Origin of the sequence: Rhodococcus sp. C-2 (assembly GCF_027854095.1) — a bacterium.
GTDB classification, from domain to species: Bacteria; Actinomycetota; Actinomycetes; order Mycobacteriales; family Mycobacteriaceae; genus Rhodococcus_F; species Rhodococcus_F qingshengii.
In genome coordinates, this window is sequence record NZ_JAQGFI010000009.1 from 226,986 (window position 1) to 284,656 (window position 57,671).

At 60.2% G+C, this 57,671-nt stretch carries 55 protein-coding genes and 3 pseudogenes (2 of these 58 cut by a window edge); 18 read left to right on the plus strand and 40 right to left on the minus strand.

Going from position 1 to position 57,671, the window contains the following annotated elements; all coding sequences use genetic code 11:
- From PCS43_RS20510 to nadE, 5 genes are all read right to left on the minus strand, one after another.
- Positions 1-456, minus strand: partial view of a glycosyltransferase gene (locus PCS43_RS20510; RefSeq protein WP_064073746.1) — the beginning only. 552 nt of this gene lie to the left of the window's left edge; 456 of the gene's 1,008 nt are visible here — the first part of the coding sequence; it begins with the start codon at positions 454-456; its stop codon lies beyond the left edge, outside the window.
- On the minus strand, positions 453-1,586 hold the full coding sequence (locus tag PCS43_RS20515) for a glycosyltransferase family 4 protein (RefSeq protein WP_064073745.1): 1,134 nt from the start codon (positions 1,584-1,586) through the stop codon (positions 453-455). The genes PCS43_RS20510 and PCS43_RS20515 overlap by 4 nt, the downstream gene beginning before the upstream one ends.
- On the minus strand, positions 1,583-2,635 hold the full coding sequence (locus PCS43_RS20520) for a glycosyltransferase (protein WP_064073744.1): 1,053 nt from the start codon (positions 2,633-2,635) through the stop codon (positions 1,583-1,585). The genes PCS43_RS20515 and PCS43_RS20520 overlap by 4 nt, the downstream gene beginning before the upstream one ends.
- Positions 2,636-3,111: 476 nt before the next feature.
- Complete coding sequence (locus PCS43_RS20525) at positions 3,112-3,432, minus strand: hypothetical protein (RefSeq protein ID WP_064073743.1); 321 nt, start codon at positions 3,430-3,432, stop codon at positions 3,112-3,114.
- 718 nt (positions 3,433-4,150) lie between these two features.
- Positions 4,151-4,975 (minus strand): ammonia-dependent NAD(+) synthetase, encoded by an 825-nt coding sequence (gene nadE / locus PCS43_RS20530; protein ID WP_064073742.1) that lies wholly within the window; start codon positions 4,973-4,975, stop codon positions 4,151-4,153.
- 384 nt (positions 4,976-5,359) lie between these two features.
- On the opposite strand from nadE, the gene PCS43_RS20535 reads away from it, so the two are divergent.
- Genes PCS43_RS20535 through PCS43_RS20545 form a run of 3 tightly spaced genes read left to right on the plus strand, consistent with a single transcriptional unit; the run spans position 5,360 to position 7,258 of the window.
- Positions 5,360-6,457, plus strand: coding sequence for a HemK2/MTQ2 family protein methyltransferase (locus tag PCS43_RS20535; RefSeq protein WP_064233719.1), 1,098 nt, complete (start codon positions 5,360-5,362; stop codon positions 6,455-6,457).
- A 60-nt stretch (positions 6,458-6,517) separates the two neighbouring features.
- Positions 6,518-7,048: a CinA family protein gene (locus tag PCS43_RS20540; RefSeq protein WP_064073739.1), complete on the plus strand. Its 531-nt coding sequence runs from the start codon at positions 6,518-6,520 to the stop codon at positions 7,046-7,048.
- A 51-nt stretch (positions 7,049-7,099) separates the two neighbouring features.
- Positions 7,100-7,258 (plus strand): hypothetical protein, encoded by a 159-nt coding sequence (locus tag PCS43_RS20545; protein WP_214516683.1) that lies wholly within the window; start codon positions 7,100-7,102, stop codon positions 7,256-7,258.
- A gap of 298 nt (positions 7,259-7,556) precedes the next feature.
- Here the strand turns inward: PCS43_RS20545 and PCS43_RS20550 are convergent, their stop codons facing one another.
- From PCS43_RS20550 to PCS43_RS20585, 8 genes are all read right to left on the minus strand, one after another.
- Positions 7,557-7,949: a low affinity iron permease family protein gene (locus PCS43_RS20550; RefSeq protein ID WP_248671250.1), complete on the minus strand. Its 393-nt coding sequence runs from the start codon at positions 7,947-7,949 to the stop codon at positions 7,557-7,559.
- 75 nt (positions 7,950-8,024) lie between these two features.
- Positions 8,025-8,270: a hypothetical protein gene (locus tag PCS43_RS20555; protein ID WP_054801532.1), complete on the minus strand. Its 246-nt coding sequence runs from the start codon at positions 8,268-8,270 to the stop codon at positions 8,025-8,027.
- Positions 8,267-9,775, minus strand: a complete 1,509-nt coding sequence (locus PCS43_RS20560; RefSeq protein WP_064073737.1) for a YhjD/YihY/BrkB family envelope integrity protein — start codon at positions 9,773-9,775, stop codon at positions 8,267-8,269. Before PCS43_RS20560 ends, PCS43_RS20555 begins: the two co-directional genes overlap by 4 nt.
- A gap of 51 nt (positions 9,776-9,826) precedes the next feature.
- Complete coding sequence (locus PCS43_RS20565; RefSeq protein ID WP_064073736.1) at positions 9,827-10,840, minus strand: FUSC family protein; 1,014 nt, start codon at positions 10,838-10,840, stop codon at positions 9,827-9,829.
- 78 nt (positions 10,841-10,918) lie between these two features.
- The gene (locus PCS43_RS20570; protein ID WP_064073735.1) at positions 10,919-13,039 is read right to left on the minus strand and encodes a xanthine dehydrogenase family protein molybdopterin-binding subunit; all 2,121 of its coding nucleotides are present in this window, start codon (positions 13,037-13,039) and stop codon (positions 10,919-10,921) included.
- A complete protein-coding gene (locus tag PCS43_RS20575) occupies positions 13,039-14,031 on the minus strand; it encodes an FAD binding domain-containing protein (protein WP_082893107.1) in 993 nt (330 codons plus the stop codon). Before PCS43_RS20575 ends, PCS43_RS20570 begins: the two co-directional genes overlap by 1 nt.
- Entirely contained in the window at positions 14,028-14,549 is a 522-nt protein-coding gene (locus PCS43_RS20580; protein WP_197486145.1) for a 2Fe-2S iron-sulfur cluster-binding protein, read from the minus strand. The genes PCS43_RS20575 and PCS43_RS20580 overlap by 4 nt, the downstream gene beginning before the upstream one ends.
- 295 nt (positions 14,550-14,844) lie before the next feature.
- Positions 14,845-16,836 (minus strand): cutinase family protein, encoded by a 1,992-nt coding sequence (locus PCS43_RS20585; RefSeq protein WP_064073733.1) that lies wholly within the window; start codon positions 16,834-16,836, stop codon positions 14,845-14,847.
- A 220-nt stretch (positions 16,837-17,056) separates the two neighbouring features.
- Here PCS43_RS20585 and PCS43_RS33370 point away from each other — a divergent pair.
- A pseudogene (locus PCS43_RS33370) lies at positions 17,057-18,170 on the plus strand (PDDEXK nuclease domain-containing protein).
- 133 nt (positions 18,171-18,303) lie between these two features.
- Here the strand turns inward: PCS43_RS33370 and PCS43_RS20600 are convergent.
- The 8 genes from PCS43_RS20600 to PCS43_RS20635 form a co-directional block, all read right to left on the minus strand.
- Positions 18,304-19,101: a hypothetical protein gene (locus tag PCS43_RS20600; RefSeq protein WP_064073732.1), complete on the minus strand. Its 798-nt coding sequence runs from the start codon at positions 19,099-19,101 to the stop codon at positions 18,304-18,306.
- On the minus strand, positions 19,101-20,951 hold the full coding sequence (locus PCS43_RS20605) for a hypothetical protein (RefSeq protein WP_064073731.1): 1,851 nt from the start codon (positions 20,949-20,951) through the stop codon (positions 19,101-19,103). Before PCS43_RS20605 ends, PCS43_RS20600 begins: the two co-directional genes overlap by 1 nt.
- Positions 20,952-20,979: 28 nt before the next feature.
- Positions 20,980-21,279, minus strand: coding sequence for a type II toxin-antitoxin system PemK/MazF family toxin (locus PCS43_RS20610; RefSeq protein WP_007733685.1), 300 nt, complete (start codon positions 21,277-21,279; stop codon positions 20,980-20,982).
- Complete coding sequence (locus PCS43_RS20615) at positions 21,279-21,515, minus strand: YlcI/YnfO family protein (RefSeq protein ID WP_064073730.1); 237 nt, start codon at positions 21,513-21,515, stop codon at positions 21,279-21,281. Before PCS43_RS20615 ends, PCS43_RS20610 begins: the two co-directional genes overlap by 1 nt.
- A 431-nt stretch (positions 21,516-21,946) precedes the next feature.
- The gene (locus PCS43_RS20620; RefSeq protein ID WP_248671245.1) at positions 21,947-22,573 is read right to left on the minus strand and encodes a TetR/AcrR family transcriptional regulator; all 627 of its coding nucleotides are present in this window, start codon (positions 22,571-22,573) and stop codon (positions 21,947-21,949) included.
- 109 nt (positions 22,574-22,682) lie between these two features.
- Positions 22,683-23,657, minus strand: a complete 975-nt coding sequence (locus tag PCS43_RS20625; RefSeq protein WP_064073729.1) for a DUF2637 domain-containing protein — start codon at positions 23,655-23,657, stop codon at positions 22,683-22,685.
- A 623-nt stretch (positions 23,658-24,280) separates the two neighbouring features.
- Positions 24,281-24,433 (minus strand): hypothetical protein, encoded by a 153-nt coding sequence (locus PCS43_RS20630; protein ID WP_007733689.1) that lies wholly within the window; start codon positions 24,431-24,433, stop codon positions 24,281-24,283.
- Between the two features lie 158 nt (positions 24,434-24,591).
- Positions 24,592-25,374: a ParA family protein gene (locus PCS43_RS20635; protein ID WP_007733691.1), complete on the minus strand. Its 783-nt coding sequence runs from the start codon at positions 25,372-25,374 to the stop codon at positions 24,592-24,594.
- A gap of 3,100 nt (positions 25,375-28,474) precedes the next feature.
- Here PCS43_RS20635 and PCS43_RS20640 point away from each other — a divergent pair.
- Positions 28,475-28,609 carry a hypothetical protein gene (locus PCS43_RS20640; protein WP_256670376.1) on the plus strand — a complete coding sequence of 45 codons (135 nt, stop codon included), beginning with the start codon at positions 28,475-28,477 and terminating at the stop codon, positions 28,607-28,609.
- Between the two features lie 1,043 nt (positions 28,610-29,652).
- Here the strand turns inward: PCS43_RS20640 and PCS43_RS20645 are convergent.
- The 5 genes and pseudogenes from PCS43_RS20645 to PCS43_RS20665 form a co-directional block, all read right to left on the minus strand.
- Complete coding sequence (locus tag PCS43_RS20645; RefSeq protein ID WP_007733695.1) at positions 29,653-29,910, minus strand: hypothetical protein; 258 nt, start codon at positions 29,908-29,910, stop codon at positions 29,653-29,655.
- A gap of 773 nt (positions 29,911-30,683) precedes the next feature.
- Positions 30,684-31,631, minus strand: a complete 948-nt coding sequence (locus tag PCS43_RS20650; protein ID WP_064075461.1) for a phospholipase D family protein — start codon at positions 31,629-31,631, stop codon at positions 30,684-30,686.
- A 654-nt stretch (positions 31,632-32,285) separates the two neighbouring features.
- On the minus strand, positions 32,286-32,468 hold the full coding sequence (locus tag PCS43_RS20655) for a hypothetical protein (RefSeq protein WP_156525090.1): 183 nt from the start codon (positions 32,466-32,468) through the stop codon (positions 32,286-32,288).
- 28 nt (positions 32,469-32,496) lie between these two features.
- Positions 32,497-32,844 (minus strand): annotated as a pseudogene (locus tag PCS43_RS20660) (polyketide cyclase); the annotation flags it as partial.
- Positions 32,845-32,892: 48 nt separating this feature from the next.
- The gene (locus PCS43_RS20665) at positions 32,893-33,315 is read right to left on the minus strand and encodes a hypothetical protein (protein ID WP_231915204.1); all 423 of its coding nucleotides are present in this window, start codon (positions 33,313-33,315) and stop codon (positions 32,893-32,895) included.
- Positions 33,316-33,338: 23 nt separating this feature from the next.
- Here PCS43_RS20665 and PCS43_RS20670 point away from each other — a divergent pair, with 23 nt between their 5' ends.
- The 6 genes from PCS43_RS20670 (at position 33,339) to PCS43_RS20695 (ending at position 36,554) form a co-directional block, all read left to right on the plus strand.
- The gene (locus tag PCS43_RS20670; protein WP_231915203.1) at positions 33,339-33,545 is read left to right on the plus strand and encodes a hypothetical protein; all 207 of its coding nucleotides are present in this window, start codon (positions 33,339-33,341) and stop codon (positions 33,543-33,545) included.
- A gap of 299 nt (positions 33,546-33,844) precedes the next feature.
- Positions 33,845-34,435: an ATP-dependent DNA ligase gene (locus PCS43_RS20675; RefSeq protein WP_269454964.1), complete on the plus strand. Its 591-nt coding sequence runs from the start codon at positions 33,845-33,847 to the stop codon at positions 34,433-34,435.
- 41 nt (positions 34,436-34,476) lie between these two features.
- Positions 34,477-34,881: a VOC family protein gene (locus PCS43_RS20680; protein ID WP_021343310.1), complete on the plus strand. Its 405-nt coding sequence runs from the start codon at positions 34,477-34,479 to the stop codon at positions 34,879-34,881.
- A 452-nt stretch (positions 34,882-35,333) separates the two neighbouring features.
- The gene (locus tag PCS43_RS20685) at positions 35,334-35,582 is read left to right on the plus strand and encodes a hypothetical protein (RefSeq protein WP_064075463.1); all 249 of its coding nucleotides are present in this window, start codon (positions 35,334-35,336) and stop codon (positions 35,580-35,582) included.
- Positions 35,583-35,988: 406 nt separating this feature from the next.
- On the plus strand, positions 35,989-36,201 hold the full coding sequence (locus PCS43_RS20690) for a ribbon-helix-helix domain-containing protein (protein WP_054801468.1): 213 nt from the start codon (positions 35,989-35,991) through the stop codon (positions 36,199-36,201).
- Positions 36,198-36,554: a type II toxin-antitoxin system PemK/MazF family toxin gene (locus PCS43_RS20695; RefSeq protein ID WP_007728191.1), complete on the plus strand. Its 357-nt coding sequence runs from the start codon at positions 36,198-36,200 to the stop codon at positions 36,552-36,554. Before PCS43_RS20690 ends, PCS43_RS20695 begins: the two co-directional genes overlap by 4 nt.
- Positions 36,555-36,751: 197 nt before the next feature.
- Here the strand turns inward: PCS43_RS20695 and PCS43_RS20700 are convergent, their stop codons facing one another.
- The 10 genes and pseudogenes from PCS43_RS20700 to PCS43_RS20750 form a co-directional block, all read right to left on the minus strand.
- On the minus strand, positions 36,752-37,147 hold the full coding sequence (locus PCS43_RS20700; protein WP_064075464.1) for a helix-turn-helix domain-containing protein: 396 nt from the start codon (positions 37,145-37,147) through the stop codon (positions 36,752-36,754).
- A gap of 1,020 nt (positions 37,148-38,167) precedes the next feature.
- A complete protein-coding gene (locus PCS43_RS20705; RefSeq protein WP_054801466.1) occupies positions 38,168-38,680 on the minus strand; it encodes a hypothetical protein in 513 nt (170 codons plus the stop codon).
- 1,081 nt (positions 38,681-39,761) lie between these two features.
- Positions 39,762-40,202 carry a hypothetical protein gene (locus PCS43_RS20715; protein ID WP_064075465.1) on the minus strand — a complete coding sequence of 147 codons (441 nt, stop codon included), beginning with the start codon at positions 40,200-40,202 and terminating at the stop codon, positions 39,762-39,764.
- Between the two features lie 727 nt (positions 40,203-40,929).
- Complete coding sequence (locus PCS43_RS20720) at positions 40,930-41,175, minus strand: hypothetical protein (RefSeq protein WP_021343300.1); 246 nt, start codon at positions 41,173-41,175, stop codon at positions 40,930-40,932.
- A gap of 229 nt (positions 41,176-41,404) precedes the next feature.
- On the minus strand, positions 41,405-41,839 hold the full coding sequence (locus PCS43_RS20725; RefSeq protein ID WP_156525092.1) for an ATP-binding protein: 435 nt from the start codon (positions 41,837-41,839) through the stop codon (positions 41,405-41,407).
- Between the two features lie 645 nt (positions 41,840-42,484).
- Complete coding sequence (locus PCS43_RS20730; RefSeq protein WP_030537927.1) at positions 42,485-42,718, minus strand: hypothetical protein; 234 nt, start codon at positions 42,716-42,718, stop codon at positions 42,485-42,487.
- Positions 42,719-43,021: 303 nt separating this feature from the next.
- The gene (locus PCS43_RS20735; RefSeq protein ID WP_064075466.1) at positions 43,022-43,660 is read right to left on the minus strand and encodes a hypothetical protein; all 639 of its coding nucleotides are present in this window, start codon (positions 43,658-43,660) and stop codon (positions 43,022-43,024) included.
- A gap of 295 nt (positions 43,661-43,955) precedes the next feature.
- Positions 43,956-44,353 (minus strand): annotated as a pseudogene (locus PCS43_RS20740) (IS6 family transposase); the annotation flags it as partial.
- Positions 44,354-45,453: 1,100 nt separating this feature from the next.
- On the minus strand, positions 45,454-46,491 hold the full coding sequence (locus PCS43_RS20745) for a methionine synthase (RefSeq protein ID WP_064075476.1): 1,038 nt from the start codon (positions 46,489-46,491) through the stop codon (positions 45,454-45,456).
- Positions 46,492-46,511: 20 nt separating this feature from the next.
- On the minus strand, positions 46,512-47,504 hold the full coding sequence (locus PCS43_RS20750) for a putative oxygenase MesX (protein WP_064075468.1): 993 nt from the start codon (positions 47,502-47,504) through the stop codon (positions 46,512-46,514).
- A 125-nt stretch (positions 47,505-47,629) separates the two neighbouring features.
- On the opposite strand from PCS43_RS20750, the gene PCS43_RS20755 reads away from it, so the two are divergent.
- From PCS43_RS20755 to PCS43_RS20775, 7 genes are all read left to right on the plus strand, one after another.
- Positions 47,630-48,577, plus strand: a complete 948-nt coding sequence (locus PCS43_RS20755) for a LysR family transcriptional regulator (protein WP_064075469.1) — start codon at positions 47,630-47,632, stop codon at positions 48,575-48,577.
- A gap of 441 nt (positions 48,578-49,018) precedes the next feature.
- The gene (locus tag PCS43_RS33510) at positions 49,019-49,189 is read left to right on the plus strand and encodes a hypothetical protein (protein WP_428481023.1); all 171 of its coding nucleotides are present in this window, start codon (positions 49,019-49,021) and stop codon (positions 49,187-49,189) included.
- Positions 49,190-49,733: 544 nt separating this feature from the next.
- Positions 49,734-49,907 carry a hypothetical protein gene (locus tag PCS43_RS33515; RefSeq protein WP_442972511.1) on the plus strand — a complete coding sequence of 58 codons (174 nt, stop codon included), beginning with the start codon at positions 49,734-49,736 and terminating at the stop codon, positions 49,905-49,907.
- Between the two features lie 11 nt (positions 49,908-49,918).
- Positions 49,919-50,116, plus strand: a complete 198-nt coding sequence (locus PCS43_RS33520) for a hypothetical protein (protein WP_428481021.1) — start codon at positions 49,919-49,921, stop codon at positions 50,114-50,116.
- 80 nt (positions 50,117-50,196) lie between these two features.
- Positions 50,197-50,928, plus strand: coding sequence for a TetR/AcrR family transcriptional regulator (locus PCS43_RS20765; RefSeq protein WP_231915202.1), 732 nt, complete (start codon positions 50,197-50,199; stop codon positions 50,926-50,928).
- Positions 50,929-50,953: 25 nt separating this feature from the next.
- The gene (locus tag PCS43_RS20770) at positions 50,954-51,514 is read left to right on the plus strand and encodes a TetR/AcrR family transcriptional regulator (RefSeq protein ID WP_270923090.1); all 561 of its coding nucleotides are present in this window, start codon (positions 50,954-50,956) and stop codon (positions 51,512-51,514) included.
- Between the two features lie 55 nt (positions 51,515-51,569).
- Complete coding sequence (locus PCS43_RS20775; RefSeq protein ID WP_156525093.1) at positions 51,570-51,944, plus strand: hypothetical protein; 375 nt, start codon at positions 51,570-51,572, stop codon at positions 51,942-51,944.
- 298 nt (positions 51,945-52,242) lie between these two features.
- Here the strand turns inward: PCS43_RS20775 and PCS43_RS20780 are convergent, their stop codons facing one another.
- From PCS43_RS20780 to PCS43_RS20795, 4 genes are all read right to left on the minus strand, one after another.
- Complete coding sequence (locus PCS43_RS20780) at positions 52,243-53,334, minus strand: hypothetical protein (protein WP_064075473.1); 1,092 nt, start codon at positions 53,332-53,334, stop codon at positions 52,243-52,245.
- Between the two features lie 216 nt (positions 53,335-53,550).
- Positions 53,551-54,435 (minus strand): hypothetical protein, encoded by an 885-nt coding sequence (locus PCS43_RS20785; protein ID WP_156525094.1) that lies wholly within the window; start codon positions 54,433-54,435, stop codon positions 53,551-53,553.
- Positions 54,436-56,008: 1,573 nt separating this feature from the next.
- The gene (locus PCS43_RS20790; RefSeq protein WP_064075822.1) at positions 56,009-57,160 is read right to left on the minus strand and encodes a hypothetical protein; all 1,152 of its coding nucleotides are present in this window, start codon (positions 57,158-57,160) and stop codon (positions 56,009-56,011) included.
- On the minus strand, positions 57,157-57,671 hold the final stretch of the coding sequence (locus PCS43_RS20795) for a sensor histidine kinase (RefSeq protein ID WP_064075820.1). Its footprint extends 688 nt past the window's final position; only the last 515 of its 1,203 coding nucleotides appear in the window; its start codon lies beyond the right edge, outside the window; it ends in the stop codon at positions 57,157-57,159. The genes PCS43_RS20790 and PCS43_RS20795 overlap by 4 nt, the downstream gene beginning before the upstream one ends.

Sequence of the window (57,671 nt, forward strand, 5' to 3'; positions counted from 1 at the left end):
GAGCCAGCTCGGGTTGTATATCTCTTGCGGCCAGGCGGCGATGATGTGATCTGCAAGTCGATACGCTAGCTGATGGGTGAAATCGGTCCTGTCTCCTGGCATCGCCACGACGATGACCGGGACACCCATCAACCGAATGAACGTCGCGATTTCGACGGATACATCCACGACAACGACGTCGGGACGCGCAGTCGCTACCCACTCGGCGACTCGTGCCATCCGAGCGCGAAGCCCGGTTTCGTGAATCGGTGCCCAATGAAGAGCATCGTTGGCCGTGGGGTCGAGCTCATGTGCGTCGCCGTAGTCGAGTTGCAACTGAACATGATCGTCGAAGGCTTCCACTGCAACCGAATCGGCACTGGTGAGCGCGGTGACGTCGAGATTCAGTTTCCTCGCGATCGACGCGGCACGGGTGAGGTGACCTCGCCCGTGATGGTGGATGTAGTAACCGATCATCGGCCTACTCGCCGGGTTGTGGCCGTGGGCACAGTTTCCGCCGTGGACGTACCGGATATGGTTGGTGCAGAGTATATTTCGTTGTACAGTGCGACATATCGGTCTACCATTCTTCGCTCCGAACAGTGGTTCACAGCGCGCGCCCGCGCGTGCGGCCGAGCCAGCTGTTTCGCCTCTCCGATCGCGACGGAGAGCGCGGCCACGTCGTCAGCTGGGACCAGCCGACCACAATCGGGCGTGAGGATTTCCGGTATGCCACCCCGCCTGTAAGCCACGACCGGGGTCCCGCAGGCAAGCGCCTCGGCCACGACCAACCCGTAGGGCTCGTCCCAATGCGGGGTCACGAGTGCAACAGCAGACATCCCTACCGCGGCAACGAGATCGTCAGTCACCAGATGGCCGAGATATCGAACTGAGTCGCCGAGTTGTGGTTCGATTCGCTCTCTGAAATACGTATGGTCACTGATCGGCCCGGCAAGCACCAACGGCATACCGGATTCTCTGGCGGCTGCAATCGCATGGTGGGCGCCCTTTTCCGGAACGATGCGTCCGAACCAGATCAGTCGATGCCCACCGGGCCCCTGACGCCATTGATCGGTATCGACGCCGTTGTGCACGACGTCGACGTCGCCGGCTGCCTGTTTCCATGAATCGGCGGTGAAACGGCTCACCGCAGCAAACCGACCGGGAGACCCACCTGCCGCGATGGCTGATTCCAGCCACGGGGTCGGCGGCGTGTGCAAAGTGGTGAGCACAGGAGCACTCAGCGTGGACGCCATCGCCACGGGTAGGTAGTGCAGGCTGTGATTGTGGATGATGTCGAAACTCTCCGCATAGTCACGAGCGAGGCGGAGCATGAGGTCGAGATAGGCATGGTGTTCTTGCATGAAATACTCTGCCGGCATGGAGATGTCAGTTCTGGCAGCCGTACTGATGGGGGCTGGGCGGGCGTCGATCAGCTCACAAGCGAGCTGCGGATCTGACCCATGTCCGGCGAAAAGGGTGACATCGTGGCCGGCTTTTCGCAGAGCTGCGGCCAGATGCCATACGTGAGCTTCGAGACCGCCGGCGAACGGTTGATTGACGGGATAGCGACTCGATGCGATCAGAGCTATGCGTAACGCGCTCATGCGAGAACCTTCTCGTAGATTTCGCGGTGAGCAGAGGCAAGGAATCGGCGCTGCCTGCTACGCATTCCAGCGGAAAGACGCACGGGCTCTGCTGAATACAGTTCACGAACACATCGATCCAGCGACTCCGGGTCGAAATGACGCTCGTCGAACCCGTAGATTTTGCAGTCCTGCTGTTGTGCGTAGAACCCACAGCTGGGAGCGATGACGGATGTCCCGAGGTCGTAACATGCCTCCAGCCATCCAGAATGCGTACCGAACCGATACGGCAAGACCGAAACCGACAGAGACATCAGATATCTCCACAACTCGTCGTCGGTGAAATACGGATGTACCACCACCTCTACACCCGGTCGATCATCGTATTCCAAGAGCTTCTTCGCGGCCTGCGGCGCATACCAATGATTGTCGGGATCGAAGATCTCATCATGGACGTTCACAACCAATCGCGCACCCGGCAACGTCGCAATCGTCGAAGACAGAGTGTTCAACACCGGAAACGGATCCATGTTGGGACGCAGGCTTTTCACGTGCACTCCCACGGTGAATTGTGTTCCCGGAGGTCGCGCAAGACCGAAGTTGTCCAATTCGATCACATGAGGATGAGGCAGCACAGCGCATTCCCGCCCCCAATCGTTCGCGACCGATGCAGCCGCCCCCGGTGTCAAGGTGATCAGAGAGTCCGCCGCCGGTACCAACACGTCTAGTATCTCCCGGTGCGACTCGGGATCGGGATGGTGGGGATTTCGCAGGTCATGCACCGTGTAGACCAGAGGAATATCGTGACTGCGTAACTCGTGGACGATGTCCTCCATTACCTGCGGTGCGATCGCGTCGAAACCGAAGTGGACATGAAAAAGATCAAAAAGGTGATGATGCTCGCGGATCCATCCCGGATCGAGCATCACCGGAGGCCACCAGCCGCCAGGAACCTTACGGCCATCCGCGGGGACCGGATCGTCAAGACGAACGACGCCGTCTTTTCCCATGGGTTGCGCCAAGTGCCGGACGTACACGTGCGATGCAGGTACAGACGCAACCCGAATCACGTCAGCAGTTCGGACCAAGTCTGCAGCTCGAACCGCGTCGACTCTTGTAGAGACATTAATGTCGGTCGACAACCGATCACCGGGATGGGCTCCCCCGTTCATCTCACTCCTTGCATCGGATCGGGGCGCGTTCGCGCCGAAGAGACGAGAAAAAGGCTTGTTTCTCGCTTCGGCGGCTGGTTCCTCAACCGCGATACCTCATTACCATAGCGTAGATGTATCTTTCGGGTTCCATTGAACGGGAGCATGTTTCGAACATTGCGCGACTGGGTTGTTCGACGAGCACTTAGAACGCGCGCTCCGGTCGATCAGTCGAAACGAAGCGCGATTATTCACGTCGAGGACGCGCGAACTCGAGGACCCGCTCAGGGGCCACTGCATACGGTGCCAATGTCCAATGCATACGGTGCCAATTGATCCGGACCGCGCCGGTGAATTCTGGTTCGCCTATCTCGACCATCGTCCGGGAAGAACGCTCAATGGCCCTTTTGGTCCAGAAGTTCGCGGTTTTCCAATCGCTTGACCCGCCGATGTTCCATCAAGATTGCCAGGGCCCCGACGATGAAGGAGATCACGCATACACTTCCGGCGATGACCGCCCACCCGCGAAATCCGTAACCTGCTGCCACCAAGGTTAATCCGAGAGTTGCTAATCCGAGGCCGACTAACAGGTATCCGGGATAGTTGCGTCCGTCTGTGATCGCCTCCCCGACGTGGGATCGATTCGTGCGTTCATTGTCCACAGGGACAGGTTCGACTTCTTTCGGCTCAGTCACAACACACACTCCGTCCAGCATTCATGACAACGTGTCACAGTCCTCGTTGTTCGTTCGCAAGGCATCTACCCCGGCCGTGCACGGATGAAACAGTGAACTCCACAACAAGACAGGCCACCACGCCCGGGATCCGTACCGTTGGCGTTGTCGAGCAGAAGAGGTGCTAGCGCCCATGCAGCTCAACGCTGCCGTAGCGGGAATCGTCCTTCCGGTTCCGCATCCGGGCGCTCCCGTTTGTTGAATGGCCTCGGGTTATTGCTTGGAGGCATCGGCCCGGCACCTTAGGAGCGCTCCAGACGGTAGACGCTCCGTGCGACCTGACGGTGATCGGATGTCACCGAGGAACCATTTCCCGGCGGACGAGCCAATCTGGGCATCGGCACCGGTTGATGGGGCCCTCACTGCGTTTCTCGATCAGCACGCCTCGGTCCTCCGTCAGGCGTTGTCGCAGGAGCGCATCAGAGTGCGCGTTGACTGCAGCATCGAGCCAAGTACCTCTGTTCTACCTTGACCGCTCCACTCGCGTTCTCCGAACTTCGCTGGCGCGGTTTGCTCGTCGAAACTTATGGTGCCGCAAGATGTGTCCTCGTAGTTTCACTTGCTCGATGGCCGCAGAATACCCGTCGGTACGTCTAGCCGTCGCGCCCGAACGATTACGAAGTAACGCTGGATCACCGCGATTCAATCCGCCGATCAGCCAGTTGCGTAGTCGAACTGTATCTCCGACAACATGTTGTGTTCAGTGCCACCAGGTATCGAGTGGTGTGACCGGCACCGTGCGCTTGTGACGAGTGCTGGTGAACATCTTCTCGAGCTTTTCGGCTACCTCGGAGGAAACGTCCTTTCCTTCGAGGTAGTCGTCTATCTGTGAGTACGTGACGCCGAGGGCAACTTCGTCGGGCAGCGCGGGTCGGTCGTCCTCGAGGTCGGCGGTCGGCACCTTGCGCCACGTGCTCTCGGGTGCGCCCAGTTCCTGCAGGAGTGCAGCGCCCTGACGTTTGCTCAGGCCGGTGAGCGGCGTGATGTCGACGCCGCCGTCACCGAATTTCGTGAAGAAGCCGGTGATCGCCTCCGCCGCTTGGTCGGTACCGATTACCAGGTAGCCGAGCTGACCGGCAATCGCATACTGAATGACCATTCGTTCGCGCGCCTTGATGTTGCCGCGGACGAAGTCGCGCAGTTCACCGTTCCCCAACGCCTCGGAGGCTTCACGGGCTGTGGCGTCGGCACCTGGCTTGACGTTGACCGTGAGAGAGCGGTCCGGCTTGATGAAGCCGAGTGCGATCTGAGCATCGGACTCGTCGGCCTGCGCGCCATAGGGGAGTCGAACAGCGACGAACTCGGCCTCGTGGCCTTCTTCGCGGAGTTCGGTGACCGCACGTTGGGCGAGGGCGCCGGCGAGCGTGCTGTCCTGACCGCCGCTGATTCCCAGAACGAATCCTTTGGCGGGGGTCGAGCGCACGTAGTCCTTCAGGAACTGGACTCGCGAGCGAACCTCCGCTGCGGCGTCGATTGTCGGCTTTGCGCCGAGTTCTTCGATGATGCTTTCACGCAGTGTGGCCATGAATGGACTCTAGCGATGTGAGCAGGCGCGCGCAGGCCCGTCGCTCTTCTGGCCCGCAAAGTTGGGTACGACCAGGTCGACACTGTTGATTGCCAAAGCCGCTGCGAGTGCCGGTGTTGCAGCGAATCGGGAAACGGGTGCGAAAAGCCGACCGCCGTCGGCATACCCTTTGGACGCTCATTCCTCGACTACTGCCGAAGTTGGCGTTCGCCGCTACCACGGGTGACTCGTTGTCCGAATCGCAGTCGTCGTCGGAGACCGAACTGTTGGGCAACGTGATTCTGGAGCAGTCCAGTCCGAAACGATGCGCTCTCCCGCATGGTTTCGTGAACATTCGGGTAGAAAACCTGTCGGGATCGAACCCCCTGAACTCAGGAGTCGACGATGATCGTTAGTTTGCCAGGTGTGTACCGACCGCAGGACGATACGTCGCTGTTGATCGAGGCACTGAAGTGTCAGCGGGTGACGGGGTCCACTCGCGTTCTCGACCTCTGCGCCGGAACCGGCGCGTTGTCAATAGCCGCTGCCAAGGCTGGAGCTGGTCGCGTTCTCGCGGTAGACATTTCACGCCGGTCAATTATGAACGTCAGGCTCAACCGCCTCCTCAACAAAGTGAGTGTCGAGGCACGTCGTGGAAACCTTACCGAGGTGCTGACCGGAGAAATGTTCGACCTCGTGGTTTCGAACCCGCCGTACGTCCCATCCGAAATCGACGAACTGCCGGCTTCAGGACTTGAGAGAGCCTGGAACGCCGGTACCGGCGGCCGGGTTCTACTCGACCGAATCATCGCATCGGCCTCTGACTTCCTTGTGCCAGGAGGGTCTTTGCTGTTGTTGCAGTCCGCGATGTGCGACATCGGAAAGACCGGAGCCATGCTCGAAGAACGGGGGATGACTGCAGAAGTCGTTGCTGGGAGATCAATCCCGTTCGGCCCGGTCCTGCGCTCGCGCCGCGCGATGCTTGAGCGCCGTGGGTTAATTGAGCATGGGCAGGAAATCGAGGAATTGGTGGTCGTGCGCGCCAGCAAGCCGCTCCCGATGGTCCACGGAAAGCGCAGCGACGGCGTGGGGTCGCACACGGGGATGACAGGTGGAAATCCGTGCAAAAAGGAAGAGGCAGTATCGAATCCGCGCTCATTGGTGCTTGAGGAAACAGAACGTGGGGCCTCCCAGGGCGACGACGGCGATGTAACGGAGCATCTTCGCAGGATGCTGACCGGCGTGGGATTCCGAATTACCCACACTGTGACCACCCGGACCGCCACCGACATAGAGTCCGTGCTCACACTGGCGCCCAAGGGTTGTGTCCTCATTCGGACTGATTCGTACACCGGTGTGACGGAGGTAATGCTACAGATCGAACACGTAGGCCATGAGGTCGCTGCGTATCTACGAAACCATCTGCCGAAGAACATTTTACGGGAGGCAAAAATCAGTGTGGAATCGAATCGTCTTCAGAACAGGGCAGCGCAGATCCGTTGACCGGTTTGAACGTGAAGCGACACAATACGAGTGCTCGACATCTGTTGGAGAGGACAGGACATGAGTAACGACCCTCGGCCCGATTTGCCGACCGAAACCGACTTCGACGAACTATGCAAGCGCCTGGCAAGTGTCGCAATGGCGCGAGGTTTGACGGTGTCGACGGCAGAGTCCCTGACGGCGGGAAATATTGCCGCACACCTGGGTAAGGCGCCGGATGCGGGTTCATGGTTCACTGGTGGGATCGTCGCGTACAACCGGGAGGTGAAGCGGTCGGTCCTCCACGTTCCGAACGGCCCTGTGGTGAGCGAAGAATCCGCGCGAGCCATGGCGCACAGCACAGCCACCCTGTTCGGAACCACACTGGCGCTCGCCGTCACCGGGGAAGCCGGGCCGCAAACCCAAGAAGACGTGACTCCGGGAACCGTCTGGTTCGGGATCGTCGACCACGGAAGAGCGCACACCGAAAAGCAAGTATTCTCAGGCGAACCGGAGGACATCCTGGCCGCCACGATAGAGCATGCGATCAAACTTCTTGTGCGGCACGCCTCCACGGACGCCGCGTCTACCTCCGGCGGAGTCCCGTCGTGAGCCAGCGGACGTCGACTGCGGAGGAGCCTAGTCTCTGAAAGGCCTTGGACGATGACATCTCGCCCCGATCACCCGAGCTGGGCCCTGGCCGCGGTAGCCGAGTATCTCGGAGTCGCATCCGAGATACTCGGCAGACCCGAAGTATGCGTGGTGAGCGAAAGTGGCAAGGATGCTCGTCATGTGCAGCCTGGCGACATATATACAGCCTGACCAGGTGCCGAGCACCACGGCGGCGAATTCGTAGCTGACGCAGTCGCGCGGGCGCCATAGCTGCGGTAAGGGATCGCCCAACTGAGATTGGATGTTGGGAGTGGACAGCACTTGAAAAGCGTTAGGACCATTGGCTTCTTGGATACACGGCCAACCCTTCTCGATGTTGGACCTCGGGCAGCAAACTCAGCGGTATCGCCGAACCACATAGCCGATACCCGATCCCAGTGTGCCAGGCCAGTAGGTCGAGAGTCGAGATCGCAGGACTCGTTTTGTAAGTGCTAGGTGCCTCTGCCGTTCAGGAAGCGCTCTCGTGGTCTTCCAATCCGACAGCAAGTCGCAGTTCGCGCAAAGCTTTGTCGAGTTCGGGGTGCTGCTGAGCGAGTTGTTTCATCAGATCGGCCAGTCCGTCGGCGATGGCGTTCAACTTGTGCTGCACGACGTCGTCGGATCGCTTCTGTGTGTTCTGCAACAACGCCACCAACAGGAACGTCACGATGGTGGTGACAGTGTTGATAATCAGTTGCCAGGTGTCGATGGTGCCGAGGAGGAAGAACGACGGCGCCCAGAGCACCACTATCACCGTGCACACTACGAAGAACCATCCCTGCGAGGTCCGTGCACCGGCGTAGATCGCGAACCTATCGAAGACGGAGATAGTTCGTCGAAACTTCGGAGAGGAGAACTGCAGGCGGCTTCATCGTTGGGGCCTCGCTCGATTCCGGGACATTGGGCTGACCGTAGCCGCAAACGTCGACGGCGCTCGCTAGTTGTGCGTGGTGAGGCGGGAACGCTGCTTGCGGCGGCGGAGCACAAGTACGAACACCACTAAGAGACCGAGCGCCGCCGCGACGGCTGCAGGCCGCTGCCTTACCCGTTCCACGTCACGCGACATCTCACCCTTGACGCGGGCCGGTACGTCGGCCTTTTCGGCGAGTACGCCTACGGTTGCGGCTAGAGCCTCACGTTGGGCTCGAACATTCTCGTCGGGTCCGTCTGCGGTAGTGCTCATTTCACGCCCTTCTTGGCAGTAGCGATGTCAGCTTTGACGCTTTCGACGGTCTCTTCCGGAAGTGGTGGCGCCGCGGACTTCGCTCGTTTGGCTCCCACGAGTGCGGTTATTGCTCCGATGGCGATCACGATTGCCGCGATGATCAGAGCTGCAAGCCAAGGTTCGAGGGTTGTGGCCAATCCGAGTACTGCTGCCGCCAGAAGTACCGCGAAGCCGTACAGCAGCAGCAGTGCGCCGGCGCCGGAGATACCGACCCCTACACCGAACCGGGTGCTCTTCGTCTTGACTTCGGCTACTGCGTGCGACATCTCGGCCCGTACGAGGTCGGACACCTGCTCGGTGAGGCGCTCGACGAGTTGTACGGTCGACAGTGCGTGCGGGTCTACGCCCTCTGTGTCGACAGTTTTCGGCGGCGCGGTGCTCGGAACGGTTGCCCGGCTATCGGATCGCTCGGTCATGGTCGACGTCCCTTCGTTGTCTTCGCCGCCGTGCGTTTCGCGAAGTTCGCGACCGGCGGCGATATCGTGTGCGTGCAGACGAGCGTTCTTTTCCGAAACGCTGGTGTCCCGAGGAGGCAGCCGCAGGAATTCTTCGGCTTCGATTCCGGCCTGTAACTGCCGGCCGCGTTCGAGTTCCGCGTCAACTTCTGCTCCGAACAACAACGCAAGATTGGTGATCCACAACCAGAGGAGGAAGATGACCGCCCCGGCCAACGATCCGTACGTCTTGTTGTAACTACCGAAATGACTTACATAGAAAGCGAATCCGACTGAAGCCACGATCCACACTGCAATAGCGAGTGCTGCTCCGACGCTGATCCAACGAAATTTCGGCTGTTGCACATTGGGAGTCACGTAATACAGCACCGCCACCGCCAGCGCGACACAGATCAGAATGACGGGCCACTTCGCAATATTCCACGTCGTCACCGCGCCGTCTCCGATGCCGAGCTGATCACCCAGCGCCTTGGCGACAGGTCCGCTGACGACCAGCATCAAGATCACCGCGGCAACCAACAGAAGTCCTGCGAGGGTGACGACCAGTTGCAGAGGACGAAGTTTCCAGACCGGCCTGCCTTCCTCCACCTCGTACATACGATTCATCGCTCGCCCGAATGCGCCGACATAGCCGGAGGCCGACCACAACGCACCCGCGAGACCGATGATCAATGCGAAACCGGCGGTAGGGGCCGCCACCAGTTGTTCGACGGTGCCACGCATCGTGTCCACGGCCGAGCCCGGTCCGACAGCGGCTACCAGTTCCATCACCGTGTCCACACTGGCACGCCCCTGGCCGACAACTCCCAGCAGGGACACCAGCGCCAGAAGCGCCGGGAACAGTGACAGCACAGCGTAGTACGTCAAAGCCGCCGCCAGATCGGTGCACTGATCGCGAGTGAACTCTCGGGCAGAACGTCGTGCTACGAACTTCCACGACTGCGCCGTCAGGTCGGTCGGATCGGAAGGCTTACGCGCGTCGTCCGCATCAACCGTGTGTGTCACCATGCCCGAGTTGCTACCCAGTGAGCCGGGTGTCGAAACTCGGTCGAGACTCCCCTAGCTTCCGTACTCCTCTCGATCGAGGACAGCGAGCGCCGCAAGTAACCCACGGCTGGAGAGAACTATCGAAGGTGCGACGGACGTTGTGACTGTTCCCTGCTGCACGAGCTTTTCGAGTGCGGTCAATCTTTCACGGGCAAGGGGCAAGGTCGTGACGGAACGATGGTCGGTAGGGTCGTGCACCGGACCTCTTCCCGCATCGGCAAAGGCTATGGCCATCGCTTCGAGCAACTCCGAGACGGCACTTTGCAAACTCCCGTTCTCGTTGAAATCGCTGTCCTCGACGGCAAGGATCAGGCCCATGAGATGTAGCGCTGCTCGATCGAGTGCTTCGGCGGCCGGGCGAAACAACTCGGATCCTCCTATACGCAACCACCCACGTTTGCGAAAGTTTCCGACCAGGCTGGCTTCACCGTCCATCACCGCGGTCTCCGCGGCAACGGATTTGTTCACCGACAGAGCGCGTTGACGCCATGAACCCTGTGTTCCAGCACTGGCTTTCACGTCCGCGGCCATCTGTCGGAGAATGTCCGCGACCTCATGCGTACGTGCCACCAAGAGGTCTCTGGCGTCGGAGAGATAGTCCGGCGGCACCAACACGGCATTGACCGCGATGCCCACGAATACTCCGAGCACTACGTCACCAATGCGGTGCATCACCAAGTACGGGTTGGTTGCTGTTCCGTACAGAAGGACCAATACGGCGGTGACGGCGACCCAAATCCCGTCAGGCGACAACCGCGGAATGCGGCCGACGAGTATTCCTGCACCCGTTGCGATGGCCAATGCAGCGACGGTCGGAAGGGTCACCGCCGCGACGGCGGCCACAACAACTCCGAGGACGACCACACTGACCTGGCGGGCGGCCACCCGCATCGAGTTCCGCACGGTGTTCCCGATGATGAAGAGTGCAGCGTACGGAGCGAGAAATGCTTCAGGGCTATGAAAGACGCTGTTCGCGATCACCCACGCGATGACTACGGCGACTGCGCCTTTCAGAGCTGTGATCAAGCCTATGCTTTCACATCGCTGAATGAGGGGATGCTCGAGAATTGCTTGCTCCTTAACCTTCTACGGTCGTCCGAAAATTCATCTGAACAGGACCTTGTCCGCTGTTACCGGCAAATCGCGTACCCGCACACCGGTAGCATCGTAGATAGCATTGACAACAGCGGCTGCTGCCCCGACGATCCCGATCTCGCCGGCGCCCCGCGATCCCATCGGGTTGACGTGTGCGTCAGTCTCGTCGAGCCAGAAGGCCTCGATGTCTTGCACATCCGCGTTTGTGCTGATGTGGTAGCTCGCCAAGTCGTGAGTCATCACGTGGCCGAACCTGTTGTCCCGGAAGCTTTCCTCGTGCAAAGCCATCGACAATCCCATCGTCATTCCTCCAATGAGCTGTGAGCGAAGCGTTTTTGCATTGATTGCACGTCCGATCGAGAATGCACCGAGCATCCGGGGGATCCTGATCTCGCCGGTCTCGCGATGTACGCGCGCTTCCACGAAATGAGCACCGAATGAATGCATGGAGTAAACGTCCTCGTCCGGATTCTCCGGCGTCTCAGTTGTCGTCTCCACGCCAGCAAGGGGAGTGGCGCTGTGTTCCGCGCGGAACTGACGGGCAGCCGCGACGATAGTAGAGCCCCACGACGAGATACCGGCGGAGCCACCGGCAACTGTGGCGAAAGGGAATGTGGTGTCGCCGATTTGGAGCCGAACTTCCTCTATGTGGCATTCGAGAGCATCGGCGGCGATCTGAGTCAGAGCGGTCCAGGTTCCCGTGCCGATGTCGGCCGCCCCGATCTGAACAGTGTAAATTCGATCGGCTCCGAAGACGATGCGCGCTTTCGAACCGGGGTTCGTCATTGCCGGATAGGTTGCCGCTGCCATGCCGGTACCCACCATCCAGTTGCCGTCCGGACTGAGACCACCACGCACCGGACGTCGTCCATCACGCCGACTCCGATCTTTCCACCCGAATCTCTCCGCGCCTGCGTACATACAGTCGATCAAATTCCGCCCTGACCAAGGTTTTCCGCTCTCCGGATCCACTTCGGGTTCGTTCCGAACACGAAGTTCGATCGGGTCGAGGCCACAAGCTACGGCAAGCTCGTCCATCGCTACCTCGACCGCATACATACCCGGCGTCTCGCCCGGGGCACGCATCCAGAACGGGACTGCAACATCGAGGGCTGCAACCCGGTGCGAGGTAGAGCGATTAGGTGTGGCGTACATGATCCGGGTGGCAACAGCAGTCTGTTCCGCGTATTCCTTGATCTTCGACGTTTGCTCGATTACGTCGTGGGACATCGCCGTCAGAAGACCGTGGGTGTTCGCACCGAGGCGCAGGTGCTGAATGGTGGATGTGCGGTATCCGACGATCGCGAACATCTGCTGCCGCGTGAGCGCGAACTTGACAGGTCGCCCAGCCGTCCTACGGGCAGCAAGAATCGCTAATACGTTGTGCGCGTGAGGTGATCCCTTCGAACCGAACCCTCCGCCGACATGTGGCGCCACGACTCGCATCTGCTCGAGTTCGAGCCCGAACATGGGCGCCAGGGTCTCACGAACGACATGAACGCCCTGAGTAGAGTCGTACAGGGTGACGCACGCCCGCCCACCCTTGGCGTCGTCCTCCCAGATTGCAATGCAGGCGTGCGGTTCCATCGGATTGTTGTGTTCGAGTGGAGTGGTGTAGGTCTGATCTATCGTCACATCCGCAGCCACGAATGCCGACTCGACATCGCCGTCGGTCGTGTCGGCCGCGAATCCGTTGACGTCCTCCGGGGCGTAGAGGTCGTCGCGATCGGCTCGTAGCTCGGAATCATGAGGGAGTTCGTCGTACTCGACTTGTACCAACCCGGCTGCATGACGGGCTGTCTCGGGTGTTTCGGCAATCACAGCACCGATGAATTGTCCGCGAAAGTGGACGGCTGGGTCCTGGAGTACGGACAGCTCTCGGTCTTCGGTGTCCGCCAAGCGTGGGGTATCGAAAACGGTGATCACGGCGACGACACCCTGAAGTGCCTCTGCCAGTTCCGTTTTCATGCTGACGACGCGGCCAAGCGCAACCGTCGCCTGGACGGCGTGCAGGTAGGTGGGATTCTCCACGGGATGTTCGAACGCGTAGAGCGCCGTCCCCGTGACCTTCGCGGACCCGTCGAGACGCTCCATCGGATTTCCCAGGTAGCCCGGTTCGATCATCCTCATCACGTCGGCCCTCCGGTGGTGAGTGACCTCAGCACCGAAACCATGACGCCGCGTGTCAGGGGAATCTTGAAAGCATTGCCTGACTGTGGGTTCGCGTTCGCCAACTCGGCATCTGCGGCTTGCACGAACACTTCCTCTGTAGGCGGGGATCCCAGCAAGACCTCTTCCGCCTTGTACGCGCGCCAGGGGCGGTGCGCCACGCCTCCGATGGCGATTCGGGCGCCCGCGACAATACCGTTTTCGAGTTCGATCTCAGCGGCAACCGAAACCAGAGCGAAAGCGAAGGAGGCGCGATCGCGTGTCTTGACGTACGTCGACAGCGCCGCCGGTGCAGGCGCGGGCAGCTCCACTGCAACGATCAACTGGTCGGGTTTCAGAACTGTGTCATGTTCCGGTGAATCTCCAGGGAGACGGTAGAATTCGTTGACAGGAACGTTGTGCTCGCCACGGCGGTCCCTTACGACGACCACGGCGTCCAACGCAGCCAGCGCGACCGCCATGTCGGACGGGTGCACGGCGATGCATTTGTCGGAAGCCCCCAGGATTGCGTGGTAGCGCACGTAGCCGCCGACGGCGGAGCAACCAGATCCGGGTTCCCGCTTGTTGCACGGAGTTGTCACGTCCTGGAAGTAGACGCAGCGGGTAGCTTGCATCAGATTGCCGGCTGTTGTCGCGGCATTGCGAAGCTGCCCTGAAGCTCCGGCCAGGAGAGCGCGAGCAAGCACCGCGTATCGGCGGCGGATGACGGGGTGGGCTGCGAGATCGCTGTTTCGAACTGTCGCGCCGATGCGGACTCCTCCATCCGGAAGCATCTCCACTCCGGCGAGGGGCAGCCGACTTACATCGATCACCATGCGCGGGTTGGTCACGCCGAGTTTCATACGGTCGACCAGATTCGTACCGCCTCCGAGAAAGGCGGCGCCGGGGTTTTCAGTCACCAGGGTCAACGCGCCGTCGACGTCCTCGGCGCGTCGGTACTCGAACGGCATCACGACTGCACTACCTGTCGAATCGCTGCGACGACGTTGCCGTACGCAGCACAGCGACAGAGATTCCCGCTCATGCGTTCTCGAATCTCGGCGTCGTCCAGATCCGGGTCAGCATCGAGGTCCTCCGTGACATGACTGGGGTGCCCGGCCTTCACCTCGTCGAGCATCCCCACTGCCGAGCACACCTGCCCCGGGGTGCAGTACCCGCACTGGAGCGCATCCTGGTCGAGAAAGGCTTGTTGTACGGCATGCAGACCGTCGTGGCCCGCCAAACCGTTTGCCGTGGTGATCTGTGCGCCGTCCTGTGCCACGGCGAACGTCAAACACGTAACGGCACGCCGCCCGTCGAGGAGGACCGTGCACGATCCGCACTGCCCGTGGTCACAACCCTTCTTCGGGGACGTCACGCCGAGGCGATCCCGCAGCGCGTCGAGCAGAGTGGTTCGAGTATCGACCGTCAGGGTGCGGCTGCTGCCGTCTACCATCAACGTGATCTCGGCATCGATTCGCGAAGACTCCATGACGAGCACCTACCCAGCTCCGGATTACTCAAACGGGTAGCGCCACGATCTAACGAGGCGGCGTTTGCAAGATCGCGACTAGATCGCACTCGTACACACCGCCGCTACAGCGACCTCACCCGCTTCGGCAGTATCGCGGTCTCCCCCATCTGGGACATGTGCTACTTCGTCAGATTGGGGAGGTGGGTTCGATCGGCGGTGGGGACTGACCACGCGGGCCCGCCCCGCCCCTCCAGGAGGGGCCGATCGTTAGATTCTTTTCTTCGAAATGTCGGAGTGAGGGCGGGTTACCGGCTCATGCTCCGCGTCCGATCTGCAGATTGAGCCAGTCCGAGATCCACTGGATCGCGTTGCGGCCAGCGTTGTCGACGACGAGAGAGTTGTAGTTCTGGTGTGTCCCGGAGGCGAAGAAGGACGCTGCGTCGAGCCCCTCCCCTATTAAGGATGCAAGGTCGTTGGCGCCTTGTGCACTGGCCATGGCGGTCAACGAATTAGCCAGTGCTGAGAGTTCCAGATTCTGTGTCTGAGCGGAATCGGTGGTCGCGGCCGTCGAGGCCTGCTTGCCGAGCAATGTCGGATCAGTCTTCGTAGCTTTGCCGGCGAGCATGTTGACCGCGACCGTGGCGAGTTCGAGTCCGACTGGGACGAGTCCGGTCATGGCGGCTCCGGCCCCGAGCGGGTCGGAGAGCTGTCCTGGCGGTGGGAGCAGCTTCTCGACTGCGGCCCAAGCGATTTCCTGCACCCGGCCGACGAGGTTTGCCAGGTTGTTGATGTCGACTCCTCCCAGGATCGACGCGACGAGCGCCGCGACCTTTGAGTAGCCGGACGGATCCGGGATTGCCGACAGAATCTGTGAGACCCATTTCAGATCGATACCCGCGGCCATCTTCACCAATGGGGAGAACTGGTTGTTCAGATCCCCTGCGACCTTGTGGGCACCGTGGGCGTCGAGCGCGGCGACCTTCTGCGGGAGAAGGTTGAGGTTTGTCAGGATCGCAGGCATATCCAGGGAGGTGAGGCCGGTGGCGACGTTGAGCATTTGGTTGACGACGACGGTGGGTTTGAGTAAGGAGAGGACTCCGGAGGCAGATCCGAGGACGTCACTCGGTGTCGCCAGGAGCGGCGCGATCTGGCGGTCGAGGGTGCCGGCGGCGGCCGAGAGGGAGGTCAGGTCCGGAGATGAGGCAGGCAACGTCGTGGAGCCCTTGCTGGCGAGCGTGCTCGCGGTGTTGGCGATCGTGGTCACTGTCGAGAGCGCACCGCTGAGATCGGATTCGCCGGCCTTGTCCAGAACCTGGCTGGCATTGTTTTCGGCTGTCCTGGCGGGAGCTGCAGCGAGTTGCCCGTTCGCCGCAGGATTGGCGGCACCGGAGCCCAGTAGGTCGGCGAGTGGGCTGATGGTGTTCGCCAGAGTTGTCGCGCTGGAGGCGACCTTCTCGAGGTCGACTGTGCCGTCCGTCGTCGACAGTTCACTGGTCAGATTGCCAGTGGCTGTGGCGAGGCCGGGAAGGTCGGCTTGGGAGAAATCCGACGCCAGAGCGGTGGCCAGGTGTGAATTGCCGTCTACCTGGCCGTCAACTCCAGCACTCGGTGCTCTGGTGAGCACTGAACCCAGCGATCCGAGCAGCGGACTCGAACCTTTTTGGATCGAGCAGTAGAGGTCTTTCGGATCGCAGATCGACGCGACCCGGCCCGACAGCTTCCCCATGCCCTGCGGCCGCGGATCGGCGATCCCCGTCCCTGACGGCTTCGGGCCGATGACTGCTTCACCGTTCGTTCCGGAACCGGGATCGGCGAGAAGCCCGACCGCGAGTACGTGCTCTGCCTTGATGGGGCCGGAGCCGTTGCCGATTTCAGAGGCAAGATCACCTGCGATGTCCGCACCCTGGGAATAGCCGGTGATCGTGAATTTGGTGTCGGAACATTTCGCTGCGATCTCGGAGATCACGTCCTTCGCCCTCGTCAAACCATCAGATTTGCTGTCTGCGTAGGTTTTTCCGTTGTCGAATGCTCGGGCCATGTATGGCAGAGTGTAGATCTGCGCCGCGCTACCGTGCTTGTCCGTGATGCTATGGGCGATCGGTTTGAGCATACCGACCGGGATCGAGGGATCGGCGTCTTCTGCGGTTTCCCAGGTCCCGGGAATGAACAGGTTGAAAGTCTTCGAGCATCCGTTCGGTTGGGCGGACGCGATGCCCGGCGACATCAAAGCGATGGAGGCTGCGACGACTGGTGCCGTCATCAGCATGCAGACCGGACGGTGGATGGTCGAACCTAGGGACTGCATGAGAACCTTTCTCTACCAGGGGACACGATCTACCTGTCCGCGCGCGGACTGGCTTGAAGCGCCCGATTTCAGGTGAGGGCCGTCATGGTGCTGGACGGACCGACTCCGATCAACGCGCCCTGTGAAGAACTCAGCTGCGCGAGGGTCGGTGATCCCGTGTCTAGTGCGCATCCTCTCGCCCGAGTCGCCGCTCCTGCGAGCTGAGGTGTCAATTGGGGGCATGTCCGGTGAGCGTTCCGGGAGCGCTGGGTGGAGATCGACAGGTGATGTGCCGGCTGAACTGCTGCCAACGGACCGTCCCAGCTTCTCGGTCATGGCGAGTCGCAGGTTCGACTAGCCCGTATCTGCGCCACCCGAATCGTCAACACCGAACTGCTCAGCCTCTATTGGGGCATAGGGAACGCAATCGTGCAGCGTCAGGAAGCCGAGGGCTGGGGTTCAAAGGTGATCGACAGGCTCGCCGTCGATCTTTGATCAGCGTTTCCCGACATGCGTGGGTTGTCGCGGACCAGTCTGAAGTACATGCGGCAGATGGCGAGCATCTGGGGCCGCGATGCAATTGGCCAACAACCTGTTGGCAAATTGCCGTGGGGTCATGTGACGGTATTGCTCGACAAACTCGATAGCCGATCCGACCGCGACTGGTATGCATCGGCCGCTGCTGAACACGGGTGGTCGCGCAATGTGCTGCAAAATCAGATCAACAGCGGTTTACGGCGCAGGATCGGTGCGGCACCGTCGAATTTTCAGGACCATCGTCCGTCCGAGGATTCCGATCTCGCTCAACAGTTGGTGTGTGACCCGTACGTCTTCGATTTTCTCGATATCACCGAACGTGTCGCGGAGCGGAAACTGGAGTCCGCACTGATACGTCGACTGGAGCAGTTCTCCTCGAACTGGGACACGGGTTCGCTTTTGTCGGGCGCCAGTACCATTTCGAGGTCGGTGATCAGGATTTCTATATGGACTTGTTGTTCTTCAACTGGGTGCAAGCGAGGTTCGTTGTCGTCGAGTTGAAGGTAGGCAGGTTTGAGCCGGAGTATGTCGGGAAGCTCGGGTTCTATGTTTCGTGGATCGACGACAACCTCCGCGACAAGGACATCCACGCCCCGACTGTGGGGATCTTGCTCTGCGCGGGCTGCAACGACAACGTCGTCCGGTATTCGCTTGCCGGGACAACTGCACCCCTCGCCGTAGCCGACTACACCTATGAGACTCTCCCCTCCCAGGTTCGCGCTCTCGTTCCTGCCGACGACGAGATCGCGGCAGCTGTGGAAGCCACTGTCTCCGAACTCGACTCCCATCTGCCTGCCAAACCGGACAACTCCGGATGAGGGGCGCGATTCGATTCCGAACCTGGCCGACGTATCCAGTGGTGCCAAGAGATCGCTACCGGTGTTTCGCACGAGGGTCTGCGAATGCGATGCCTGGTCCTGCCCGGTGCGTCGAGGGGCAGGGCAGACAGTTCTATGTCCAGTCGATGTGGACGGATTCGATGGAATCGAAGTGGAATCCGAAAGTGTCGCCGTACTGGTCGAATCCCTTGTTCTCGGGGTAGTCCATCGTGGCGTGACGTTCGAGGATGGCAACCACCCGGGCATGATCGTCGTTGGCCAAGGCCATGGCGAGTTCTCGTGTTTCGTCGAGACTGAAGGGGCTGTCGGAGTTCGCGAAGTCGAGGGTACGCACTCGGTAGTCGTAGCCCTCTTCGGAGCCGTTGCGGACCGACACTCCCCCGCGGACTCGGATGGTGGCTTTTTTGGGTTGTCCGTCGGGTCGCAGGACGCCGGCGCGGTCCATGATGTCGCGAGCTTTGACGTTCTTGAGCTTCTTTTTCGCATCGGCGCGCAGTTCGTTGGTTTCGCCGGAACGGTAGCGAGAGACCGCTGATCGTGAACGGCCGATTTTCTTTGCGACAGCGTCGATTCCGCCGAGGCGTTCGATGGCGGCTCGCCGTTGTGCACGTTCGGTGACGTCGGGGTGTGGGATTCGTCCTTGCTGCGCCCAGCGGCGCAGTGTTCGGTCAGAGGGTGGCTTTCTTCCGGCGTCGACAGCTGCTTGCCGTAGGCCTTCTTTGCCGATTTCGGTACGGAGCTGGCGTACGGAGACTTTGCTGGTGAGTCCGGCCAATCCCCCACTTTTGACCGATTTAGATTTTTCGATACCGCTGGTCGCTGCTGTCGAGACGGATACGTTGAGTCCGTCTAAGCCGACGGTCTTCTGTGCGGGTTTGGTTGATCGCGGTTTCGGAAGATGCAGGGCCACTATATGTTTCCTTCATCTTCGTCGGTGAACGCAGCTTTGAGTGCGAGGTTGATCTCGTGGGTGTCGCGTGCGTCGGTCAGCATGACGGTTATGTTTTCGGTGAGCGGGGCGCTCTTTTCCAGAGTCATTTTCCCGAGTGCGTCACTCTCGTCTGCGATGTCGATGCCCGGGGGCAGGGGGTAGACCCAGGAGTCGGTGACGGTGCGCAGTGGCCAACGCCCGGTTTCGCGTGCGATGCGCATCGCGACGCGGCGGCCTCGCCAGCGGCAGTGTGCGATGATCGCTGCTCGCCAGAGCGGTTGGTGGTGGTGTTGCATTTGTTTGGCGGTCCACATGTCGGGGTTGACCATTCGGCCGATGTAGCCCTTGTAGCAGGCGCCGATGAACCGTTTCATTGCTGTGTCGCCTGTGTCGACGGCAACTTTGCGGGCTTCTCTCAAGATTTTCGCCCACTTGTCGAGGGCTCGACCCTGTTCGGGGTAGACCCATGCTTCTGCGATGTCGAGGTCGTCGAGTTCTGCGCCGATTCCGCCATCGGCGATGGACGTTTGAAGTGCATCGAGGCTGACGGTGGTGATCCAGGTCTGCACAGGTTGGTCGGCGAGCATGTGTGGGTGAGGCAACGGTAGAGCGGGTGGGAGCGCCAGCATGTCACCCGGCGGGAGGGTTACACGCCAGAGCCCGAACGGGGTTTTCGATTGCCGCGCAGCGTCGAGCGCGTTCTCGCCGCGAAGATGTCGAGGTTTTCCGTAGCCGAATTCGAGCATGCCAGCGGAAGCGAGGTACGCAGCTCGTTGGTCTATCGATACCAGTTGTTTTGCGTCGGAAAGTTCTTCGAGGTCCGGGATGCGGGTCCATCCGACTGCAGGTTCGAGATCTCCGCGGGGTTCGCCGTCCAGCGGTGGGACCGGTCCACCGACAGTGACGACGATTCCTTTACCGCTGCGGGTGCGGTCGCGTTTGATCTTGTCGACGATGGCGGCGCCGGTGCGTGCTGGGGTGGGGCCGGGTAGCACGCCGAGGTGTTGTGCGCACCAGGCGAGTCGGCGTCCCAGTTCCTGCGCAGCGGGGAGGTCGTCGTCAGGGAGGTAGGTTCCGGCGGTGGGTGATCCGAGGATCCCCATGTCCCCCACGCGATTGCCCCATCCGAAGTCTTTGTTCCAGTAGGTCCACACGTAGGGTTCGATGAAAATGTCGACCATGGATGTGAAGTTCCCGGTGGTGCGGGAGAGGTGAACGACGTGGCCGGGTTCCCCGCGGAGTTCCCATCCTGCGGTCAGCATTGGGGTCAGCGTGGCATGGAGGATCGCGGTGAGTTCTTCGGCAGCGCGGGTGCGGAGGATTTCCATGTCGTCGACGTCGTCTTCGCTGCCTGGGTCGATGATCCATCCGAGCATTTCGCAGGCTTCGATTCCGACTATCCAGATCTGTGCCGGCGCGCCCAGCGGGGTGAGCGTTGCCCATCTGATGAGTTTGTCGAGTTTTTCGATGGAATCGACTGGGCCGGTGAGCGTGTGGCCAGATGGTGCGTAGGTCCCAGCTGCCGTGACAATGACGGCGTGACCGTCTGCCGCCTCGCTGGCGGGAGGAAGGGCGGCCGGTTCGGTTGCGTCGAGTTCTGACGCCTGGGTGGGTTCCGTTTCCATTTCGTTGGAGCGCTCATCCGGAGGGGCGACGATGTCGTCGGTCCAGGGGTGCTCCGCAACCCCGGAATCCGTTTCGAGACAAGCGGTGTCGTCAACGTCGAACAGAGAAGGCTGATCGGGTTCGGGAACTTCGTCCGAACGAGTAGCGGATTCTGGTGGCTCGAGCTCGAATAGCGTGAACTGCTCCCCTTTCTTCAGCGCCATGTTTCATCCTTTCCGTTCACTGTCGTCATCATTCGAGATCGAAGGCGGCGCGCACGGCTATGGACAGTGATTCCTCTTGCGCTGGAAGAAGATAACCGATGATGTTGCCGAGTGCACTGACTGGAATGGTGGTGATGTGGTCGCAACTGACCACCGCGTCGGCGGATAGTCCGTTAGCGACGCTGACGGACACCTCAGTGGACAGTCCTCGGATCTCGCCGGTGATGGGCGCTACCGTGACGGTCCCGAGGTGTGGACGGACCATCTCTCGGGTGAGTACGAGGACCGGCCGAACTGTGTCGAGCTTGGCTTCGTGAATTGGTCGCATCAGGTCGAGCCTGTTGGCTGTCGATTCACGGCGTGGTGAGCGAGGGGGCTCAAATCATGTTCGGATGTTGCGGCCGAGAGGATCTCCGCGTCTCGTGCGGCTATCTGACGGCGACGCTCCCGTTCGAGAGCGCGCAACACTAGTGAGGCTCGCGAGGTGGCGCGATGTTCCCTGACTTCGTCGTCGAGAAATTCCACGATCTCGTCCGGTAGTCGTACCGCGATCTGCGTGCTCATATGCTGATGGTACCGAAGTGGGATTCGTTTTGGTACCACCATCGCTTGCGAGTTCTGGAACCGATCATTTCAACGGGAGGCAAGGGCCGATGAAGTACTCAGCGCCCCGACGCGGCACATCTTGCCACGCACACGGTTTCCGCTGTCTTCATCGGTCGATCTCTATCTGGTGTTCTTCAGTCTCAGTGACGGTCCCATCGATGGTTACGTCTCCACGTCGGTACTGCTCGGATCGCTGAAATATTCGCCATGGGACAAAGCACTTCGGGGATTCGGCTCTCGATGTCAGGCACTTTGTCACTCCTCTCGACGACGCGACTGCCTCGCTACCGTCGAGGAATGAGCAGTACACCGTGCACACGGTTGGCGACGTCACCGCGAGGATTGAGTCCGGTTCCTCTCCCCTGCTCACGACCTCGCCAGCGCGCGGACTACGCATCTGAAATCAAATACGCGTTCACTAAGTCGTCGATGCGTGAAGTGAAATCTCCAGAGTCGCCAAGTACCTGTATGACTTGAACTGCGCCGATAAATCCCGCGCACAGATTCGCGGCCAGGCGCTCGGCGGCAGAGGCGGGAAGCTGTCCGTCTGCGATCGCAGTATCGACGAGTCGGCTGACGAGTTCCACCCACTCACGGAACGCGGGTGGGGCAGTATCGAGACCTGCTTCTGTGGTGAGCCTGAGGCCGGCTCGGGCCAGAGCATCGTCGGTTATAAGCGCCGCTGAACCGTTGAAGAATGCAGCCAACTTCTCGATCGCTGGTCTTGCTGATTCGTCGGTTGATTGTCGGATTCCGCCGAGCGCGGTCAACCAGTCGTTGATGAGTTCTCGCGCGATCGTTTCCTTGGAGTCGAAGTGGAAGTACACGGCTCCTTTCGTGGAGGCAGCCTCCGCAACGATGTCGTTCATGGAGGTAGCGGCGTACCCATCGATCGAGAATGAGCGTGCAGCTGCCTTGAGGATCTTGGCCTTCGTCTCGTGCGCTCGCTGTTGTCGGGGTCGCTGGCGCGGTTCGGGCGGAACGATCACGTGGTGTCGGTCGTCTGGGTCGGTCAATGCGGGTTCCTTACCTGCAGTCTGTGGGGACTCTGCTGTGGTCAACCCCTCCATGATGATGCAATTCCTGGCGCTCTGGAACCTTGGCGTTGGCGGGTTGCGGCGCTGCTCACGTTGTAGTGACGAGTTGGTCGGCGAAGTGAACATCGGAGGCTCGCATGTCGATGAGCGGCGGGTTGTCGAAGCCAGCCGCTCGGGCCGCTGTATCGAACTTTTCGTATCGGCGCCACGAGGTCGATGTTGCAACGGGAGGGTTGGACGTCTGGGCGATCAGCTCCCAGGTGAGAGTCGGGTCTGCAAGCTTGCGTCGTGCGGTGTCCTTGACAGCGTCGGGCAGGTCCGATGTGGCAATGAACCATTCGAGTTCGGCGTGCTCCGCCGCCTTTGCGTTCGACGGTTCCGGGTCCACTGAGGACCTCGTTTGTTCGGAGGGGCTCGGGTGCGGAGCGCTTTCCTGCGCGTCATGCGTTTCTGCGACGCCTAAAGAATGCTGGGCTCCTACGGCTGTTTCGTTGCGCATGAGGACGCTTTCCGTAGCAACCGTACCCACACCTGCGGCAGCATTGTCGATCTCGATCTTGTAGTCGGAATATGCAATACCCGTTGCTTTGATCAGGATTCCCAGACCGTGCGTGAAGGCGAGTACGAGCACCGGCGGAATGACCGCGATCATGGCAGCAACGGCCGGGTCGAGAGGTGTGTAGCCGATACTCTGACCTGCCGCGACGGCCTGTTGCGCAACTGTTGCGGAGTGGAACGCATGGTAGGCGTTCCCGAGGATGCTGATCGCGACCACCGCAACAGCAACAGCAACGTAGAAGTACTTGTCGCGTCGATGCATCTTCAGTTTGCTCAGAATGACGATGGCGACGGTGGATCCGAAGATTGCACTGTCAACGATGACGGGAAAGATCCATGCGAGGTTTTCGGGGATGGTTCCTTGGCGCGCGAGGTCCCGTTGGACTGCGAAGGAGAGGACAAATGCGCCTGCGGTGATCCCGGTTGCGATGAAAATCGCGATGAGAAGTGCGGCGATCAGTGCTCCAAGCTGGATCCGCGCTGCGCGCAGACTAAAATCACCCATGATCGGGTTTTCCTTCCTACAAGGGGTGTTCTCGGTCTGGAGTCCCGCTGGTTGCCGCCGGCGGGACTCCTCCTGGTTTCGGAAAACTTTCTCTGGTGGGAACTCCTTGCGTTTCGTCGGCGTTGCGTGCGGTGACGGTTGACAGCGATTTCTGGCGGTCGTATCCGAGAGTCGACTGATGCTTTTTGCGTCGCACTCAAAGCACGTCGGCGATGTCGTTCCAGCTGCGTGCCTGTTGATCTCAGAGGGACGTGGGGTGGTCTGCAATTTTGCGTGACTGCAGCGGATTGTTCACGCAATTTGCTGCAGGCTTTGCGCTGCCAAGGCTTCTAAGTTCTACAGAACGGACCGTCAGCAGACGAGAGGGACATGGCATAGCGCGCGCACAGCAAGGACTTCCCGCCCCGGCGGTTCTTCTCCCGCCCGCCCCCGACAGCCGTTCTCAATATCGAGGTCCTTGGAATGTTCCCCACATATGCCTACTCGGTTGTCGTGCCAGGCACCTCTAATTAGGTCTTCCAGCCGAAGCACAAGATGTTCCCGCCCAAGGGCCGAACTCCACAATCAGGAATTAAGACAACTCATCATGCGTGCACGCAGTGCACGCCATGCACGCGATCCTCTTATAGTCCCCTGGCCTTCAAGTATTCGTCCAGCGCGGCCTCGGTCATCGATGCCTCGCTGATTTCGCGATCGCCAGTCTCGTACCGCAATTTGTCGACGCCACGCCGGAGGCGATCCTTGGTCGAAGGTTTGATGCGCGTGTTGTGGGTCATCGACAACTTCTCCTCCTCATCTTTGCGGGCACTGAGATCCGCTGAAGGCGATGGTGGCGTAGCTGCAGGTGCCGCAGGGGTCGCGTCTCCCCTGGGCGGACGTTCCGGGATGAGTTCAGCCGGATGTGTCTTACGAATTGCAGGTTCCCGCTTCACGCTCATGCCGGGGCTCCGATCACGATGGGCAACTCAGCGAGCAAGTCACTGTAGGCAAGTTGCAGCGTCAATGCTTTCCCACCCTTGAACTGGTGAATCGGAGTGCGATTCGAGTGCGCGTCCTGGCGGGCCGCGAGTTCCGGGATCGATGTCTTGGCGACGAGTGAGCCGTAGGTCTCCCGTAGCTCACTCTCTCTGAACTCATGTTCGCCGGTGGATCGTTTACGACTGATCACGATCTTGTCGAATTCCAGCTTCGGGTTCGCCCGTTTGCGAACGGTGTCGATTGTCTCTTCGAGCTTCTGAACGCCACCGACACTGTCGATTGTGGGTTCAGTGATCGCGACAACGCCATCTGCTGCAATAAGAACCGCGAACAGCACCTTGCCCATATTGGGAGGGCAGTCGAAAAGCACAGCGTCATAAGGAGAAAGGTCGAGCCCTTCGAACGCAACGTCTAGGCGAAACACCAGGTCATTCGACCCATCCGACTCGATTTTGCCGAGCTCTTCGTCTGCGGGAATGAGGTCGACGCCATCCCATGGGGTGGCAATGATCGCCTCGGCTGCAATGCCTTCCCTGGTCTGGTTCATGAGGTGGTAGGCCGTCATCATGCCCTCTTCGAGAGTGACGCCGAGGCCGCCGGTCGTATTGCCCTGTTGGTCCATGTCGACGACAAGTACTTTTCCGCCGACCGCGGTGATGGCGCTGGCAAGCCCGAGAGTGGAGGCCGTCTTGCCTACGCCACCCTTCTGGTTGCCGAGTGCGATTTTGCGTGGCTGCATTGCGGACCTTTCATCGAGGGCGGTGACACTTGCTAGGCGTGCATTGCGTGTAAACCACGCGCTGCATGCAATATGTGCATTGCTTGCTGTGTGCGCAATCCACGCTGCACGTGGGATGCATGCAGACTGTGCGTTACGAGCAATCCAAGCATTGCATGCTAAGTCTGCACCGCTCGCGAAACACGCACATCGTGCATTACGTGCGCACGTAGCATAACACGCATGCCATGCGTGACATACAAGCCACGCACCCTGTGCGTGTCATGCACCAGTTGCATCAATTGCACTCCTTGCGTTCATTGCGCGCCATGCCCACCACGCGTTCGTTGCAACCCGTGCATGTCGTGCTCGCTACGCTATCCATGCGTTTCTAGCATGTGTTGCGCGCTTTGCATACGATGCATCCCTCGCACTCCAAGCATCCATTACATGCAACGCACGGCACGCTTTGCACGCAGCGCTCGCGATGCTAACTCCGCACGCACGCGGTGCTTTGCATGCTATCCACGCAGCGCACGCAACGCATGCACCACGCGTTATGTGAAGTAGGCACGCATGCCATGCAGCGCTAGCCGAACACGCCTTGCGTGCATTGGACGTCTTTCACTTCTGCATGCAACGCTCGCAGTGCATGCATTGCGTGAACACGCAAAATAGCAGGTCAATGCACTCACTGGCATCGAACGTATCGAAACATCACCCGCGCGCGACACACATTGTTGCGAAAACTCGGCGACAGAGAGCAACTTGGCTGCCACGATTACCAGATAGCGCGACGTTCCAGACACCGAATCGAAATGTGCGACAGTCCGTCTCCGTCAGATTTTCGCGGAAGTCGAGGGGACGCTATTGGGCAGCCAACTAACTAAAGGCGAATATATCGGAATCGGCAATCTCCGATGTGCGCGCAGAACAAATTGCTCAACCGTCGCGAGCGTTCTTGCCCAGCCATCCGCCAATGCATCGCCCTTGCAAGGATGGAAGGAACGGGCCAAACTCGCGAGGCAGGTAAGACAGCCTGCCAATTCAGGAACTTTCTGATGTCCGCGCCGCGGGCATGTCAATGGAAGCCTGTACCCCGCTGAAGGCCAGAACATATTTCATTCCATCAGGGTCCGAACATCGAGGCCAGAAGCACTCACATGAACCGCACGGATCGTGCAGTGAGACATGCATGGGCCGAACAACCGCACTGATCGAGGGGGAGGGGCCCAATTCTATTGAGAGATACAGCCGATTCACTGCAAGTCGGCGTGGTCATCTAACTCACGAAAAAACATTGCGCAATCATCTCAGGACACAACGGGGCCCGCGGTGAAACGAAATTTCTGCGCGAAAGGTAGGTCGCGGTGTGAACCCTGAGGTGTAAGGGGAAGGGACGTGTCGAGATCCGGATCAGTCGTAGTTCGGCCGAGGTCGAATGACCGAAGCGAGTCCGAGCAGACGTTAACTTTACGTCACAGTGACGAAATTAGGATGGGCGACGGGGTAGGGAAAATCCGTTTCGTCAGGCTTGATTTCGCCGCTTTGCGAGCAGAACTTTCTGATGGGTGGGCACATTTCGAATACAGCGACGCATGAATCGCAACGCCGAAACACACGCACTTCTCAACCGAGTGGGGGAGGGGGTGGAGACAGCTTCCCCTCTACAAGTATCCCGTGCACGATGCCGACGCTGCCGTGTCGACGGCCAAGAACGACGCAAGATGGCCCACCGTTTCACGCAACAGCGCTGCCATACATGCAATGCATGCCTTGCAACGCACGCATTGCATGTATGGCATGCGCGACCAGGATGCCTCGCAAAGCATGCGTCACACGCAGTGATCGCACCATGCCCTTCTGCACAAAAAGCCGTTTACCTGCGCAAATAAAGATGCTCAGTCAGGTACATGTCTCGGAGAGATATGACCGATAGACGATTCGAATACCTACGCGCGCGTCTGCATTTGAGGAAACGGCAGTCGGTTGAACCTCTTCTCGAATGTTGAACCCGTACCAACGCCGCGTTCTTCAAGCGCAAAGAAGTGGACCGTCAGCCCGCCATTGTCTGGTTCGGGCAGGGTCAGTTCTCCGAAAATGGCTGTGAGCTACGCGTATTAGATCAAAATGTTGACCTTCTGGATCTTTGTGTCTCGATCAACCTCGCCATGAGTATTTAGACCCCGTGGCGATCAGAGTGCCGTGCCACGGACCGCCACACTTCTCGGCAACGCTTGTCGATCATCGTGAAGCGTGTTTTTCGGACGCGTATTGCTTGGCCGGATTTGGGCCAGTAAAGCCTCAATGCTGCTGCTTGCATGTCAGGTGTGCCCGAATGCTGGCTAGGATCTTGGCGCGGTGCTCCGGGTTCGCTGCCATTTTCGTACGCTGAACATGTGAGCTTTCAAGTAATTCTTGTTCCCTCTTTCGCGCCAGGTCGGCCGATTTACGCTGTTCACTGGGTGATTCTCCGGTCCAGTCGATCCCATCGAGCCTGCGTCTGAGATATGCCAACGGTGAGATCAGACTTGATCTTGTTGGCCAGATCCACCCCCGATCTGCTGTGTCTCGGGAAAGGGTCTGTGCAATGTCACGTCCTGTCCATCGCGTCGTATCGATCTTGACATCGCGGAGAAGATCACAGATTGCCCCGATATGTCCGGGCGGACTGAGAGCCGGCGCATGGATGACGAGTTCGGCTGCAGTCCTCTGAAGTGCCAGAGGCCGGGGTGTGATCCGAGAAGTGTTTCGTTTTTTCGTTGTGAGCTGGGCTCGCGCGTGCGCGCGTTGGTGAGTTCTTCCTAACGGAAGAACTTCGAAAGATAAAAAACCAACACTAGATAGGGTGTCAGTTCCTATCGGCCCTGGTCGGCTGCTGTGGGGCTGATCGACGCGATTGACGTCGGGCCTCAGAGAGTTGCGAGCTCTGTGGCGGGTTGCTCTTTCAGAGGCGCGAGACGGTCGCGTCTTGGAGAGTTTGCGCTGAGGTGTCGTTGCCACGATTGTTCGAGGGGATGACAGTGACCATGTCGATGCTGCGCGGTGCTGTTGACCCCCGTGATGTGCTTCAGCAGCCAGAAATTCCAGGGTTTTGAGGTTCCGTCCCCGGACGTGTTCGATGCCCATTCCCAGAGCGATGAGCACTCGCCTGGCGCGGTTGACAGAGGATTCGCTGACTTTGGCGCGGGCAGCGATCGTCGATTTCGCTGCGGAGACCCCGCGGCCGGTGTGGGATTCGGCGAAATGTGCGTGAGCTTGTGCCACTGCGTAAGCCTTGTCGGGCTTGATCAGGTGGCGCGCGCACAGCGCCTTGCCGACCGGGCTGGTGGTGTGATGCCGGAATTGGCGGAGCCATTCCCTGCGTGATGTCCACACTGGAACGCGTGCTTGTTCCGTTGGTTCGACAGGTAGGGACCAAGACCGTCCTCGCTGGTCAGTGGACTCGTTGAGTTGCCGTGTAGCAGAGTCGAGGCGCGCGATACGTGAGAGAGCATCGTCGACTGCCGCTTGCCATTCGTCGACTTCTGTCGATTGAGGGACCGTGGATTGGGTGCCGATGCGCGACACGCCGAAGGTTGGTGATATGGAATGAGTTGGGCTGTATTCAGGGTATGCGCTACCCTGAGACGTACCTGCCATAGGTAAGTCCCTTCCAGGGGATGCAGTACGAGCAGAGAAAGCGCTAACTTTCGAAGCTCACCTCTCGAGAATGTTCGAGAACAGATGTCGGAGAACCTGCCAGTTCTCAGTCGACGTCAAGGACCTGCCAGTCCTTATTTCGCCGCGATGCGGTCCGCTCCCAATCACCCCCTTCGGGGGCCTTTGTGCTTTTCAAGAGGTCTGCGCTGTTTAGTTAGGTATCGGGGCACTTCGTTCGTTGTCGGCTAGGGGCGGCCTCCCTGTCTGCGGATCCGCTGTACGCGCGTTACGGCCGCGGTTGTTCGGGAGGTCTGTTCGATCCGGCGGCCGCACATCGGTACCGCCATGGGTACGGTGCTGGCTTGCTCGGATGGGACATTCGGGACGCAGAAGTGTGATCCGGTCGCCATGAAAGCTGAACTGTGATCTGGACGTGCCAAAAATGACACCGTGAACGCGTCCGCGAGTATGGCGGAATTGCGTTTCTGCGATATCATCGAGTAAGCACCGCCTCTTCCTTTCGAGGTAGTGGTGGTCACCGCCTCTTCCTTCACTGGGTTAGTGGTGGTCAGGGAGCTGGGAAGCTCTCACAACCGCATAAACGGACAGCCCCCGATGCCGCCAAGCCCTGGGGGTTGTTCGCTGTCTAGGGATAGTTCATGCGCCGACCGCAAGTTGCTCGATGCGACGCAGTGATCCAGCTGCCTCGACCTCGAGAAGTCTCAGCTGGTCCGGATGCAGTTTGTCGATGATGTAGTCCGGGATGTCCAGTCCGTGGGTGATGGCCAATATGAGCACGGAGTAATCCCCAGCAGGGATTCCGAGTTCGGCGGCCCGATCCTCGTACACCTTGTGCTGCTTGAGGGGAGCACGAGTCGCGATGTGTCCGCGAGGTCCCTTGTTGTGCTGTGCCATGAGGAAAGACTAGAACCAATCTGTAACTGATACGGGTAGGCGCGCTTGTTCGGTGTGTCGCGTGTGGTTGATGTTGCCATGGAGTTCTGAGGGATTTTGCGGCGGCCCGCCTCACAGCCCGCCGCCGGCCCGACCAGGGAGGGGCTTGACGGACCGCCTCTGACGCTTCGCTGAAGGTGGAGTTTGGGTGCGTTGGCGGTCGGCGGTTCGATGATGGGTCTAGCGTCGGAATCGGGTTGGATTCTTCGGGAGCGGATGGAGATGCTTGGCTCTCGTGCTGTCAGACGCCGGGGAGGTTCATGTGCGACTGAACGCGGGGGAGGGGTTATGTAACCCGCGTGTTGGACGGCGCTTCCGCAGGCTGCTGCCGTGTGTCGTGGAGATGGAGGGAGACGGGGGTCTGTGGAAAGTCGATGGTGCGTCTGCGAGCTCGATGGCTCGGGTCACGTGTCGAGAGGAGCACCTGAAAGATCCGGAAAGGCACCTTAACCTGTCAGCTGCCGAACGTAGGTTTCCAGCGGGGAGGGTTTGTGCCTTCGTGTTCGCCTGGAATCGTGAGGGACTTCGGTTGGGGGAGGTCGATCCGCGTATATTGTCACGTGGAATGCTCTTTGTCGCAGTTGCGCAGAGGATTTCGATCACTGGATTCGAACATTAGAGTCGTGCGTCGTTCGACTTCCGTGAGTACATTGCTCGGATCGACGTATTGACGGTGCGCTGTTCGCGCACTCGAAGGAATGCTTCGCATTCCGTCAACATTCGTTTCTCAGGACTCAAAGGTTCCACAACGCCAACAGTTCGGCCCGAAGACTGAGCGAGCGAACGTAGTGGTTGGACCGCAGTTGTGCGCTGGGGTGCCCGACATCGACGAGATACCTCTCGGTGTCTGCCACAGGAAGCGGTAGCAGGTCGTTGCGAACGCGGAGAAAGAGCTGAGATTGACTGGGAGAATCCGGTATTCGATCCTGGTTGGATATCACGACAGCGGGTGGTAATAACAATTCGTTGTCCGTGGAGACGCGGATGACGACGTCCCCACGTGCCATGCTGCTTGGTTTTCCGAGTCTGAGTGTTTCGAGTCGATATCTCACGCTCGGATTGACCGAAAGATGCTTCGTTGAAGTCTGTTTCACAGGTGCGATGCGCACGGAGGGACGGGTTTCGTGATCGCTGACTTGCCTGATAAATACTCGGTTGGTCGGAGTAAGAGGAAAGTCGTTGTCAAGGTTCTGCATTCGGCCAGTGATGCCGGGTATGGGTACGGCACGCCCGATCGCCCATTCGCGCGCGGCGTTGTCGATGAATATTTGGTCTACAGCAGTGGTTTCGTCGATATTGTTGATGAACGCGCGACTGTCGGCAACCACTTGGGGGTCATCGGAAATGACGACCGCTTCATGGGTGAATGTGGAATTTTCGGAAGCATTCGGCGAGCCGATTACAGCTCGTTGGTTCGTCACGATGACCTTGGCGTGCAGTGTTGACGACGACAGGACGCGAACGCCCTTGCTGAGGTAGTGCGCAAGAACGGCAGGTGAAGTGGCGTGGACGCGGATCGCCGCGGTAGAAGCATTGACGATCAGAAGGTCTCCACTGCGAAGTGGAAGTAGTTCGGGCGCAAGGTGTCCGAGATACGGAACAGCGGCAAAGCGTGGGCCTCGCGTGCGGATTGCGCGCGTGATGTGTGGCCACGGGTTCGGTCCGTGGAAGCTGGTCCCCATAGCCTAGAACGGTAGCGCGAATCGGGCCCGATTTCTGGCGCCTGCGTGAAGCTGCCGTTGTCCTGCGTCGTCTCCGGAGCAAAAGAAACTGCCGGATATCTGTGATCTGTCGTGGAGGTCGAAGAATGTTGTAGCGATCAACCCTGCCGGATCAGACGGCGTTAAACCCCAGTGCGGCTACAGCGCTGTCGATTCGGCATGCGATTTCGATACGGGACGGTGGCAGTGATGGCGCCGGACGGGTGGGAAGGGTCTGCTGCTTGTTCGAGCAGCGCCCCGCACAGTGCACCGGCAAATTTACCGCGGTACGCGATCCCGCAGGGGTGAGGGCGGGCGTGGTGGATCGTGCGGGCCCATGCCTGGGGGGGTAGGCCTGAGATCGTAGGCGCTCGCCGTGTGAATATCGGGTGGCTGATGTAGTATCGATGGCGAACCGGATCAGTGCTCGAAAAGTGAATGCGCAGAAAACTTCTCGGCATTCTAGTGTAGGTCGGGCGACGTGGTCTTCATGAACTGATGGACCCGTGCCTCGTGACGGGGAAGTCGGGCGTGTTGGGTTGCAGTGGAGGTTCGTCTACCACTCTTTGGCAGCCTCTTGTCGCGAGTTCAGGTGAGGTGGCGGCGCGGATGCGTCAGCGTGGCTTCGGCGCCCCATCAGATAACAGGCGGTAGGGCCGGCGTGATGGTTGTGAGCGCAACGTAGGACATTGCACTCACTGGAGTCGTTGTGGGGAACAAGATTCCGTTGAGATAGATCCATGAGGTTGCGACGGCACCGGCGATCAGTGCTGCGATTGTCACGGTGGTGGCTGAGCGCTCGCGGAAGAGGAGCATCACGGCCCCGACGCTGGGCTTTCGGGCGGGGTCAGCGCGGATAACCACTGGCTACGGTGCGTGCAAGGATACCGAGCGTGGCTTTGAGAGATCCTTCGGCGATGACGGGAAAGATTCCTGCTTGCCGCCAGGTGGGACCGATATCAGACCAGTCGTAGTACGAGGTCACGAGGGAACTGTGGCCGTCGTCGGCCGGCTCGATCCGATATCCGTAGACGTGCCCGATCGGAGGTCGGACAGTTCCGAGGATGGTCCATGCTATTTCGCGTTGGGGAACAAAGGTTTTGATCGTCACTGTGACGTCGTACTGTCCCATGGGTAGGTCGCCCAGAGCTTCGCGATCCATGTGGACGACGAATTCGTCGCCGGTCGCGGTCACGAGTTCGGGTAGAGATCACACCCGCCTGAACTTCTTTCGACTGACGGTTCACCCCAAAGGTATTCGACAGAACGGCGCATCACCTGTCATCACGCACAATGCTCGGCAAGGCCTCTGCGCTCGTCGGGCAGCAGCCGCATTGACCATCGCTGCATCCAGGATTGCAGCAGCGTCCACCACGATCAGCCCCGCCACAGCCACTCCGGTGACGGCCACCAGCAGTGGGCTCAGTTTCGTGACAACTGGCGGTCTCGAGTTGTACTGCACCAGCGTCAGCGGAACCGGAATCACCCCTGCAGCGCCCGGTAACGTAAACTCCGGAACGGGCGGCATCAGCATCAACATCGCGAGCGTGGGACTGTCCGGATGTGACCTCGAAGGTGTGCCGGCAACGATGACCACGTCGGGTTCCTGGGCTCTGAACGTCAACGCAGACAGTGGATCACCGATGGGAAGTATCAAAATCCCCAACGGTGGAGCTCATGTAGTCGCTGGTGGCTGCGTCATCGACGTCACCGCCAGCACTGCCGGCCCCGTGCCCTACAGGAACAACACATACCGTCACCGCCAACAACACCGGAACGGTGAACTTCACCTCCAACGGGGGAAGCGCATCATGCCCGGCAGCAGGGGCCGGAACAGCGAAGATGACCGGGGCGCTCAAGTTCAACTCCGCGCCCGGCATCACCGTCACTCCCTGACTCGGAATGTAGTTGCGCCACAGCCACACCCGCGCTAAGAGAACTACATGCGGGTGTGGCTGTGGCGTACTGTTCGCGTAACCGTCCCCTCGGCACCGGTCGCTGCCTGAGCAGGAAGATTCACAGAACACATGATCGTTTGGTCGAGGACCCGCCCGATCTCTCGTAGTGTTTCGCCGCAGCAGTGAAAATCCCAGATCACCTTCTAGTGCTTCACCGAGAACCTCAGTGGCTTACTGCCCATCCACGGTCATGCATCATCTCACCAGTAGTGATGAGCTGACCCTGTTGAGATTAAGATCGACGGCGAGATCGTCGCACTCGGACCCGACGGTGTCCCGTCCTTCTCCCGATTGCAACGCCGGATGCACGTACTCAAACCCACCACCCAACTTCGCAACGACGCCCTGACCACCTACTACGTCTTCGGCGTCCTCGACATCGACGGAACATCGACAGCCGACCTTCCCTACCTCGAACGCCGCGAAGCGCTCGCCAACCTCAGCCTCGAACACCCGCGCATCAAACTCCCACCCCACTGGCTCAACGTCGACGAACCGACCATGCTCCAGGTCGCCCGCAAACACCACCTCGAAGGCATCGTCGCCAAAAGCGTCACCTCGACCTACCAACCCGGAAAACGGTCCCCGAGCTGGCTGAAAACACCACTCCGCGCCAACACCGAAGGAATCATCTGCGGATTCGTCCCCGGATCCGGCAACGCCGCCGGCGGCATCGGATCACTGATCCTCGGCGCCCACGATGACTCCAGATCGCTCATCTACATCGGAAACGACGGAACCGGCTTTTCTTCCAGACTCTCGGCAAATGGCCGCTTGAAGCGGGGCATTATGTACAAGAACGCAGGTATGGACGTCGCTGTAGGGTGACTTCGTCGAGTTGTTTACGGTGACGAATGAGGTGCACAACCATGGGATTCTCGGTCGAGCGGTTTGACCATATCGTGATCAACTGTCGTGACGTCGATGCCACAGCCTGGTGGTACGCGACAGTACTCGGAATGACGATCGAGCGATTCGGCCCCACGGCGCGCACTGCGGTGAAGTTCGGAAATCAGAAGATCAATTTGAGGCCTCTCGGAACGGTGGAGCAAGACCCGGGCTGGACCACAGGTGCCGTCGAGGCGGCGGGTTCCGAGGATTTGTGCTTCGTCACGTCGGCTTCGCCGGATGCTGTCAGCGCGCACCTGGAGAGCTGTGGGGTGGAGGTGCTCGACGGGCCCGTGACCAAGCTAGGTGCCCTCGGAGAGATGGTGTCGCACTATTGTCGGGATCTGGATGGCAATCTCATTGAGATTGCCGTCTATCCGAATTGAGCACGCCGAGAATGGCTTACCGTCGTGGCAACACGATCCGATGCAGTCTCAGTCGCGGTCGCGTATTTCGCAGCAAGCAAGTGATGCACACAGCCTGCGACGAATCCTCGGTCTCCCGACGGAGTTGACGAAGCGGCCGACACCGAAAGGTGTCCAGCGGCTTCACCGGGTCGGTGCCCGTCTTGAGCCTCTCGGCAAGTGGCCGCTCGAAGCGGCATTTCTTTCGGTGGTACCCGGGGCAAAGAACGTCAGCACCGACAGCCTCTACAACGAAGACTGCCGCAGAGTTATTCCGCGCCGCTGACCAGCGTAGTAGCTTATTTCCTGGTGATGATTGTCCGCAGCACGAAGCGGAACATCACTGCGGTACCGGCTCCGACCGCGATACCGGATACCGCGTCGCTGAGCCCCGAACGCGGTTGCCGCGAAGTTGCTCTGTCAGTATTAGGAAGATGACCGACAAAAACGGCAAAAGCAAAGATGTGACTGCAGTAGGTTCCCGTGTGCGAATCACGGTGTCAGACTCCGATGCCGGTGGCACCGTGGCATGCACGGGTGTGGTGATCGAGGACTACGAGGACATGGTCATCGACCGCGGTTCGGTGGGGCGGGACTGGGCTCCGGTGCAGCGGTGGGCGATCGCACTCGATGACGGGTGCCTGGTCTTCGCGAGCGACGACGACCTGACGCCGGCAGAATAGGGCGCATCGGAAGCCCGGAACGCTTTGCGAGTCCATTCGGCGAGAGCAGCGTCAGACCCTGCTGCCCGAGGCTGTTTGGCGGTCGCCTAGCAAACACCACGGAAGCGCAGGTCGAAGTGTCCTGTGGTCGGTGCGGCGGAAATCGTATGCAGGTTCCCGGTGCGCCCCGCGGGCGAGCAATCGGACGATGTTGGCCTGGTATATCTCGGCGTCGGCATGGAGAACGGGATCACTCTCGAGTCACAGGTTTGCAGGATGAATCGGTTCGTCGTACATACGACGGAAGAGTTCGGTACGGACGCCTTTGAGCCAATCTGCTGCTTCCTTCGAACCGGGTTTGTCTTACTGGCTGAGCTGTGTTGCTGATACCAGTTGCCATCAGATCATACTTTGGTACGCTTAAAGTATGACCACGAAATTCACCATAAGTATCCCTGACGAGGATGCGCACCTACTTGACGAGTATGTGCGTGGTCACGGACTTCGTGGCCGGTCGGCAGGAATTCGAGCCGCACTCCGCCTACTCTCGACGTCCGGACTCGAACGTGACTACGCCGCAGCTTTTGCTGAAGATGACGTAGATGAAGTGTGGGACGCTGTCACGGCAGACACCGAATGATTCGCCGCGCGCATATTCACTGGGTGGATCTGGATCCCGCGCAGGGCAGTGAAGCGGCGAAACGACGACCGGCGGTGGTGGTGAGCAACGACCGGGCCAACGCTACTGCAGAAAATCTCGGCAGGGGCGTGATCACCGTGGTTCCGTTGACTACCAATACTGTGCACGTGTTTCCGTTTCAGGTGATTGTCGAGTCCGACGAGTCAGGTTTGGCGCGAGCGTCGAAAGCACAAGCGGAGCAAGTGCGTTCGGTATCGGTTCGGCGTCTGGATCCTGAACCTGTCGGCAAGGTCGGGATGGAGACTTTCGCCGCACTCGAGGACGCGCTGCGGCTGCACCTCGATCTGCAGTAACTTGGTGCTGTTGGGACCGGGTGATCGCCTCGATCGTCGGGGTGCGGTTGCCGAAGACCCTACGTGGTCTGCTCTGCCCACTCGCTGCTTGCTTCCCTTGCCAGCGCGGCAGTGAGAGTGCGTCCGACGAGCGGCAGGACGACTCGGCTTGCTAGCAATTGGTCTCGATACAGCGAACGAACCGAGGGGCGGAACGCCTAAGGTGTGCTGGTCCATCCGTCTGGGGTGTGAAGTACTCCGTTCACTCGCACTGGAATAGGGGGTCCTCCGGTGTCTCCTACTGTGCGGCGGCATATCTCGTCGAGGATTTGCTTGTTCGACATTTGTTGCAGCGACATCCTGGTCGGGGAGAGAGGGCGGTTCTCTTCTTCGGGCATGGTCATGTAGCCGGCGGCGATCAGCACGTCTTGTATGGGCGCATCGAACAACACTGCGACCTGCCGAAGAACTTGCGGGGACGGCGATCGCACGATCGTTGCCCAATGACGCAGCAACGACGGATACACCCCTAGCGCCCGGGCAGCCTCCTCGGTGCTCTCGTAGCCCCGAGCATCGATCTGATCACGAATCCACACTCCGAATCCTGTCCGCATGGCCTGAATTTTTTCATGGATTCGTGGACTCGATATCGGTGTGGCGCTGCTTACTGAATTCTCCCGGGGGGGCGTGAGTTTTGACGACAGTACTTCTGTCGTGATGGTGCGAAAAGCTCGGTGGCTAGTCGAGTCGTTCCGACACCGACTCAGGATGCTGCTCCTACGCCGATGCCGCGATGGACACTCAGCGGTCATCGCGTCCACGGGTACGGCGCTGGCCTCTGACTCGGTATCGGCTGAATCACCAGGGTTTTCGTTGGTGTGGTTGGCACCTTGAGCGACGGTCATTTCGGATTCGGGTTTCATCGTCCTTGGTTCGGCACGTACACCGCGTGTCCGGTATCGGGTGCACCACCGCCATACTGCCCGCCTGTCCTGTAATCGCTTCTCTCGGACCTCTGAGTCATCGACGGATTCGCGGATGCACCCCTCATTCAGTGTGCACTCCTGACCTATCACGTCTGTCGTCGGAATAGTGGACGAAGATCCCAAACATTGAGCACTGCAGGAAAACTGGCATTTCGGGTTCGAATTTGGTTAGCATCTTGTTGCTGCGGTGATTCTGAGTGGTCAGTTCGTCCGCGCAGGGCCTGCCCTCCGGCTGTCCACTCGCCGGGGGCGGCGGGCTTCTACCTCGTCCCGATTGTCACACGTTCCGAATATGTCGGGTGCGTGGCGACGGTACAGACCCGGCCTTCGTCGGAGAGTGAGGAACTTGGTATGACCGCCAATGGATCATCTGCCAAAGCGCTTCGTGATGTGCGGCGGGCACAGTCGAGACGAAAGCTGGCGGGCATCTCATGTCTTCGGTCTCTTTACTTCGAGCGCCGGTTGTTTCTTCGTCCGTGGTGATGGCTTGGTCTGTTCACGACGTGGTGGAGTGCCAGCCGGCAGGCCGGGCGAGCGTGATCGTGCTAGGTGAGGCGCGGGTGGGAAGAGTCTTTCGGGATGGGAATCGCGGGGTCGTGGTGGTCAAACATTCGTCCTGCGTGGCTCGGCTTTTGGTGGACTGGACAATCAGAGGAGCCCTGTCTTTTTGAAGAAGCTAGTGACAGCAGCGCTGTCGGTCATGCTGTAGACGTCGATTGTGAGGCCTGTTTCCATGTTGACGTAACTTCCCGATACTTGTCCGGTGGCGCCGTCACTGATGTTGACTCCTGCTGTGCGGGAGTCGTTTTCGACCAGGGTGTAGTTCCCGTAGTCGTATTCGCCGTATCCGAGAAGTGTCTTTTTTGCTTGTTTCAGGTCGAGGCTGGCTGTGAAGCGATTGCCGTATTCGGAGAAGCTTTCGGCGAGTTGATTGGATTTTTTGATATCGCAGCTGATCACGAGGGCACCGTCGGTGGTGAAGGTGGATTGGCGACAGTTTTCGGAGGCACTGCTCAAAGCTGTGGGGAGGGCCGCTTTGACGGTGCCGGCGTCGGTGACCGGTCCGGCAGTCGTGGTCGTTGAGGATGTGCTGCCAGCGGCTGCTGGATTGTCCACGTTCGAGTTGCCCGGTGACGGGCGCAGAACGATCACGGCTGCCACGATTGCGCCGATGACGACGAGAGCGCCATGATCCTGCCGATTGACTTACCTGGAAACGCGCAGCTTCGAAACATCAGGCACACGCTTCCGGGCGGGGGATGCGCGCGGGCGATGGGCGTTCCCAGCGCCGTTGGACTCGCGCCGCTTTGCACGATCAAGTGACCAACCTGACGGCGCTCGTGGCACTGGAGTTGGTGCAGTGCAGCTGGGAAACCGACGGGCGTTCGACGGTTCGGAGCGTCGGACGATGAGTTGCCGGGGGCCATGTTGTCTTCGTCAAGCGGCAGTCACGGCGAGTGATCGATAGGGTTCATGGTTCTTGAGCATGGCGTAGAGAACATCGCAGCGACTTCCGGCGAGGCAGATGGGCGGCGGTGTGCTTCTTTCCTTCGACTCGTTTTCGGTCGTAGTAGGTGCGACTGGCAGAATCGTGCAGCACGACGAACGCCGAGAGGAACAGGACGCGTTTGCAGTCGCGGGAGACGGGCGTCCCGCCTCCCGTCGAGTGACCAGCCGGTCGACGGGCGCCCGCAGGAAACATAACTGCGAAACCCACTACTGCACAAGGATTTCCTGATTTCAGGGTCATGTCAGGCGCGCCGGCAGCGCCAGGGATGTCCGTTGAGTGATTCGATCTGTGCGCGGCGGTCACCTGTTCTGCTTCCGGGTGGGGAGCTCGCTGGCTGATGATCGGCGCGCATCGAACCTTGGCACCGATGCTGGAGTCGCTCCGTAAGAGAAGCAGCGTCAGTGCTACAGACTGTGCGTCGTAAGGTTGGTCTCTCACGGCGTGCAGAGCCCGCCGGCGTAGCGCTCACTTGTGAGCTGGCGGGCACCACCGTTTTCTGGCGGCATTGCCTGAACCGTCTGTATCGACGAGTCGTGGATCACCGTAGAGAATAGATGTGGTGGTCAGTGGCCCGCCGAGGAGAGTGTCGGCTCCCTCGGCGGGCCGGTGGACTTCTGCGGCGAACCGTGCGGTTCGAACACGCCCGAAGCCGGCCGAGGCGACCGTCCTGCGACCGTGAGAACTGGTTCCCGATCGGTGCCGCTCTCAAACAGTGCCGGATCAGGGGCGGCTCTACTTGGTCGCCAACTCCGGGCACCGGTATGCCACTGCTCTTTCAGCGACACGAGTCATCATCTCCGCACTGACCCCGGTCTCGGTCGCCATCGCGGCGGAGACGGCCCCCAGTGCTCCCGGCCCTTGGGCGTTCTCCATGTCCAGACACACGATGTTCGACATCTGCTGCGCCGCCACGACAGTGACCTGCTCCCCGGTGATGGAGGCGAAATCGGCAGCGAGTTGGGCAGCTTCCTCGGGGCGTTGCTGGATTTGCGCTTGCGCGCCCTCGTTCATCATCTCCCCGAATTCGTCTGTAGGAGCGGGGGTGGAAGAAGATGCGCCGACAGTGGGCACAGCAGATTCTTGCAACTCCGGTGGAGTCTCGTCCTTGTCTGCGCACGCGGTGATTCCAACGGCTATCGCGGCAACGACCAGCAACTTCTTCATGCTGGTCATCTCATCAGAGAAACCCGCGCACGGATACCCGAGCTCTCTTTCTGCACGTGGATGCCCTCGTGTGAGTGGGCGTCGATGGTGGACTCGAGGAGGTCGACGGACCACGGGTTCTCCGGAGCAATGACCGATCCTTGAGAGGTCCATTCCGGTTCTCGCAGTCCCGGTGCTCGAAACCAGCTGTGCTGTTCTCTGAACTGATTTTCTTGGCAGGGTCTTCTCGGTGAGACCCCTTTTCGGTCCTCACCCGGTTGCAGCATGAGGCGACGGTTGCGGTGCTCGCACGAGCGTCAGCACGACGGTAGACAGGGTGCCCCTGCGGCTTGCATCTTCGTTGGCATCGGGCAGCGGCGCCAAGCACAGCTCGCGGTGATGCTGTTGGACCTCGTGACGCTCCCGGGGCGTGATCCAGTCACCTTCGTAGACGAGATCTCCGCAGTATCGGCACCGCGTAGAGAAGTATCCTGTGGCCGGATTCGGTGCGTTGATCTTCGAGATTCTGCACTCCTCTCGCGTAGAAGGGGCCCTGCCTCCGTATCGACGTCGCCGTCGTTCCGCCGGGCCTCCCTGGCAACTGCCGCACGCTTCAGGTGGCTGCAGCGTCCCCGTTTCGCGCAGTGGGGCTGCTCAACCGGAGCGTATCGAACGTCATGCGGATCATCAGGGAAGGGACGGCGCGCGAATCTTTCGAATACGTCCCGGGTAATTCGACGGAACGGCGAGGTCGACCCTAGGCGGAGTGAAAGGTGTATCGCCGGCTCATCGCAGCGAGGGCCTCGTCGTCGTCGTCGGAGAAGGCAGTCGCCTGCGCCCAGATCAACGCTTGCAGGTAGTCCTGATGGCGTTGGAGAAGTTCGTCGGTTGAAAGCCCTGCATACAAAGAATCATTCGGTCTCTCCTCGGCCCTGGCGATGCCGGCGAATTGCGCCAGGTACGCCGCGAGAGCGGCAGCACGGCGACGACGACTTGCAGGCATGAGTTTTCACCTCGGCTTCGGAGCGGATGCGACTACGAAGCCGAGGTGACCTCACACGCATGTACTCGAGCAACTCGTCGACTCCACTACCCCCCACAGCAATACTAGAGCTATCGACACCACATCGACGATCGTTACAGTGAATGAAAAAATGTAATGGATCGCATGCCGGAACGGCCCCGGGAACGTGTCGGGTCCGGTGCGTCTCGATCCGGGTGATCGGCGGGACTCACCCGCCTGATGGGAAGGCTTTTTCCACGCTGATGGTGACGGACAGTTCGTTCGCCGCGGATGGTCTTGCGGGTTTTTGGTCGAGTGTCGCGTTGTCGACGAGGGCGGCGAGCACGAACCATCCGAACGAAGAACTAAGGGCGTCGACCGGAGCGTGGGTGGTGGCGGTCAGGTACACCCGCAGTGAGCCGGGACCACTGTCGACGACGCACACCACAGCGCTCGCGCTGCGGGCGTGATTGACGAGAATGGCAGCGGCTTCGTCCACGGCGAGGACGAGATCATCGAGTGCATCCCGCGAAAGAGGATGACGAGACACGACTGTGCGCACCATCGACCGGAGCATCCACAGGTGGTCGGGAGAGGCCGGAACGGACAGCGACAGGGACGAGGCGGTCGGTGAGACGGTCGCCTGCTCGAAGCACATGGGCATGGGGCTCCTGTTACACGAAGAAAAGGTGCGAACCCCTGCGATGTCCGCGATCGCACCCTCGAACGAGGAATTTGATCCCCCGTCCAGTTAACCGGAATGTGTAGGCCCCAAACATGGGCACAGCTCAGCAAGAAGGGCACACGTCGCCGACTGCCGAGGCGACCCTCTGCGCGTCGAGGTGACAGCGATTTCGTGTCCGCACGTTTTTCCGTCAGCTCAGAACTGCGGTCACTTCGGATTCCATGAGAATTTCAGGTTGGACGATGGACGAGCCGAGCTGACTGATTGCAAGAGGATGCACCGGCACAATCACACCGTGCAGTGCATCGCCCGGACACCGGTGCAGCTCCAGCGCGTGAGAGGCCCTCGGTGGCCGAGGCGGTGATCAGTTTCAGAGAACGACTGAAGGTTCGGCGCGACATCATGACCGAGACGATCGCGCTGGCCGGAGCCGGCATGATGCCTGTGTGTGGGGCGCCGCACTCTCGATGAATTTTGCCGGACATCCGCATCAGCCGCGGAGCCGACGAACTGCGAACCGGATTACGGTTGTCTTTCAGCTAGGTCAGTGCTTCGCTCATCGCTTCACCGCTCTGGCGGGTGCCGTCGGTGGAGGCTAATGCCGCGCCGTCGGGATCGGCTTGTTCAGGGGTGCGGGTTCCTGCGTGGTGCGGGTTGGATCGTTGCTTCGAGTCGGGTGAGCCGTTGTTCCAGGGCGCTGGTGACGGCGAGCAGTCCGAGCAGGGTGGGTTCCGTGATGTCGCGACCATGTTGGGCGTGATCGAGCAAGGTGGTGCGTAGAAGCTGGCACATGGCGGCGTCATCACTGATGGGTAGTTGTTCGAGTGCGGCGGTCAGACGCTTGGCGGGGAAGGTCACGGGTAGCTCCTGCACATGTCAATCATGCAGGCACAAGAGATGAAGTGACTGCCTGTCGTGGGGTGGGTAGTGCGCTGGAACCGAGGCGGAAAGCAGCGCACCACGAGCAGGAATGTTACTGCGTCAATGCTGATCGGCTGTTACCCCGGGGGTGAGGAGTGCTCTTGCCCTGCGGTCGGCGGCGACCTCGGCGCAGGGTTGGCTAAGGACGCTGGGCTCTTCGGAGGAGCGGCATCGACGGCGTTCGACGGAGTGGCAGATTCGGTGAGGGGCGTAGCAGCAGCTCCGTCTACTTCTCGGTGCTCAGCGTGAGTCGAGAGTGCGCCACAGTGGCGGGGTGTCGTCGCCGTCGCTGTTGGCGAGGGTGCGGATTCCGTCGGCGTCCCGGGCGAGGATGTCGGCGAAGTAGGAGCGGTTGGCTTCGTCGAGTCCGTCGGGGAGGTTCGCGCCGCGCAGGATGGATGCCGCGGCCGCATCGAGGTACCGGGCGATGCGCAGGAGCAGTGGACGTGGGGTGGGAACGAGGGAGGTGCGAGCGTCGGCGGTAATCATGCCGAGGGTCGAGAGCAGTGACAGCCCGGTGACGGCTTCGATGTCGTCGAGGTTGATATGGGCAACTTTCAACGCTTCGGCCAGTGCTGCGGTGGTGAGTCCGACGGCGGCAAGCGGCATGGAAATACTGCGTTCGAAAGCGATGAGGTCGGCGCCGGGGGCTTCGTCGGAGAGCGAGACCGCCAGTGATTGGGCGAATGCAAGGAGACGCTCATCCGTGAAGGCATTCTGCGCGGTACGGCGACTGACACCCGTCAGTGTCATGTGTTCGGAGATTTTGTCGGCGAGAATTGTCTGTGCTTGGTCGTCGGTGACGGTGAGCCCGAGGTCGAGCAGAGCGGCCCGAAGTTCGGCCGATCGTGCGGCGAGCCAGATGGATCGCGGTCTCATCACTGCTCCCGTGAAGGTGAAAGTTGTGTTGTCGAGGTGAGCTTAGATCGACCGTCATCGAGCGAACACAGGGGACGCTCGAAGACGCCGAGAGATCAGTCGAACAGTAGGGTCCGTCCTGGGGGATTGTCACATTAACGTGAATGTTCGGTGACAGAGTGTGTTCGGATGCGTGGTGATGCAACGGCCCTGTCGCAGGCGCCTTTTCAGGCGGCGACGGCGCTACCGGTAGCCTCGCGTCATACGGCGAACTGATCAGCCAACACCTGCCGGTACTCACCGGCCGACAGCAGCCCTTGAGCAGGTTTCGGAAGAACTGTTTGGCCGCCTTGGTATTTCGACGGGACTGAACTAGCACGTCCAGGACTGTGCCGTCTTGGTCGACGGCACGCCACAGGTAGTGCTGAACTCCGTTGATCCGGACGAAAACTTCGTCGAGGAACCACTTGTCGCCGGGGCGAGCACGGCGGCGACGCAGCCGATTCGCGTAGGCCTGCCCGAACTTGTCACACCATCGCCGGATCGTCTCGTAGGAGACCACGACACCACGTTCGAGCATGAGTTCCTCCACGTCGCAAAAGCTCAGCGTGAACCGAAAATCGTGAACCGAAAATACAGCCACACACAATGGTCGATGATCTCGCCGGGGTAGCGGTGGTGACGCTTGTACGACGGCGCGGCGGTGGTGGTCACGATCGAAATCGTGCCAGCTGGCCCTCGATAGCTCGTCAACGTGACAATGCCTCGGGCCCACTCCCACCGGGCACAGATGTGATCAGACGGGCCTGCTCAGCAGCGCTGGAATACTTGACGCCGCCGATCTTGCAGGAGTGATCGTGGTGGAAGAATGAGGGGATGCGCCCGAACAGGTAACCCGACGGTTATCTGCATGGGCTGGAGTTCCTGAGCGGGGTGTACCCCGATGATTCGAGGGTGATCGCCGAGCGCGGGATCGTGGCCGCGCTCGATGATGACGATGATGATGCGTTCGTGCTCTTGCTTCGCTTGGTCGGACCAGATGCCCGGCGTTCGCGGATGAACTGTGGCAGTTGATCAGTGGTTTTCTGAACAGTCGCCGCGTCGAGGAGTTGTTCGGTAGCTCGGAGAATGCCGGGTTGGCGGATCTCAACACAGAGAGGTCCGAGATACCGCCCACCTCCTACTCGACCGAGGATCCAAGGTGAGAGTGCCTGACGGCTACCATCGTGCCAAATAATTCAGGAAGAACGTGCCACATAATTCCGAGACTCACACGGTGGTGCTCGTTAATTTTCATGATGCGTTTGACTTGCGTGAAAGCCCAAACAGTGGCGTTCGGTACGCCCGAGGCGTACCCGACCGGCCGTTGCATAATCAGACGGGCCGATACTGAGCCCGCAACCGGACGCGTAGCTTTCCCGTTCGAGATGAACCTACGACCACCTGATGCTGACGTGCAGCGGCATATCGATCGGAGGCCTGTAATCCGCCGATTCTGTCGTCATCACTACCTTTACCCCAGGAGACGATAGCTGCGATCGGTACTTGCCCACCGTGTCACCACAGCTCCCCAACCGAACAAGGCTGCTGGCCCTTTCGGCGGCTGGCATAACCACACCTCGTCACCCCCGGTCACTGGTTTCTGACCACTCTGCGGTGGACCGGCCCAGAACTCGCCCCCTTCGGCCCGCCAGTACGGGCTTGATCACAGCCCCCAAGTCATCGGGAATCTCGTCGACGCGCAACACATACCCCGTATCACGCATCAAACATTGAGCAGCCCGCTCTTAACCGGTGAGATGAGGCCCAACAGGTTAGGACTTCGCGGTCGATAGCTCCTCAAGAACGATGCGCGTACCCGCGCTGAGCGCGCTCAACTTCGCCAGTGCAATGCCTCGGGAGAAGGGCGCCATGCCGCAATTCGTGCTCGGCAGAAGCTTGTCCGCGTCGACGAACCTGAGAGTGTTCCGAATGGTGGCGGCGACTTCCTCCGGAGTCTCGATCTTCTCGTTCGCCACGTCGATGGCACCGAGCATGACCTTCTTGCCCCGGACGAGTTCGACGAGGTCGATCGGGACGTGGGAGTTGTGGCATTCCAGCGAGATGATGCCGATGCTGGACTGCTGCAGGAGGGGGAACGACTCCTCGTACTGTCGCCACTCCGAGCCGAGGGTGGCCTTCCAGTCGGTGTTCGCCTTGATCCCGTAGCCGTAACAGATGTGTACTGCAGTCTCGGTGCGTAATCCCTCTGTTGCTCTTTCCAGCGTCGCCACGCCCCAGTCCTTCATCTCGTCGAAGTAGACGTTGAACGCTGGCTCGTCGAACTGGATGATGTCGACCCCCGCAGCCTCCAGGTCTCGTGCCTCCTGGTTGAGGATCGTCGCGAACTCCCACGCCAGCTTCTCGCGGCTCTGGTAGTGGCCGTCGTAAAGCGTGTCGATCATCGTCATGGGGCCGGGGAGTGCCCACTTGATCGGCTGATCGGTCTGCTGCCGGAGGAATCTCGCGTCGTCGACGAAGACCGGCTTGGAGCGGCTCACTGCGCCGACCACGGTAGGCACATTCGCGTCGTAACGATTGCGGATCCGAACCGTCTCGCGCTGCTCGAAGTTGACCCCGTCGAGATGCTCGATGAATGTCGTCACGAAGTGCTGACGGGTCTGCTCTCCGTCGCTGACGATGTCGATGCCGCGATCGCTCTGTTCCTTGGCGGCGATACGCAGTGCATCTTGCTTGCCTTCGACCAACTCATCGCCCTGCAACTTCCATGGCGCCCAGAGGGTTTCAGGCCGGGCGAGCCACGAGGGCTTGGGCAGGCTGCCGACGATGGACGTGGGCAAGATCTGGTTCATGGTCGACTTTCCTCCGGTGGTCATCCGACGAGAACGGGGAAGCGGGCGGCCCACTGTTCGAGTAACTCGCGGTGGGGCTTCACAAAGTGGTCTTCCGTGTACTTGCCCTGCTTGGTTGCCAGCTGATCGCGTTCGATGCGGTCGTAGACGATCGGGGTAGGCGAGTAGTCCTGCTGATCCAGGGTCGGTCGGTAGATCTCAGCGGCGGGCGAGTTCGCGTTGTAGATTTCCGGCCGATAGATCCTCTGGAAGGTCTCCATTACACTGATCGTGCCGATGAGCTGAAGGTCGGTGTAGTCGTTGAGCAGATCGCCGCGGAAGTAGAACGCGAGCGGGGCGACACCGTCGGGCGGCAGGAAGTACCTGACCTGCAGCCCCATCTTCCCGAAGTACTCGTCGGTCAACGAGTAGTCGTCCTGCTGGTACTCGACACCGAGGGTCGGATGGTGATTCCGGGTCCGGTGGTAGGTCCGGCTTGTGGACACGCTGATGCAGATCACGGGATCGACCGCGAAGCGTTCCCTGTAGGCCTCGGAGTCGAGGAAATGTTGGAACAGTTTGCCGTGCAGGTCACCGAAGTCGCCGGGCACAGTGAACTCAGAGGCGCCCTCGTTGACTGCCGGCAGTCGAACACTGAAGTCGAAGTCGCGGACGTAGGAGGAGAAGTTGTTCCCGACGATCCCCGGGAATCGTGCGCCGGTGAGGCGATCGACGATCTGAATATCCAGTACCTCGATCAGGGGGAGCCGGTGATCCGCGCCGTCCGAGCTGAACTGCAGCTCCGCGGAGACGATCTCGAGCTCGACGGCGTAGCGGTCCAGGCCCGGGTTGTCCCGGCGTGCGAGACCATTGAACCGGTCATTGATCATCGCCAGGGTTCGGCGGAGGTTCTGCTGACGGTGTTCGCCTCGGGCCAGGTTGGCGAAGTTCGTGGTGGTCCGAGAATGCTCCGACGGCGAGTAGTCCTCGTCGAAGCGGGCGGTGGTGATGCTGAACGTGAATTCGTTCGACATGAACGTCCAATTCGGGTCTTGATCGGCCGGGCTCGGCCTTGCGGAAAGTCTCTGCCACTATCCTGCAGTTCCAGTTCAGTTATCGGGTAACAAATGTTTCCTATGGTCCTCTATAGCATTTAGCTATGGCGCGAGAGTCCAGAGGCATCACACTGCAGCAACTGCATTACTTCATCGAGGTCGCGGCGGAGGGGTCGATCACCGGCGCCGCGGACCTTCTCTACGTCGCCCAGCCGACCATGTCTGCCGCGATGAAAGACCTGGAATCCCGAGTGGGACGCACCCTCCTCACTCGATCGGCCCGTGGGGCGACGTTGACCGAGGAGGGCGCGGAGTTTCTCGGCTATGCCAGGCAGGTCGTCGAGCAGATGTCGCTGCTGGAGCAGCGCTACCTCGGTCAGCCACCGTCCCGTCGGCTGCTCGGAGTCTCGGCTCAGCACTACTCATTCGTGGTCGAGGCGTTCATCCGGATGGTGGACTCCGTTGACGCGGCACAGTACGAGTTCTCGCTTCGTGAGACCCGGACCTGGGACATCATCGAGGACATCCGGATGCTCCGCAGTGAAGTGGGCATCCTGTACCGCAATGACTTCAACCGGAAGGTCATCGACAAGCTTCTGCGAGATTCCGGTCTGGTGTTCCGCCCGCTTTTCGCCGCGGTGCCGCACATCTTCATCTCCAGGCAGAACCCGTTGGCCTCCCGAGATCGCGTCGCTCTCGATGATCTGGCCGACCTGCCACGGCTCACCTTCGACCAGGGCGCGAACAACTCGTTCTATTTCGCCGAAGAGATCCTCTCCACCCTGTCGAGCAAGCGGGAAATCCGGGTCTCCGACCGCGCGACAATCTTCAATCTCATGATCGGACTCGACGGTTACACGATCTCGACCGGCATCATCAGTGACGATCTCGACCCCGAGATCGTCGCCATCCCACTCGCCGTGGACGAGAGCATCGAGATCGGCTGGATCAGCCATTCCGGGGTCCCGCTCACGGCGCAGGCACAGCGCTACCTCGTCGAGGTGCGTGCCGTCGTCGCCGACTACGGAATCGAGCTGCTCGACTCTCCGTGAATCGGGCCGCGAGTGCGGCTCACGGTCGGCGACAAGGTGCGGATGGAGGGAACGGACCACGTGATGGTCGACGGCAACGGTGTGAAGTCTCGCTTCAACGGCTGGCGGCCTGCGTCTACACCCCTGCGGAAATATCCCGGGGGGGTCCCACAGGCGACCGCGTATCGCAGGTACGCGGTCTGGGGGGGCTGAGGTGCTCCGACTCCACGAGAACGCACAGGGGTTCGTTGCAGCGGTGTTCGCAGACTCTTCCATCGGCTAGTTTGTCGTTAATTAGGAGCGCGAAAGATTGATGCTCGATGCTGAATATGTGTTGCGCGCCGATGAGATTCCCGATGACTTGTGGGCTGTGAGCGAGCCCGTTCTGCTCCCCCACTGGCGGGCCGAAGGGTGCTTCCGTGGAACGACCACCGATTGCCCCTGGAAGGAAAGAACCCAGTCATGACCGACTTTAGCCTTCGGGCAGCTCGCATTCAGCTAGGCGCATTGCTCGCCGCACTGGCACTCGCGATCGTCATTGCGCTCGGTACCACCACCGGCGCATTCGTACTTTCCTTCGCCGTGCAACGCGACCTCGCACGGCAAGCACTGATCCCCGAACACCTGACCTGAATCTTCCCTGCGATCGTCGACAGCGCCATCCTCGGCGCCACCATCGTCATCATCAGCACGCTCAACATGAACGAACGCGACAGAGGCTTCTACATCGCCCTCGCAGTCAGCGTCGTCGCGATCAGCATCCTCGGAAACGCCTACCACGCCTATCGCAGCAATCGCCGTACAGGAGTCAATCGATGGTGGGGGAGACCTTGGGCTCATTCCACTTGCGCCGGCCATTGCGGCGGCCATAGCGATCATTCCGCCGGCCCTGGTCTTGGCATTCACCCACGGAATCACAATCCTGGTGAAGGCAGTCGGAACGGCCTACGCCACTTACCGTGCGATCGTCGAAAATGCCACCGAAAGTGAGGATTCACAGAGTACTGCGTCTGACCTCACCGTAGGCCGGGGACCAATCCGCGTCCCTCAGCCCTGCGAGAAGTTCGCCCACAATATTGCGGACCATCGGGAGTCGGATCTAGACGTAGACGCCACAACGGCGGATGCGAAGGCCTGCATTGACGACGCTATTGCGGACTATGCGGAACCTTTTTTCGTGGATGAAACGATGAACGACCTGGACGAGATCCTCGACTCCCAAGACACCGCTGCGGAGTCCCCAGCCCGCCGCGATGCCGAAGAAGCACAGGCCGACACCGATGCCGACATAGACGACCTCATGTCCTTGAGCGCCCGGTCGAATCCCGGTCGAATCTCGCGAAGAACGTGAAAGATACAGCAGTGCGCAAGCTCACAAACCCGAACCTCACGTGGGAGACCATCGCTCTGGAAACGAAACCGCCTGTCGCGACATCGACCGCATGGCGACGGTACGAGAAGTTCGATACCGCAGCCCGCGAAGCAGGATTCACGAGCCCGCCATTGCCCGACCTTCGGTCCGCCGAGAACATCGCTGACCGCGAACTCACCACCGTCTGAACAAGTCTCACCAACAAAGGTGGCCCCGACAATGCTGTAACACCGCCGGGGCCGATGACCACAGAAAGCACCTGTGACCAATGAACGATCATAACGAGCTCTCCGAAGGCATCGACCACGGAAAAACCGGCCGACCACCGATGCAGCCACGAGCGAAAATCACCCGCGAAGCGATCCTCGAGGCGTCCGCAACCCTGTTCAGCAAAACGGGATACGCGGGCACCACCATCGACGACATCGTCACACTCGCCCCGGTCACCAAGGGCGCGATGTACTTCCACTTCTCGAAGAAGGAATCCATCGCGAGGGAGATGCTTGGCCGCTGGTCCGACGCAGTCACCGCGACAGTCGGGAAAGCGATCGCAACCGGTCAACCCGCCGACCGGCAAGTACTGATGATCTACCGCGAACTCGCCCGCCGCACCCAAAACGAGGCGATCATCCGCGCCGGCCTCATCCTGTCCGTCGACAAGTCGCTCGGCGGCGCCCGCGCCACCTACGAAGCGTGGACCGCTGCGATTGAACCGATCGTCGTCGACGCGAGTCGTTCCGGCGCCCTCGACTCCGCCGTGTCGCGGTTTGCCGATACTCTCTGCGCCGGTTTCGTCGGCGCTGTGCAGGTGGCCGCCAGCCTCGACGAGAACCACACCATCAGCAGGCGGATCGACGATCTACTGCTGATGTGGTGTGGAACGGACCCGTTCGCATGGTCGAAGGAGCATCTCTGTGAACAGCCCCATCGAATCGGCGAACGTCCCGGAAAATGCTGCCACCACGACAACTCACCGGATCGGTCGCGTCCCCGGCAGTAAGAACTCGGCAATGCAGGACCGTGCAGTGCGAACACGCGAAGCGATCATCGTCGTCGCAGCCCGGCATTTCGACACCGACGGATACGGCCACACCAGCATCAACACCCTCAGCGCTACCGGAAAATTCGCCAAAGGCGCAATGTACTACCACTTCCCATCCAAAGAAGCGATCGCGCAGCACGTCATCTCGGACTGGAACCGCACGCTCGACGAAACCGTCAGCGAAGCACTGGCGGCTGGCCCGCGCACTAGCCTGGGGGAGAAGCTGGCAGCGATCTTCACGTCCCTCGCTCGTCAGATCGCCGAGGACACCAATGTGCGGGCCGGCATGAAACTCACCCTCGAACCCACCATCGACAAGGCAGCCGGCTTCGCACACTGGGTCGACGCCATCAGCGACATCATCGACACCGCCATCACCACCGGCGAACTCACCGACACGCCCACCACACACCGACTCGCATGGAACCTGTGCGCCGGCACCATCGGAGCCGTCAACGCATCAGCGGTCCTGCACGAAAACGTCGACCTCACCACCCGCATCGAGGACATTGTCGCAGCGCACCTCCGCGGCGCACTCGGTTGATCGCACCTCATGTCAGAATGCGAAAACCACAATGGAAGCCGGGGGACTGTCAATCATGGGCACGACGCGGTCAGGTTACGGTGCACCTGAACCCGAATCCGCTGCGCAAGCATTGGTCCGGGTCGGCACCTTCATCACCCACCACCAAGCCTGCGGCGATCTCGTCTTCCAGAAGCGAGTCGACGCGGCCCGCATCACCGAAGACCTACTCGCCGAACTCCACAGCGAAGCAGTCGCCCTGTGCGCAGCGCTCGAAGGGCACGCGGTGCGCATCACGACGACTCTCTCCTGTGTCGTCGATGAGGACAAGAAATATGTCTTCGCTGCGACGCCTGCATCGAAGCGCAGGCTCTTCCGTCCTACTCGACATCACACCGCGATCGTCGAACTCGCCGGAGCAACCGGCTTCACCCTGGGGCAAACTGGGTAGACCAGATGATGTGGGACCTGGCGGTTGTGAGAATTCCGCCGATCAGGATTCTCGGGTGGTGGCGGAGTCCGGGCCGATTGGCGGTATCGACGTCTATCGAAGACGACCGCGCGGCGTTTGACCTAGCCCTAAGCGGCGGCGACCGTCAAAAAGTTGGAAGATCACACCACCTTGAATGATGCTGAACGCGAACAGGTATCGAGCGTATCGACTGGTCAGATACGCTCGATATCTGCCACTGGTCTCAGGCTGCTCGGCACCGCTCGATAGCGGTCTTTCGTATGAACATGAATCTGTATCAGCAGGCGATGATGATGTTGGGGTCGGTCTTCATGTCCAACCATTTGCCGTAGGCGTCGTCGTTTTCCCGGTGGACGCCGGCGCATACCTCGGCCTGTGTATAGCCAGCGGGTTTGTAAACCGCGTAGATCGGGTTTCCCTCGTTGCTCTCCTGACGGAGGGATGGGCAGGAGTGGTCGGTGCGCAGGTACTTCGCGCCGGGGTGCGCGGCGAGGGCATTTCCCACTTCGGTGGCATAGTTTCCGGGCTTGGTTGCGCTGTAGACGACCACGATCCCGAGACCATCGCACGTGGGTTGGGTGATAGGCGTCGACAGCCCGAGATCTCCTGACCCGCCGTCGGTATGGCCGCCGGAGTCGTCGGCGCAGTGGGTGAAGCTGCTCAGTTCGGCTTCGGGGACGCCATCTGCCCGCGCTTGGGTGGGGCACATTGTGGTCGGGAACGATGTGTAGACAACCCACTTGCCGGCGACCACACGGACCAAAGAGGAGGAGTCGCCCAGACGGTTCCAGACCACGTACGCCCACTGTCCGTGGCAACGGATTTGGCCACCAATATCGCGACTGAGGTCGGTCTCGATGGCGTCAGCAGTGCACGGTGACGTCGCTGTTGCAGTGGCATTGGCCGCTCCATCGCCCGTAACGACAACAAGTGTGAGGTCACCGTTCTCGCACTTCGATCCATAGCCGGCCAACTGGGAGGCGACAGCGGTCGGGCTCACGCACGTCCAGCCATCGAACATCGCCGACATGGTGTTGCCCTGGCGGGTGATCACCGGATCGTTGTAGTAGCGGTTGATGAGCGCCACAGCATCGGTACAGGTGATCGCACCAGTCTCTACGACTACGGTGCCGGGGGTGCCAGCCGGGAAAGTGACTGTGCCGCAGGTGCTTCCGGGGGTGGCGAGCGCGTCGGTAGTTGGTTGACGGTTCGGTTGTTGCGCCGGCTGGGAGGACGCGCTTGCCGTCTCGGGCTGGGCACTGACGGCCTGGCCGGATGTTGAACAGGCGGTTGCCACGAGGGTCATACCGACGATCGCTGTAATCGTTGCGCGTCGCAAGCCGAGTAGCTGTGCTGCCTTGTGCCGCATGCATCTCCCTGATGAGTCTGGTCAGCTCGACGATCTGACCTGTAGTCGCGTGGTTCTAGGCTTTTGCTACACCGACGGCCTGGTATCGGGGCGCATGCTCTGCACATCCTTACCGATAGATGAGCGCCGGCATTACTCCGGCGCGAGAGCAGATGATGCAAGTCTCTTCTGCGATTCTGCACGGTTCAGCGTCGGTGCCGCCGGTTGGTGGTTTAGCTAGCATCCGCCGAGCGGGGTTGCCACGAATTTCTTGGTGCCACCACGAACCTGAGTGACGGTGTCGGAGTCGCTGAGAGCACCAATTTTCGCGTTCTCGAACTGGAAACCTAAATACATGGTCGGCTTACTGGGCTGGCTGACCACGAGGACTGGGCCGAGGTCATTCACTTGCTCGATCACATCGCCGCTGAAGGCGTTGCGTACCTGCGCGGGGGTGCTGCCTGTTCCCACTCCGTAAATTGCCCGTGAGCCCACCGCGCCGACAACTACGTCATTTTTCACGTTGATTGCAGCGGTGGTCCCGTCGTAGTAGACGGTGCAATCGCCACCGACAGTCCTCATGTTAGTTTCGTCGATACCGTGGCTGGCCAGTTCTGATTCCACGGTGCCGGTGACAATGTTGCCGTAGCCGCCAAAAGTTATCGCTCCTGCTGAGGTAGGGGAGCTCGTGGTAGAAACTGCTGACGAGGTGGCTGCGGCGACTGAATTTCCTGCGTTTGTGCACATGAGAAATGGTTCGGTGACGAATTCTTTCGTACCACTCCAAATCTCGTAATGATTGAATCCGTCTGCTCCGATGGAGAAGGCCAAATATCGGTCAGGATGGTTCGGATCGCTAACTAGCAGATCGGTGTTTTGCGGTGACCTGAAATTTGGCGTCGAAGTGAAAGTAGCTTCAGGATAGGCAGTTCTGATGTCCTGTTCGCTCGACGCGGATGTGATCCCGCTTGATGTCGAGGTGCTATTAGCGCCGACTATTTTGCCGTCGATAGTGAATATTTCAACGGTTGCGCCGTAGTTGCCGATCGAGTAGCGCATGCACCCGTCCACTGGTTCCCCGGCGGGGGCAATTCCCTGGGCAAGAAGGTCCGCTTCGCTCATTCCGGCCACCACTGGTCCAGCCCCACCGAAAGTCAGTGCCCAATCAGCTGGGTTCCTATTAGTGGATCCCGACAATGAATCGTCGAAGCCACCGCAACCGGACAATGTCAAAGCCCCAGCGATACCCACAACCGCCGCGATCTGGAACCTCGAGACCATGCGTTGATGAACCCTTCTGGTTAGTCGATACACGCACTGATTAGTCGATGCACGCATCTCCACGATCGACGCAGCGTGTGTGGCGAACTCTAATTGGTGACCTCACGATGAACCAGGCCAAGATTGTCGATCAAGGGTGAGTGCTGTTCGGGTTTGCTGCGGGCGGGACGAGTTTGAACTGCCGCAATTGCGCTTTGATGGATTCGGGCCATGCTACGCGGTTCTTTGCCAGGTGCCAGGCCGCTATACCGGATGCGACTGCGAGGATAATCCATACGATACTACCGCCCAGTTGCGACCCGAAGTCGTTGCTGGACGAGGCTTTTCCTGTCGCTAGGTCGTACTCCGTGGTTGTCGTCACTCCTTCGACCGAGAAGGTCCAGAATGCAGGGATGGCAAACAGTACTGTCAGGGCTCGCGCAACATGATAGGGGCGAAGTTCGAACGCCATAGGTTCCTCCGAAAGGCATGTTCAGGTTTGGAGTTCGTGAGGTTGAGCGGGTGAGAGAGTTTTGACAGTAGTTGAACTTGGAGGGATCGCCGAGACGGCAAAAGTGGGGGCACACGCCGTCGTGAATAAGTAAATCAAGGACCAGATACTTTTTACCTTTACGTAAGAGAACGCAAAATCGAGCAGTTGAGTGCTGAGTGAGCCCGATGGCGAGGTCGATTGTCCACCCGATTCCTCCGGGAACTTTCCCTCGAATGCCAGAAGGAATGGGTGCCTTATCCGATGCCTTGGGCAACGCCACCACGGGTATGCCTCAAAGTGAGTACGGTGGTGCGCTAGGTTATTGGCTGTTACTTCACTGATGCAGATTCCGCGCTACAGTCAGGATTAAACCCCGTATTTGTCAATCAGGGGGTGCCACGTTTTCTCTGCGGGCGACGAGGCAGTTAATGGAGTCATCCCCTTACCGCACCACTGCGGACTGGTCCAGGATGGATAATGAATTTAAGTAGAGGAGATGTTCATGACACGGAGTAGCTCGGTCGGTGCCCTTGCTGTTGGTGCTCTGATGTTTGGCGTGGTGTTGCTCACCGGATGTGGGAACGGAAACTCTACTGAGTCCAGCGCCACGCGCTTCGAGCGTCTTTTGCAGCCAGTTCTGCAAAGACGGCGAAGAACTTGCCGACATCAGGTGCACGAAGGCACACGGCAGTAACTGCTTGGCTGTAGTGGAGGATAAAGCCGATTTTGCGCATAGGATTACTCAAGTCGGTATCGCTGCAGGTTCGGTTCAGGGCCAGGCTCTCACTGTCAGCGATCAGCACAGGCTTTTGAGAACGCCGGGTGTGGGATGAGTTCGACGTCAACGGGTTCCGCGAACTACTGCAAGAGCAGTTTGTCGACCTTCGAGGCTTCCTTCAACGAGCTCCTCGACAGACTCAACCAGCGGTAGTCCGAATCCGATCACGGCTCGTCCAGCGCGTCGTCGCCTCCGCGAGTGGTCCCCTCTGTCCGATTCGGAAGGAGCGACGCGGTGGCCAGATCGATGAGCGTGTCGGGGGCAAGGAGGGCGAGTCCGTCCTGCCCGTATTCGCTGCGGGTGGTGTCGTCGCTGCGTCGGTGCAGGATGGTCAGCAGGGTATCGCGTTGTGGGGGAGACACTCTGACGGTGAGTGTGCCGTCGGTGGCTTCGGTGAGGGCTGTGAGGACTGCAGTGATGATCTGTTCGCGGACGGGGTCTGCGGTCTGGTCCATGCCGTGGTCGTCGAGCAGGATGACGTCGACTCCCCGTGCACGTGCTGCCCTGGCTGCGGCGGCGATGGCGGCGGTGTCGAGAATGGGGGCTCGGAGGGTGTCGCGTAGGTGCGCTTCGAGGAGGGTGCACGCCAGTTGTTGCTCGTCGGTGATGTCCTCGTCTGTGGCGAGGTGTTGGAGGAGGGGGCGGGCCAAGTTGTCGAGTCGTCGCAGTTGTTGGTCGCGTTCGTCGAGGATTGCGGTGTCGGCGGCTTCGGCGGCGACGCGGATGATGGTTTGTTCGCGCAGTGCGAAGATGTCGCGGGCGGCGGGACGGATGGTCCAGGCGAAGAACGTCGCCATCAACAGTGGGGCGAGGTTGATGGCGGAGATTCCGATGCCGTAGCCGGCGCTTTGTCCGGTTCGTTGCGCCCACCAGGCGCAACTCGCCAAGGTGGCGGTCATCCCGAGCCATGCCCACCAAGTCCGTCCGCGGACACACATATAGGTGTAGATCGCGGTCGCGGCGGAGAGAGGCCAGAGTTGTAATAGACCGTCGATCGGGATCGGTACGACCGCGAACACCAGATTGAGGCTGATCGGTCCCGCCAGCATCAGCGCAAGAGTTGTCCGATACGGCAGAGGATCACCGGCGGTCCGGATGAGGGTGACCGCGGCGGCACTGACCACAATCCAAGCTGATGTTTCGGCCCACAACGACTTTGCTGTGGGGGCTGTGGTGAGCGCGAGGAGAAGGAACGTCGCGATGAACGCGCCGACGACTACAGCGGCTGCAGTGGTGCGCAGCCCGAGGAGTTCGCGGACATCGCGGGTGTCCGAGGTGTGATGGTTCGCGCTCGATGCGGTGCGGTCGTCGGTCATGGCTCCGTCCATTCGATGTGCACGGTGGTGCCGCGTCCGGGCCGCGAGTCCACCCGCGCTGATCCACCGGCGATGGGTCGCATTCGTCCGAGGATGCTGACGGCGATGCCCAGGCGGTGTGGGGGGATCGAGGCGTGGTCGAATCCGACGCCGTCGTCGGCGATGGTGATGGCGATGCTGTCAGCCTGTAAGGCGGCGGTGACTGTTCGGGTGGCCCGTGGTCCGGCGTGGAGGTGACTGTTGCGCAGTGCTTCGGAGAGCGCACCGCTCATGGACCGGACGATGCTCACGGGAATCCGCAAGGTTTCTGCAGTCTCGGTGCCGGTTACGACGAACGAGGCGTTGGGGTCGATATCGACTGTAGCGGTGCGTAGTTGGGCGAGGGTCTCGTCGAGGCCGATGGACTGATCGGGATCGCTGACGGTGTGCAGTTCGTCGAGTTCACGCAAGGTCGTTGAGGCGAGGGCACGGACATTGTGTCGGTGCACAGGCCGGGAGGCGGTCAGGAGGG

Excerpts from the sequence above, each read along its gene's own strand:
- PCS43_RS20515 (WP_064073745.1), bottom strand. The coding sequence starts at position 1,586 with ATGAGCGCGTTACGCATAGCTCTGATCGCATCGAGTCGCTATCCCGTC.
- PCS43_RS20695 (WP_007728191.1), top strand. The coding sequence starts at position 36,198 with ATGATTCGCCGCGCGCATATTCACTGGGTGGATCTGGATCCCGCGCAG.
- PCS43_RS20535 (WP_064233719.1), top strand. The coding sequence starts at position 5,360 with ATGATCGTTAGTTTGCCAGGTGTGTACCGACCGCAGGACGATACGTCG.
- PCS43_RS20615 (WP_064073730.1), bottom strand. The coding sequence starts at position 21,515 with ATGAGCACGCAGATCGCGGTACGACTACCGGACGAGATCGTGGAATTT.
- PCS43_RS20640 (WP_256670376.1), top strand. The coding sequence starts at position 28,475 with ATGCCCATTCCCAGAGCGATGAGCACTCGCCTGGCGCGGTTGACAGAG.
- PCS43_RS20525 (WP_064073743.1), bottom strand. The coding sequence starts at position 3,432 with ATGCTGGACGGAGTGTGTGTTGTGACTGAGCCGAAAGAAGTCGAACCT.
- PCS43_RS20700 (WP_064075464.1), bottom strand. The coding sequence starts at position 37,147 with ATGCGGACAGGATTCGGAGTGTGGATTCGTGATCAGATCGATGCTCGG.
- PCS43_RS20570 (WP_064073735.1), bottom strand. The coding sequence starts at position 13,039 with ATGAGGATGATCGAACCGGGCTACCTGGGAAATCCGATGGAGCGTCTC.
- PCS43_RS20680 (WP_021343310.1), top strand. The coding sequence starts at position 34,477 with ATGGGATTCTCGGTCGAGCGGTTTGACCATATCGTGATCAACTGTCGT.
- PCS43_RS33510 (WP_428481023.1), top strand. The coding sequence starts at position 49,019 with ATGACCGACTTTAGCCTTCGGGCAGCTCGCATTCAGCTAGGCGCATTG.
- PCS43_RS20775 (WP_156525093.1), top strand. The coding sequence starts at position 51,570 with ATGGGCACGACGCGGTCAGGTTACGGTGCACCTGAACCCGAATCCGCT.
- PCS43_RS20540 (WP_064073739.1), top strand. The coding sequence starts at position 6,518 with ATGAGTAACGACCCTCGGCCCGATTTGCCGACCGAAACCGACTTCGAC.
- PCS43_RS20605 (WP_064073731.1), bottom strand. The coding sequence starts at position 20,951 with ATGGCGCTGAAGAAAGGGGAGCAGTTCACGCTATTCGAGCTCGAGCCA.
- PCS43_RS20580 (WP_197486145.1), bottom strand. The coding sequence starts at position 14,549 with ATGGAGTCTTCGCGAATCGATGCCGAGATCACGTTGATGGTAGACGGC.
- PCS43_RS20685 (WP_064075463.1), top strand. The coding sequence starts at position 35,334 with ATGACCGACAAAAACGGCAAAAGCAAAGATGTGACTGCAGTAGGTTCC.
- PCS43_RS20790 (WP_064075822.1), bottom strand. The coding sequence starts at position 57,160 with ATGACCGACGACCGCACCGCATCGAGCGCGAACCATCACACCTCGGAC.
- PCS43_RS20545 (WP_214516683.1), top strand. The coding sequence starts at position 7,100 with ATGACATCTCGCCCCGATCACCCGAGCTGGGCCCTGGCCGCGGTAGCC.
- PCS43_RS20610 (WP_007733685.1), bottom strand. The coding sequence starts at position 21,279 with ATGCGACCAATTCACGAAGCCAAGCTCGACACAGTTCGGCCGGTCCTC.
- PCS43_RS20585 (WP_064073733.1), bottom strand. The coding sequence starts at position 16,836 with ATGCAGTCCCTAGGTTCGACCATCCACCGTCCGGTCTGCATGCTGATG.
- PCS43_RS20645 (WP_007733695.1), bottom strand. The coding sequence starts at position 29,910 with ATGGCACAGCACAACAAGGGACCTCGCGGACACATCGCGACTCGTGCT.
- PCS43_RS20720 (WP_021343300.1), bottom strand. The coding sequence starts at position 41,175 with ATGCCTGCAAGTCGTCGTCGCCGTGCTGCCGCTCTCGCGGCGTACCTG.
- PCS43_RS20715 (WP_064075465.1), bottom strand. The coding sequence starts at position 40,202 with ATGACCAGCATGAAGAAGTTGCTGGTCGTTGCCGCGATAGCCGTTGGA.
- nadE (WP_064073742.1), bottom strand. The coding sequence starts at position 4,975 with ATGGCCACACTGCGTGAAAGCATCATCGAAGAACTCGGCGCAAAGCCG.
- PCS43_RS20650 (WP_064075461.1), bottom strand. The coding sequence starts at position 31,631 with ATGGGGACCAGCTTCCACGGACCGAACCCGTGGCCACACATCACGCGC.
- PCS43_RS20625 (WP_064073729.1), bottom strand. The coding sequence starts at position 23,657 with ATGGGTGATTTTAGTCTGCGCGCAGCGCGGATCCAGCTTGGAGCACTG.
- PCS43_RS20560 (WP_064073737.1), bottom strand. The coding sequence starts at position 9,775 with ATGGTGACACACACGGTTGATGCGGACGACGCGCGTAAGCCTTCCGAT.
- PCS43_RS20745 (WP_064075476.1), bottom strand. The coding sequence starts at position 46,491 with ATGAACCAGATCTTGCCCACGTCCATCGTCGGCAGCCTGCCCAAGCCC.
- PCS43_RS20725 (WP_156525092.1), bottom strand. The coding sequence starts at position 41,839 with ATGCCCATGTGCTTCGAGCAGGCGACCGTCTCACCGACCGCCTCGTCC.
- PCS43_RS20755 (WP_064075469.1), top strand. The coding sequence starts at position 47,630 with ATGGCGCGAGAGTCCAGAGGCATCACACTGCAGCAACTGCATTACTTC.
- PCS43_RS20735 (WP_064075466.1), bottom strand. The coding sequence starts at position 43,660 with ATGAGACCGCGATCCATCTGGCTCGCCGCACGATCGGCCGAACTTCGG.
- PCS43_RS20780 (WP_064075473.1), bottom strand. The coding sequence starts at position 53,334 with ATGCGGCACAAGGCAGCACAGCTACTCGGCTTGCGACGCGCAACGATT.
- PCS43_RS20690 (WP_054801468.1), top strand. The coding sequence starts at position 35,989 with ATGACCACGAAATTCACCATAAGTATCCCTGACGAGGATGCGCACCTA.
- PCS43_RS20630 (WP_007733689.1), bottom strand. The coding sequence starts at position 24,433 with ATGACCCACAACACGCGCATCAAACCTTCGACCAAGGATCGCCTCCGG.
- PCS43_RS20555 (WP_054801532.1), bottom strand. The coding sequence starts at position 8,270 with ATGAGCACTACCGCAGACGGACCCGACGAGAATGTTCGAGCCCAACGT.
- PCS43_RS20785 (WP_156525094.1), bottom strand. The coding sequence starts at position 54,435 with ATGAGCGAAGCGGACCTTCTTGCCCAGGGAATTGCCCCCGCCGGGGAA.
- PCS43_RS20765 (WP_231915202.1), top strand. The coding sequence starts at position 50,197 with ATGAACGATCATAACGAGCTCTCCGAAGGCATCGACCACGGAAAAACC.
- PCS43_RS20750 (WP_064075468.1), bottom strand. The coding sequence starts at position 47,504 with ATGTCGAACGAATTCACGTTCAGCATCACCACCGCCCGCTTCGACGAG.
- PCS43_RS20635 (WP_007733691.1), bottom strand. The coding sequence starts at position 25,374 with ATGCAGCCACGCAAAATCGCACTCGGCAACCAGAAGGGTGGCGTAGGC.